Below are 48131 nucleotides of genomic sequence, written 5' to 3'. Positions count from 1 at the left end.
CACCGAAATGCGGCCGCTGCCAGACAGGGGCCAGCTTTACCCCTCCCGGATCTCCCCATCTTTATTCACCTGATTGCCACCGCCATGCAGCTGCAAGACATTCTGTATTCCCAGGGATTTGGAACCCGCCGCGTGTGCGCCGGATTGGTGCAGCAGGGCTGGGTGACAGTAAGCACCACCGGGGTGCGGGGGGAGTACGTGCCATGCACCGAGGCTGCGGCCGAGTTTGATCCCGAGGGCTTGCAATTGCGCGTGCAGGGCGTGGACTGGCCGTACCACCAGAAGGCCTATGTGCTGCTGCACAAGCCTGCGGGTACCGAGTGCTCGCAAAAGCCTTCCACCTACCCGAGCATTTACACGCTGCTGCCGGCCCCGCTGCGCCAGCGGCCGAGCAAGACGGCGGTGCAGGGCATCCAGGCTGTGGGCCGGCTCGACCAGGACACCACCGGCATGCTGCTGCTCAGCGACGATGGCCAGTTCATCCACCGCATGAGCTCCCCCAAGAAGCATGTTCCCAAGGTCTACCAGGTCACCACCAAGCATCCTGTGGACGAGGTCCAGGCCGGCAAGCTGCTGGCCGGCGTGGTGCTCGACGACGATCCCAAGCCGGTGCGCGCGGCCGCCTGCGTGGTGGTGGACACGCACCGCCTGGACCTGACCCTGACCGAAGGCAAGTACCACCAGGTCAAGCGCATGCTGGCCGCAGTGGGCAACCGCGTGGAAGGCCTGCACCGCTCGCAGATCGGCAGCATGCCGCTGCCGGCGGATCTGGCGCCCGGTCAATGGAGATGGCTCAGTGCGGACGACCTCAAGGTGCTGACCCTGGCGCCAGCCTGAGCGTGGCGCTTTCGTGTCCATGGCCGTGTGGTCAGCCCTCTGGCAGCGCATCAAGGCGCTGCCTTCTTGATCCAATCGGTCTGCATGTGCAGATGTTACGCATTGCACCGCAGGTGCCGGGACTCCCGGCGCTACACTTGCAGACTGTCCTGAAAGTGCTTGGTTGTCCGTGAAGATTTTCTCTCCCGCGCGTGCGCGCGCCGCCCTGGCCGGTTTGGCCTTGCTGTGGGGTGCCAGCGTGATGGCCGCGCCTGCAGCAGCACCTGCGCCACCGATTTTTGTACTGAACTCGCTGGAGGCCAACGTCAGTGTGATCGACCCACTGACGTGGACGGAGACCGCGCGCATCCCCACTGGCAAGGAGCCGCACCACCTGTACCTCACGCCCGACGAGCGCTCGCTCATCGTGGCGAATGCGCTGGGTGACACGCTGACCTTCCTGGACCCGCGCACGGCGCAGGTGCAGCGCACGGTGCGCGGCATCGTGGACCCCTACCACCTGCGCTTCACGCCCGACATGAAGTGGCTGATCACGGCCGCCAACCGGCTCAACCACGTGGACTTCTACCGCTGGGACGGCAAGGAGCCCACGCTGGTGGCGCGCGTGAACACCGCCCGCACCCCGAGCCACATGTGGATCGACAGCCGCAGCACCACGGTCTACGTGTCCATGCAGGACAGCGATGAGCTGGTGGCGATAGACATCGCCACACAGGTGGTCAAGTGGCGCCTCAAGACCGGCCCCATGCCGGCCGACGTGTACGGCAGCCCCGACGACAAGCATGTCTTCGTGGGCCTGACGGGCGGTGACAGCGTCGAGGTGTTCGACGTCTCGGGCCGTGAGCCGCGCAGCATCAGGAAGATCAAGACCGGCAACGGCGCGCACGCATTCCGGGCGGCGGGCGATGGCAAGCACCTGTATGTGAGCAACCGTGTCGCCAATTCGATCAGCAAGATCGACATGGCCAGCATGGCCGTGGTGGACAGCTACCCCGTGCCCGGCGGGCCGGACTGCATGGAGGTCTCGGCCGATGGCCGCTGGATCTATGTGAGCTCGCGCTGGGCGCGCAAGCTCTCGGTGGTGGACACCGAGGCGAAGAAGGTGGTGCGCCAGGTGCCGGTGGGCAAGTCCCCGCACGGTGTCTGGACGCTGCAGCACGCACCTCGGTAGCTGCTGCATGCTGCCCCGTCCTGCAGCGTCCTCGTCGCGCTGGAGCCTGAAGGCGCTCCTGCCGCTGGCCCTGTTCGCCGGCGTCCCAGCCGGGATGGCGCAAGGCGTCGCTACCGGCCAGGCTGGCAACTGCACAAAGCCCGTTTATCTGACCCTGGACACGGGCCACATGGCAGTGGCCCCGCTGATGGCCGAGGTGCTCAAGCGCCAGAACGTACAAGTGACCTTTTTCGCGGCACAGGAGCGCACCAAGGAAGGCGATGGCAGCCTGGGCGAGCACTGGGCTCCCTGGTGGCGTGCCCGTGCGGCCGAAGGCCATGCCTTTGCCTCCCACACCTGGGACCATACCTACTGGCGTGCCGACCTGGGCAGCGTCGCCCAGCCCTCGTTCAAGGTGCGGCCCTCGGCCGGCCCGCGCGCGGGGCAGGATTTCACGATGACGGGCGCCGAATACTGCGCCGAGATCACCAAGGCCGGCGACCGGCTGCAGGCCATCACCGGGCAAAAGCCCATGCCATTGTTCCGCGCACCGGGCGGAAAGACCTCACCGCAGCTGCTGGCCGCCGCCAAGGCCTGTGGCTACACGCACGTGGGCTGGTCGCCTGCGGGCTTTCTCGGGGACGAGCTCTCTACCGCGCAGGCCAGCAACGATGCCCTGCTGCGCAAGGCGCTGCGCGACATCCGCGCGGGCGATATCCTGCTGGCGCACCTCGGTATCTGGTCGCGCACGGACCCCTGGGCGCCCGCGGTGCTGGAGCCGCTGATCGTGGGCCTGAAAGAGCGGGGTTTCTGCTTTCGGACACTGCGCGAGCATCCAGACTACGCTACAAAGGCCGTGCGGTGATGCCGGGCGAGCACGGCACCCACGACGATGGCAACAGGAGCGGATAGCGCATGGAGTGGCTGAGTTCGATATTCGACGGTGCGCAGCAGTGGCTGTTCGAGACCGTGGTGCAGCCGCTGATGTTCGCGGGCGGCCTGGGCAATCTGCTGGAAGACGGTTATGACGCCACCGGCTGGCTGTTGGTGGGCCTGCTGCAGCTGGTGGTGATCATCGCCATCATCGGTCCCCTCCAGCGCTGGCGCCCGGTGGAGCCGGTGACCAACCGCGCCACCATCCGCACCGATATCCTCTACACCTTGCTGCACCGCCTGGGCCTGTTCCGCGTGGGCCTGTTCTTCGCCATCGACCCGGTGATGGACGCGGTGTTCGGCGAGCTGCGCATGTCGGGCATCAGCACCTTCCACCTCGATGGCCTCTGGCCCGGCGTGACCGACGTGGCCTGGGTCAGCCTGCTGCTGTACCTGGTGGTGTTCGACTTCGTGGACTACTGGATCCACCGCGGCCAGCACCATTTCGAGTGGTGGTGGCGGCTGCATTCGCTGCACCACTCGCAGCAGCAGATGACGATGTGGAGCGACAACCGCAACCACATCCTCGACGACATGCTGCGCGACACCCTCCTGGTGGTGGTGGCCCAGCTCATCGGCGTGGCGCCGGGGCAGTTCGTGGCCATCGTGGCCATCACCCAGCTGAGCGAAAGTTTCCAGCACGCCAATGTGCGCCTGTGGTTCGGCCGCCTGGGTGAGCGCCTGTGGGTGAGCCCCCGCTTTCACCGGTTGCACCACAGCATTGGCATCGGGCACGAAACCATCCAACCGGCGGCTGCGGGAGAAAAGGCCCCGCGCGTGGTGCTGGGCGGCCACAACTTCGGCGTGCTGCTGCCCTGGTGGGACATGCTGATGCGCACTGCCAACTTCGAGCAGCGCTACGACCCCACGGGCGTGCGCGACCAGGTGGAGCCCGGGCCCGACGGCCGCACGCGCGACTATGGGCGCGGCTTCTGGTCGCAGCAATGGCGCGGGGTGCTGCGCTTGTTCGGAAAGGCTTAGGCCCGCTTCGCTGCCACGTCGCGCACCAGCCCCCAGGCCACTTCGGCCACGGGCGCCAGCGCGCGGTTGGCCCGCCGCACGAGCACGATGGCGCGCTCCACGCGGGGTGTGAGCGGTCGCACCTCCAGACCTTGCAGCCCGGAGGGCGGCAGGGCCAGAGTGGGCACCACCGAGATGCCCAGGCCTGCATCCAGCATGCGAAAGATGGTGGTCACATGGCCGACTTCCTGGGCCACCAGTGCCTGCACGCCATGCTGGTGCAGCGCATCGTCGATCAGCCGGCGGCTGCCCGAGGCGTGGTCGAGCAGCACCAGCGATTCGCCGTCGAGGGCGGCCCAGCGCACGCTGCGCTGGCGCGCCAGCCGGTGCGTGGGCGGGCAGACCAGGCAGAAGGGCTCGGACAGGATGGGCTCGGCATGCAGCTCATCGCTGCGCCCTGGCTCGGGCTCGATCACCACGCCAAAATCCACCTCGCCCGAGAGCACGCTGGCCAGCGCGTCGTGCTGCATGCGGTCCAGCAGCAGCAGCTCCAGCCCCGGGTGCTCCTGCCGGCAGCGCGCAATGCATTCGGGCAGCAGGTTGGCCGACAGGGTGGGGCTGCTGGCCACCCGCACCCGGCCCTGGCGCTGGGTGGCCAGGCCGCGCACATCGAGCAGCATCGTGTCCAGGTCTTCCAGCACGCGCGCCAGGCGCACGGCCAGGCTGCGGCCGGCTTCGGTCAGCACCACCTCGCGCGTGGTGCGGTCCAGCAGCTTGATGCCCAGGTGCTGCTCCAGCTCGGTCACGCAGCGGCTCACGGCGGGCTGGGTCAGGCCGATCTGGTCGCCAGCGCGCGTGAAGCTGCTGTGCAGGGCCACGGCCTGGAAGACGCGCAATTGGCGCAAACTAGGGTGTGCCATGGCCTATTTCCCCTTCGCGCGGGCCATGGCGTGGGGATGGATGCGCGAAGCGCGGCGCAGCCCATGGCGGGCCATGGGCAAGCCGTGCGACAAAGCAGACGCCGCACGCCGTGGGCCGCGCGTGGGGAAATAGGCCATGGCACACCCTTGATTCATGAGGATTTATTATAAATTCATCAAATCAATCCATTTCTCTTGGGGTGGCAAACACGGTTCAATCGGTGCCTACTGTTTCTCACGGGGCTTTCATGCCCTTGCTCCCATGGCCCGCTCCCGCCTGCTTCCCGACAATTTCACGCTCTACCTCGTTGCCACGGTCATCGCCGCCAGCCTGCTGCCGGCCTCCGGCGGCTTCGCCAAGGCGCTCGAGGTGGTCACCACGGCGGCCGTGAGCCTGCTGTTCTTCCTGCACGGGGCCAAGCTCTCGCGCGAGGCCATCCTGGCCGGCATTGGCCACTGGCGCCTGCACCTGGTGGTGGTGGCCAGCACCTTCGTGCTGTTTCCGCTGCTGGGCTGGGCGCTGCGCCCGGTGCTGGAGCCGCTGGTCACGCGCGACCTGTACACCGGCATCCTCTATCTGTGTGCGCTGCCGGCCACGGTGCAGTCGGCCATTGCCTTCGTCTCCATGGCGCGCGGCAACATCCCTGCGGCCGTGTGCAGCGCCTCGGCATCCACACTGCTGGGTGTGGCCTTCACGCCGCTGCTCGTGGGCCTGCTCATGTCGCAGAACGCGGCCATGGGCGATCCGCTGGCCGCCATGGGCCGCATCGGTGTGCAACTGCTGCTGCCGTTTGCCATCGGTCACCTGCTGCGCCCGTGGATCAGCGGCTTTCTGCAGCAGCGCGCATCCGTCATGAAGGTGGTGGACCAGGGTTCCATCCTGCTCGTGGTGTATGCCGCCTTCAGCCACGCCGTCATCGACGGCCTGTGGTCCCAGGTGCCGCCCATGGCCCTGGCCGGCCTGCTGGCGGTGTGCGCGGTGCTGCTGGCGCTGGTGCTGACCCTCACCACCTGGAGCGCTCGGCGCATGGGCTTTTCGAAAGAGGATGAGATCACCATCGTCTTCTGCGGCTCCAAGAAGAGCCTGGTCAGCGGCGTGCCCATGGCCAACGTGCTGTTTGCCGCCAACGTGGCCGGTGCCATCGTGCTGCCGCTGATGCTGTTCCACCAGATGCAGCTCATGGTCTGTGGCGTGCTCGCGCAGCGCTATGCACGGCGCGAGGCTGCCGCCCAGGTGCCGGCGGGGCAGGGCACAGGGGCGGTGGAAACGCGCGCCTGACGGGCGGGGGAGGGCGGGCTTGGCAGCGCTATGCTGTCTGGTCCCGTTTCCCATCGGCCACCAAGGAGCTGACTTCCATGCCACTCGCCCCCGCCTCGGTCACCCTTCTGGAGCAGGCCCAGGTGGCCTACCGCGTGCATGAACACCCGGAGGCGCACGCAACGCAGCAATTCATGGAGCTTGGGTTCCCGGTGCAGCAGATGGTCAAGACCCTGGCCTTCCAGGCCGGTGGCGGTGGCATCGTGCTGGTGGCCTTGCGCGCCACCGACCCGGTGGACTACGGTGCCGTGGCACGGGCGGTGGGTACCTCCCGCGCCAAGCTCGCGGCACTGAGCGAGGAGCTGCTGCGCCAACGCCTGGGCATGCAGGCCGGCGGCGTGGGCCCCTTCGTGCAGCAGGACGGCGTGCAGGTGCTGGTGGACCGGCAGGTGCCGGCGCTGGCGGCCGTGTTCTGCGGCACGGGCGAGCGCACCAGCACTCTGGAAGTGCCAGGCCAGGCGTTTGCTGCCATTGTGGGTGCCGTGCATGGCGAATTTGCGAAACCAGCGGCGGCTGCTTAGCCTCGCGAAGCCTGCCGGTGCCTGGGGATTCCTGCCGTGCCAAAGGATGTCATCCAGCGATCGCGAGGCTCGCGGTATGCTCACGCGCATGGGACTACTGCTGGACTCTTTCTGGCGCGCTGCGGCCTACTGCATGCGCCCCCGCGTCATCCTCCTGTCGCTGCTGCCATTGCTGCTGATGGCGGGGCTTGCGTTCGGGTTGGGCTACTTCTACTGGGATGTGGCGGTGCAGAGCATGCACTCACTTCTGGATGCGTCACCCATGCTCAAGAATTTCTGGGGCTGGCTCGAGGGCTGGGGCCTGGGCAGCGTGGTGTCCGCGCTCGCCCCCATGATGGTCATCCTGGCGGCCACGCCGGTGCTGGTCGTGGTGTCGCTGCTGCTGGTGGCGGTGCTCATGACCCCGGCGCTCGTGACCCTGGTCGCCGAGCGGCGCTTTCCCGAGCTCGCGCGCAAGAAGGGCGGCTCCTTCTTCGCCAGCGTGGCCTGGTCCGTGGGCTCCACGGTGATGGCGCTGGTGGCGCTGGTGGTGTCCGTGCCGCTGTGGCTGGTGCCCCCGCTGGTGCTGGTGCTGCCGCCGCTGATCTGGGGCTGGCTCACCTACCGCGTGATGGCCTTCGATGCGTTGGCCGAGCATGCGAGCAAGGAAGAGCGCAAGCGCCTGTTCGAGCGCCACCGCGCCAGCCTGCTGGGCATCGGCATCATCACCGGCTACCTGGGCGCCGCGCCCAGCATCGTCTGGGCCTCGGGCGTGCTGTTCGTGGCGGCGTTTGCCATCCTGGTGCCGCTGGCGATCTGGATCTACATGCTGGTGTTCGCCTTCTCCTCACTGTGGTTCACGCATTTCTGCCTGGCGGCGCTGCAGGAGCTGCGCGAGGACGACGTGCGGGCCACCATGCCCGTGCCCTCGCGCCTGCCGCTCGACACGCTGTCGCCCCCACCGGCCATCGAAGACACCCCGCCTTCCCCCGCCAGCGCACCTGCGCCTGCGGTGGGCGGCCTGCCGGCACCCGACGCCCTTCCTACCGCTCCCCGCACCCCATGACCCCCACCTTCGGCCTCATCATCGTCGGCGACGAAATCCTCTCGGGCAAGCGGGCCGACAAGCACATGCCCCGGGCCATCGAGCTGCTGGCGGCGCGCGGCCTGGTCCTGTCGTATGCGGACTACGTAGGGGACGACCCGGCCCGCATCACCGCCACGCTGCAGCGCGCCTTTGCCTCGGGTGACGTGGTGTTTTCCTGCGGCGGTATCGGCGCCACGCCGGACGACCACACCCGCCAGTGCGCGGCGCGTGCGTTGGGGGCGGACCTGGCCCTGCACCCCGAGGCCGAGCGCCTGATCCGCGAGCGCATGCAGGATGTGGCGCGCGAGCAGGGCCTGCCCTACGAGCCCGAGCGCCATGACAACGTACACCGGCTCAACATGGGCATGTTCCCCGTCGGGGCCCGAACCATCCCCAACCCGTACAACAAGATTCCCGGCTTCACCTGCGACAGCCCGGGCGGGGAGGGTGGTGCCGTGCATTTCGTGCCGGGTTTCCCGGTGATGGCCTGGCCCATGATCGAGTGGGTGCTGGACACCCTGTACGCCGAGCACTTCAACCGCACGCCCCAGACCGAGCACTCGGTGGTCGTCTTCGGAGCCTTGGAGGCGGCACTCACTCCGCTGATGGAGCGCATAGAAAAATCGCACCCAGGTGTCCGGGTGTTCAGTTTGCCCAGCGTGGATCATCCACAATACGGGCGGCACATCGAACTGGGCGTCAAAGGCCCGGCGCAGGCGCTTCCCGCTGCATGGACGGACCTCCAAAATGGTCTGCACGAATTTGGTGCAGAACTTGGCCCTGAAATGGTGCGCAACCTGTGATGTGCAATGGGGACTATTGCGACGCACCAATTGTGTGCATTCAACAGTTCTTGCCAGACCCCAGGTCGGCCCGCTGCTCCGCGATAGTGCGGTGATTGCACCCCGCTGGCACGCAAACTGCTTTTATTTCGGCAAATTCTTTTTTCAACAAGCGCTTTTACCCAGGAGAACCTGATGGCCAAGACCGTTGCAGACGTGATGAAGATCGTGAAGGAAAACGAGGTCAAGTTCGTTGACTTCCGTTTTACCGATACCCGGGGCAAGGAGCAGCACGTGACCGTGCCGGTTTCGCACTTCGATGAAGACAAGTTCACGTCGGGCCACGCATTTGACGGTTCGTCGGTGGCTGGCTGGAAGGGCATCGAAGCCTCGGACATGCAGCTCATGCCCGACCCCAACACCGCCAACATCGACCCGTTCTTCGAAGAAACCACGCTGTTCCTGCAGTGCGACGTGATCGAACCCGGTGACGGCAAGGCCTATGACCGCGACCCACGCTCCATCGCCAAGCGCGCTGAAGCCTACCTGAAGGCTTCCGGCCTGGGCGACACGGCCTTCTTCGGCCCCGAGCCAGAATTCTTCATCTTCGACGGCGTGCGCTGGTCCAACGAACCCGGCAAGGTCATGTTCGAGATCGAAGAGTACGAAGCCCCCTGGAATTCGGGCGCCAAGCTCGAAGGCGGCAACCGCGGCCACCGTCCCACCGTCAAGGGCGGTTACTTCCCTGTGCCTCCCGTCGACAGCACGCAGGACATGCGCGCTGAAATGTCCCTGATCCTCGAATCCCTGGGCATCCCGGTCGAAGTGTTCCACCACGAAGTGGCAGGCGCTGGCCAGAACGAAATCGGCACGCGTTTCAGCACGCTGGTCGAGCGCGCCGACTGGACCCAGGTCCTGAAGTACGTGGTCTGGAACGTGGCCAACGCCTATGGCAAGACCGCCACCTTCATGCCCAAGCCCTACGCTGGCGACAACGGCTCCGGCATGCACGTGCACCAGTCCATCTGGAAGGACGGCAAGAACCTGTTCGCAGGCGACGGCTATGCCGGCCTGTCGGACTTCGCGCTGTACTACATCGGCGGCATCATCAAGCACGCCCGTGCCCTGAACGCCATCACCAACCCCGGTACGAACTCGTACAAGCGCCTGGTGCCCGGCTTCGAAGCCCCTGTGAAGCTGGCCTACTCGGCCCGCAACCGCTCGGCCTCGATCCGCATTCCTTACGTTGCCAACCCCAAGGGCCGCCGCATCGAAGCGCGCTTCCCCGATCCATCGGCCAACCCCTACCTGGCTTTCTCGGCCCTGATGATGGCCGGCCTGGACGGCGTGGAAAACAAGATCCATCCCGGTGAAGCCGCCACGAAGGACCTGTACCATCTGCCACCCGAGGAAGACAAGCTGGTGCCTACCGTCTGCCACAGCCTGGACCAGGCCCTGGAATACCTGGACAAGGACCGCAGCTTCCTGACCAAGGGTGGCGTGTTCACCGACTCCATGCTCGATGCCTACATCGACCTGAAGATGACCGAAGTCACGCGTTTCCGCATGGCTCCTCACCCTGTCGAGTACGACATGTACTACTCGCTGTAATCCGCCCCACCCGGCGATTACCCCAAAAGGCGGCGCAAGCCGCCTTTTTTCATGGCGTCGGCACAACACCGGCCACGGAACCAACGCAGGCGGCCGCGCCTCTGTAGGGGATGGGGCGGTGCCTGCAGCCATGCCCCAGGCCCGCCGCCCGCCGCAAGGCCCGGCCTTAAACCCCATTGCCGCTGTATTTGCGCAATTGGCGATGCGGGATGATTGGGGGATACTCACCGGCTGTCCCCTGCATAAGCTGCTGCGCGAGGAATTTCCATGAAGAAGACTGTCACCACCCTGTTGTTGCTTGCCGCCCTGGCCCCCGTTGCCGGCTGGGCGCAGGACCGCATCTACCGCTGTGGCAACGAGTACACCAACAACGCGACCCAGGCCAAGGAGCGCGGCTGCAAGCTGGTCGAAGGCGGCAACGTCACCGTGGTGCAGGGCCCGCGCCCTGCCGCGGCTGCGGGCGGCGCCGCCGCGCCTGCCGCTGGCAGCGCCCCGTCTGCGTCGCCGCCGAACGCCCCGCGCGTGAGCACCAACGACCAGAAGGCCCGCGACTCCGATGCGCGCGCCATCCTCGAGTCCGAGTTGCGCAAGGCCGAGGCACGCCATGCCGAGCTGGTCAAGGAATACAACGGTGGTGCGCCCGAGCGCAATGCCCTGGATCTGCGCAACCCGCAGCGCTACATGGAGCGCACTGCCGAGCTCAAGGCCAGCGTCTCGCGCAGCGAGAGCGACATCGCCGGCATCAAGCGCGAACTGGGCCGCGTGGCCCCTGCCAACTGAGCCGACCCCCTCGCGTGAGCACTCCCCCCGACAACACTTCCCCGTCCGATACCGATCGGTTCCATTCGCTGGATCTGATGTCCACGCTGGTGGCGGTGCTGCGCGCCGACGGCGCCGTGCAGTTCGCCAATGCGGCGCTGGAAAACACCCTGGGCCTGTCGCGCCGCACCCTGGAAGGGGGCGATTTCTCCACCTTCTTCACCGACCCGGCCCTGCTGCAGACCGCGCTGGCCGGTGCCCGCGTGCAGGATTTTGCAGCGCTGCGCTACGAGGCCAGCCTGAAGCGCCTGCACCAAGACCCCGTGCCCGTGCATGTCAATGTGGCGGCGGCGGAGCAGGCCGGCGAGATCCTGGTGGAGCTGTGGCCGCTGGAGCAGCAGGCCCGCCAGGACCGCGAGGAGCGCCTGCTCGACCAGGCCCAGGCCAACAAGGAGCTCATCCGCAACCTGGCCCACGAGATCAAGAACCCGCTGGGCGGCATCCGCGGCGCTGCGCAGCTGCTGGAGATGGAGCTTGAGAGCCGTGAGCTCACCGAGTACACCCAGGTCATCATCCACGAGGCCGACCGCCTGCAGAGCCTGGTGGACCGCCTCCTGGCCCCGCACCGCCACCCGCATCTGGTGGGCGACGTCAACATCCATGAAGTGTGCGAGCGCGTGCGCTCGCTGGTGCTGGTCGAGTACCCGCACGGCCTGCGCGTGCAGCGCGACTACGACACCTCCATCCCCGAGTTTCGCGGCGACCGGGCGCAGCTCATCCAGGCGCTGCTCAACGTGGTCCAGAACGCGGCCCAGGCCCTGGCAGAACGCGTGGCCGCAGGCGATGCGGTGATCACCCTGCGCACCCGCGTGGCCCGACAAGTAACGTTTGGTCGCCAGCGCTACCGGCTGGCACTGGAATTGCATGTCATCGACAACGGACCGGGCGTACCCGATGCCATCAAAGAGCGTATTTTCTACCCTCTGGTGTCGGGTCGGGACGGCGGATCGGGGCTGGGACTCACGTTGGCGCAAACCTTCGTACAACGGCACCACGGATTGATCGAATGCGACAGCGTGCCGGGTCGCACCGACTTCCGTATCCTGATCCCCTTGCCCTGAGGTCCCTGACACGCAACCACAGGGAAGGTAAGAAAAAGATATGAAGCCGATCTGGATAGTAGATGACGACCCCTCGATCCGCTTCGTCCTCGAGAAGGCGCTGGCCCGGGAGAACCTGCCTACGCGCAGCTTCACCCATCCGCGCGAAGTGCTCGACGCGCTGGCCGACATCACCGCCGGTGACCCCGCCCGCCAGGCCCCCCAGGTCCTGGTGAGCGACATCCGCATGCCCGGGGGATCGGGCCTGCAACTGCTCGAAAAAGTACGCGAGCTGCAGCCCGGTCTGCCTGTCATCATCATGACGGCGTATTCCGATCTGGACAGCGCCGTGTCGGCCTTCCAGCGCGGCGCGTTCGAATACCTGCCCAAGCCCTTCGACCTGCCCAAGGCGGTGGAGCTGATCCGCCGCGCGGTCGAGGAAAGCCAGCGCGAGGAAGTGACCGAAGAGCGCCAGGCCGAAACCCCCGAAATGCTGGGCCAGGCGCCCGCCATGCAGGACGTGTTCCGCGCCATCGGCCGGCTCAGCCAGAGCCAGGTCACGGTGCTGATCACCGGCGAATCGGGATCGGGCAAGGAGCTCGTGGCGCGCGCGCTGCACAAGCACTCGCCCTGCGCAGAAGGTCCTTTCGTGGCCATCAACACGGCGGCCATCCCCAAGGACCTGCTCGAATCCGAACTTTTCGGCCACGAGCGCGGTGCCTTCACGGGTGCGCAGACGCAGCGGCGTGGGCGCTTCGAGCAGGCCGAGGGCGGCACGCTGTTCCTCGACGAAATCGGCGACATGCCGTTTGACCTGCAGACGCGCCTCTTGCGCGTGCTGTCGGACGGGCAGTTCTACCGCGTGGGCGGCCACGCGGCCGTGAAGGCCCATGTGCGCGTGATCGCCGCCACCCACCAGGACCTGGAAAAGCGCGTCAAGGAAGGCGGTTTCCGCGAGGACTTGTTCCACCGCCTGAACGTGATCCGCCTGCGCCTGCCCGCGCTGCGCGAGCGCCACGAAGACGTGCCCATGCTCACGCGCCACTTCCTGCAGCAGAGCGCGCGCCAGCTCGGCGTGGAGCCCAAGCGCATTGCCGATTCGGCCCTGGCGCGGCTGGAGCAGTTCGCCTTCCCCGGCAACGTGCGCCAGCTCGAGAACATCTGCCACTGGCTGACGGTGATGGCGCCCGCGCAGGTGATCTCGCTGCAGGACCTGCCACCCGAGGTGCTGGAGGCCCCGGTGTTCCAGGCGCCTGCGCGTGCCGCCGTGGCCGACGGCCATGCCGCAGCACCGCAGCCGGTGATTGCCATGCCCGTGGCCGCCATTGCGCATCCGCCCGAAATGGTGGGGGGGCTGCATGCCGTCGCACCCTCGGCACCGCAGTTCGTGGCCGCCGCGCCGGCTGCTGCCTGGGCTGCCGACGCGGCTGCCCCCGCCGCGTCGGCCAGCCCGGTGTTGAGCTGGGAGCAGGCGCTGGAGGCCGAGGCGCAAAAGCTCCTGTCCGGCGGCCAGCCCGAGGTGTGGGATGCCCTCACCCGCCGCTTCGAGTCGCGCCTGATCCGCACGGCCCTGGTCGCCACCCACGGCCGCCGGATGGAAGCCGCGCAGCGCCTGGGCATCGGCCGCAACACCATCACCCGCAAGATCCAGGAGCTGGGCCTGGACGCGCCGGACGAAGGCTGAGCTTTCCGCCCGCAGGGCATTGTCAAAGGGGCTTCGGGACATCTTCCGAAGCCCTTTTGCTTTTGGCTGTCTGGAGATGCGCGGCACTCCTACAGGCCCCCCTTGCCAGGCTGTGTAGGCTGCGGGACCCAATCCAAAAGCTGAGGACCTGCCATGCACCTCGAAGGCTCCTGCCATTGCCGCGCCGTCCGCTTCTCGCTCGAAGCCGACAGCCCCGTGCCCTTCATGCACTGCCACTGCTCCATCTGCCGCAAGACGGCGGGCGGGGGCGGCTATGCCATCAACCTGGGCGGCGATGCGCGCACGCTCAAGGTCCAGGGGGCCAAACACTTGGGCACCTACCATGCGGTGATGCGCGAAGAGGGCCAGCGCGCCAAACGCTCCAAGGCCGAGCGCAAGTTCTGCCTGCAATGCGGCAGCGCATTGTGGCTGTGGGATCCGCGCTGGCCCGAGTTGGTCCATCCGCACGCCTCTGCCATCGACACCCCCTTGCCCCAGCCGCCGGAGGTGGTCGAAGGCATGCTCGAATTCGTGGCCAACTGGGTCGACGTGCCCAAGGGCAAAGGCCACAGGCACTACCAGGCGTTTCCGTCCGAATCACTGGCCGAGTGGCATGAGCGGCATGGGCTGAGGGCATAGCCCGTCAAGCCTGCGCGACCCAGCCGCGGAACGCCAGCCCCGCATAGAACAGGCGGATGCCGCTGAAGCCGGCCTGCGCCAGCAGCGCCTCCTCCTCGCCCGGGCCGAGCAGGGGCAGGGCGGTGTCGATGGCTGTGGCGGCACGCTGCGCGGCCTCAGGGTCCACCCCCGAGGCGATAGCGAAGGCCGCATAGCGGGCCAGCCACTGCGCGCGCTCTGCCGGCGGTGCCAGCGGAAAACTCAGGTGGGCCGTGACCAGGGTTGCACCGGGCTGCAGGCGCTGGTGGATGGCCTGCAGGGTGGCCAGCCTTTCATCCAGGGGCAAGAAATGCAGGGTGAGCAGGCAGGTCGCGGCATCGAAGGGGCCTGCGGGTGCTGTGTGTACATAGCCGTGGTGAAAGTCCACGCGCTCCGCCAACGGCCCGAGCGTGGTCCGCGCCAGCTGCAGCATGGGCTCGGATGGGTCCACGCCCACAAAGCGCCACTGTGGCTGCGCCCGGGCGAAGACGCCCAGTTCGGCGCCGCCGCCCGCGCCGACGACGAGCACCTTGGCCAGGGGCGGGGCACGCTCGGCCAGCAGCACGCCGGCCATTTTCTGCAGGTCGTCCGAGCCGGGCACCAGGCGGCGGGTGCGGTCTGCGTAGGACGCCACGGCCTGGGGATCGGCGAACGGAGCGGTTGAGTTGGCGCTGGTGGAGGAAATAGACATGGCTGCTTGGAATTCAAGTAACTTTAATTGTTGCATATTTGTTGAGCTCACTGCAAGCCAGCGCTGGCTGGTGCCAGCAAGGGTCGCCGACAATGGGACCGCTGATCCGAGGACCCATGACTCCACCCGCTACAACCAATACCTCTACTCCAGTACTGCCGGCCGTGGGCAGCCTGCAGGACCCAGCCCTGCTGCGGCGCCTGCTGCGCGCCAAGGACCGGATGGATGCCGCATCGCACGAGGCCTGGCCGGTGGGCCGGCTGGCCGAGGTGAGCGGGGTGTCCGAGGCGCATTTCGCGCGCTCGTTCAAGCAAGCCTTCGGCGTGCCACCGCACCGCTACCTGCTCACGCGGCGCATCGAGCAGGCCTCGACCCTGCTGCGGGACACCGATTGGCCCGTCACCGACATCGCGTTTGCCACCGGCTGGGAGAGCCTGGGCACCTTCGGCCGCATTTTTCGCGACATCACTGGCAAAAGCCCCAGCGTGCTGCGGCGCGAGGCGCGGGCCGAGGCGAGGCCACTCGCCAGCGTGCCGGCATGCATCCTCAAGGCCGCAGAGCGGCCGGACCTCACGATCGCAGTTTTGGAGAAGCGCCGCCGCGCGGTGGCCGGTACAAACAGGTCTTCGACAACCCAGGAGACCGAACGATGACGACAGCAATGATGAACCCGCCCACCCAGGGCATTGGTGTGGTGGGCGTGTACGTGGACGACCAGGACAAGGCGCTGGCCTTCTATGTGGACCAGCTCGGCTTTCGTGTGCACACGGACGTGCGCAATGGCAGCTACCGCTGGCTCACGGTGCAGCACCCGGAGCAGCCCTCGTTCCAGCTTGGCCTGTTCGCCCCGGGGGCACCCTTGCACGATGACGCCACGGCGCAGACCCTGCGCGCCATGGTCGCCAAGGGCGCGATGCCGCCGCTGGTCTGGCATGTGGCCGACTGCCGAGCCCTCTGCGCGACTTTGCGCGAGCGCGGCGTGGAGTTCACGCAGGAGCCGGTGGACCGCTATGGCAACGTGGATGCGGGCTTTCGCGATCCTGCGGGCAATGGCTGGAAGATCATCCAGCTGGCGCAGGGGGCCACGCGATGAACGGCCTGGGGCTCTGGTTGCGGCGCACCCACCGCTGGGTGTCCATGGTGTTCACCTTGACCGTCATGGCCAACTTCGCGGCCATGGGCCTGGGCCGGGGAGCGCCGCCTGCATGGGTCACGTATGCGCCGCTGGCGCCCTTGGCCGTGTTGCTGCTGACGGGGATCTATCTGTTCGTGCAGCCGTACCTGGCCCGCCGGGCCGGCGCGCATGGCGGTGCTGCAGCGGTGCCCGGTTCACATCCGTTCTAGCCGTGCGCGCAGGCCGTGGGCACCATCGCGGGCATGACCTCTTCATCTGCCGCTTCTCTCCCGGCCTGGTCCCACCAGGGCTTTACCGCACCCTTCACCACCACGGGCCGGTCGGCCCTGGTGCCGCCGCCACCGTGGCACTACGCGGGCTGGCTGCTCAATGTGTCCTTCCAGTTCGATGCTGAGTGCGCAGTGCCGCTCGTGCCCCCGGCGGCGGGCAGGCCGCTGGGCTCGGGCTGCGTGCACTTTGCCGACTGGCAGGCCTGCACGCGGCACGGCGAGGAACTGCTCGACCCGGTGCTGGCCCAATACCGCGAGACCATCGTGGTGCTGGAGGTGGAGCGGCCCGATGGCAGCCGCAGCATGTACTGCCCGGCGATCTGGGTGGACCAGGACATCTCCCTGGTGCGCGGGCTGCTGCAGGGCTGGCCCAAGAAGATGGGCAGCACCTGGCTCACGCGCAGCCTGCCCTTGGACCACCCTGCCGCAGCACCGCTGCGCGCCGGCAGCCGGCTGGGCGCCAGCCTGGCAGTGAAGGACCGCCGCGTGTTCGAGGCGCAGGCCACGCTGACGGGCCAGCCCGGCCGCGCGCTGGGTTTTCTGGGCATGCCGACCATCGGTGCTGTGGGTTGGCCGGACCTGCGGCAGCCTGCGCAACTGCCGGCCCTGGCGTTGGTGAAGCCGGCCATCGGGGCGCGCGTCGGTGCGGGCTGGCATGAGGCCACGGCCACGCTGCAGCTCAGCCCCCATCCGTGCGAGGACATCGGCCTGCTGGGTGGGTTGGTGGCGGGGGACGCCAGCGCTGGCTGGATCGGCATCACCGTCGCAGGCGCGGTCGATGCCTGAGCGCAGGGCTGCCGCCCCGCAGGGACTGCCACCATGGCGCTGAACCTGCGCTCCGAGGTGCGCCGGCTGCGCGTGTTCGACCTGGAGCAGGTGCGGCACCAGGAGCCGGGGCAGGAGTGGGTGCCGCACTGGCACGAGGAATGGTCGTTCGGCGCCATCGTGCGCGGCGAATGCCGCTGCAGCGTGGCAGGCCGTCCGTTCGTGGCTCGCACGGGCGACGTGATCGCGATTGCGCCGGGCGTGGTGCATACAGGGGCGCTGAGCGCGCCGCAGTACCAGGGGAGCGTGCTGGTGGCCATGCTGTATGTGCCCAGCGACTGGCTCATGCACGAAGGGCTGCGGCCTCCCCCGCGCAGCGGCGTGGCGCGCATGCCCCGGCTAGCCGAAAGCGCGCGCGGCCTGGTCACCACGGCCGAGGTGCAGGCCTGGCTGCGGCGCGCCGTGCCGGCCTTGCGCCGCAGCCTGCCTGCCGACCCGTCTGCCGTGGAGCCGGTGCCCCCGAGTGCCGCGGTGCGCGCCCTGATCGAGCGGGTGCAGCAGGCCGTGGCTGGCGGCGACCTGTCGGTGGCGGACCTGGCAAACCGCTGCGGGGTGAGCCGCGAGCGCATTCACCGCGTGCTCACGCAATGGGTGGGCATGGCCCCAGGCGACTACCTGCGTGCCGTGCGCCTGCACCGCGCCCGGCAGCTGCTGCTGGCGGGCGAGCCGGCCGCCGCGGTCGCTGCGGAGTGCGGGTTTGCCGACCAGGCGCACTTCACGCGCTGGTTTCGCCGCTCCTTCGGCTACACGCCCGGGGACCTGCTGCAGGCGGCCGAACGCGGCTGACCAGCGCGGCCACCGAAGGACAGGCACAATCGCCCGGCGACAGGGCCTTTGCCTTGCCGGTTTTCGGCCTTTTGCGCCACGCCCCCTTCGTTGACCGATGCCCGCACCCGGAGTGCTTGCGGGCGCCTCCTTTTTCTCCATGCAATCGCCGCTGCCCGTCTTCGCCCTGTTGTTCAATGCCTTCGTCTGGGGCCTGGCCTGGTGGCCGTTCCGTTTGATGCACGGGGCAGGCCTGCACCCGCTGTGGGCCACGGCAGCGATGTACGCCGTGGTGCTGCTCGGCCTGCTGACCCTGCGGCCGGACATCCTCGCGCAGGTGCGCCAGCACCCGGGGCTGTGGCTGTTGGCGCTGGCCTCGGGGTTCAACAACGTGGCCTTCAACTGGGCCGTGACGGTGGGCGACGTGGTGCGCGTGATCCTGCTGTTCTACCTCATGCCCGCCTGGGCGGTGTTGCTGGCCTGGCGCATCCTGGGTGAGCGGCCCACGCCCATGGCCATCGCGCGGCTGGTGCTCGCCTTCACCGGTGTGGTCCTGGTGCTGCTGCCCGGGGATTCCTCACCTGCCAGCCTGCTGCAGGGCCTGTCCATGGCCGATGGCCTGGCCTTGGTGGGCGGCTTCATGTTCGCCTTGGTGAACGTCACGGTGCGCCGCCTGCACGATGTGCCGGGGCAGGCGCGCATGTTCGCCATGTTCGGCGGCTGCATGCTCATGGCGTTGCTGGCGGCGGTCGTCGGCATGCAGTTCGGGGTGGTGGAGGCGTTCCCGGCTTTCAACGCCACCTGGGCTGTCACGGGCTTGCTGCTGTCGGGCGTGCTGATGCTGGGCAACTGGGCGCTGCAGTTCGGCGCCTCGCGGCTCACAGCCGGCACCACGGCCGTGGTGATGCTGTCCGAGGTGGTGTTCGCCAGCGTGTCCTCGGTGCTGCTGTCGGCCTCGCAGCTGGAGGCGCGCACGGTGCTTGGGGGCTCGCTGATTCTTTTCGCTGCCTTGCTGGCGTCCTTGCGGCGCTAGCCCGGTAGACGCGCTGCGGCGCGTTTGAGCGCCGCCGCAAATGCCAGCGCTGCAGGCTTGGGCTGCGTGCCGCGCCGCGATACCAGGTACAGGTCCAGGTGCGCCACGGGCTCGCGCAGCATGGCCACCCCGAGGCCTTGGCGCAGGCATTCCTCCATCGCGAACGAGGGGATGATGGCGTGGCCCCGGCCGGCGCGCACCATGCCGATGATGGTGCCCAGCAGGTTCATGCGCGGGCGTTCCTCGTGCGTGCGGCCCAGGCGGGACAGGTGCTTTTCGATCACCACCTGGATCGGATTGCCCGAGGGCAGGCTCACCAGGGGCAGACCTGCGAGGCTGCTCCAGGGCAGGCTTTCCGCGAGGCCGCTGCTGCCGGCGCCGGGCGGGCTGATGCGCATGAGCCGGAACTTGCACAGCGGCTGGCGCGAGAGGCCCACTGCGGGCTTGACGAAGAAGCCGAAGCCGATGTCCGCCTCGCCCTCCAGCACCTCCTGGCGCACGGTGCCCACCTCGACATCGGCCAGATGCACCTGCACCTGAGGATGCGTCTCTGCAAAGCCGCGCACCACGTCGGGCAGCAGGCTGGCCGAGATCATGGGCGTGGCCGCCACCAGCAGGCGCGAGCGCACGGCAGACTCGCTGCCGTCGAGCACCGCACCCAGCGTGCGCAGCTCGCCGACGATGCGCTCGGCCACCGGCTGCAGCCGCCGGCCGGCATCGGTGAGGGTGAGCGAGCGCGTCGTGCGGTGGAACAGGCGCGCGCCCATCTGTTCCTCCAGCTCCTTGACCAGCATGCTCATGCCCGAGGGGGACAGATGCACCTGCTCGGCCGCCTTGGCAAAGCTCTGCAGGCGTGTCACCTCCAAAAAAGCGTGGAGCTGGCGGCTGCTGACATTCATCAGCTTTGTTGACGAATTCATCAGAAATTTCCGTTTGATTCAAATCAAGACTGTCGTTGTAATTGTGGTCCAACTTCCAAAGAGACAAAACCATGACCCTTGCCACCCCGTTGCTGCCGCCCTCCCTTCAACGCAGGCGCCTGGTGCTCGGCGCCCTGGCCACGGTGGCGGCGCCCCTGGTCCGGGCGCAGGCCGGTGGTGCGGATACGCCGGTGCGCCTGGTCGTGCCGTTCACGCCCGGCACGGGCATCGACCTGATCGCGCGCCAGATCGCGGCCCCGCTGTCCGAGCGGCTCAAGCGGCCCTTCTTCGTCGACAACAAGGCGGGTGCATCGGGGATCATCGGCACGCAGGAGGTGGTGCGCGCACCGGCCGATGGGGCCACCCTGCTGGTCAGCGTGAACACGCTGGTGATGAACATGGCGCTGTACCCCAAGCAGGGCTTCAACCCCCTGACCGACCTGCAGCCCGTGGGCCAGACGAGCTGGGGGCAACTGCTGCTGGTGGCCAGCGAAGGCGCGAAGATCCAGTCGCTCAAGGAGCTGGTCGAACGCGCGAAGGCCAAGCCCGGTGCGCTCAATTACGGCTCGCCTGGCGCGGGCACGCCGCACCACCTGGCCATGGAGCTGCTCAAGAACCGGGCGAAGATTTCGCTCACGCACATCAGCTACCGCGGCACGGCGCCTGCCGTGACCGACCTGCTGGGCGGGCAGATCGACGCGATGTTCCTGCCCATCCACGTGGCCCTGCAGCATGTGAAGGCGGGCAAGCTCAAGGCGCTGGCCATCAGTTCCGAAACACCCCATCCGCTGCTTCCCGAAGTGCCTTCGCTGAACAGCCTCAAGCTCGGCGACCTCAATGTGGACATGTGGTACGGCGTGTTTGCGCCCGCCGGCACGCCCCGCGCCTATGTGGAGCGGCTGAACACCGAACTGCGCGAGGTGCTGGCGGCGCCCGCCGTGGCCAAGGCCTTCGAGACGCAGGGCATGACACCCACCCACAGCACGCCCGATGCCTTCAAGAAGCTCGTCGCGGCGGACGCCAAGCGCTGGGCGGACCTGATCAAGGCCCAGGGCATCACCGCAGAATGAAGCAGAAAGCAATGAACGCAATGAGCAACCAGGAACAGGCCATGGCAGAGCAGCAGGACGCCGAGGTGGTCATCGTCGGTGGTGGGCCCGTCGGCATGGGGCTGGCCATCGAGCTGGGCCAGCGCGGAATCCGCACCATCGTCGTGGAGCGCTATGCGCAGCCGCAGCCCATCCCCAAGGGCCAGAACCTGACCCAGCGAACCATGGAGCATTTCCACTTCTGGGGGGCGGAGAAGCAGCTGCGTGCCGCCCGCACCATCCCCGTGGAGTACGGCATCGGCGGGCTGACAGCCCACGGCACATTGCTGGGCCCCCACAGCTACGACTGGCTGCAGCGCGACCTGGTCAAGCCCTACTACTTCACCGGCAATGAACGGTTGCCGCAGTATGCGACCGAGGCGGTGCTGCGCGCGCGCGTGGCCGAGCTGCCTTCGGTGCAGACCGTCTACGGCTGGGAGGCCAAGGCCGTGGTGCAGGATGGCACTGGCGTGTCGGTCACCATCGCCGAGCGTGGCGGCAACGGCGAGCGCGTGCTGCGCTGCGCCTACGCGGTCGGCTCGGACGGCGCGCGTTCGGTGGTGCGCGAGCAGGCGGGCATCACCCAGACCCGCACCGACCATGACCGCATGATGGTGCTGCTGGTGTTCCGCTCGCACGGGCTGCACCAGTTGCTCGAGCGCTACCCCGGCAAGTCCTATTACAACGTGCTGCAGCCTGATCTCCAGGGCTACTGGAAGTTCTTCGGCCGGGTGGACCTGGGCAGCACCTGGTTCTTCCACGCCCCGGTGCCGCCGGGCACGACCAAGGACAACTTCGATTTTGCGGCCTACCTGCACGAAGCGGTGGGTGCGCAGTTCGACGTGGAGTTCGAGCATATCGGCTTCTGGGACCTGCGCTTCATGCTGGCCGACAGCTACCGCAACGGCCGCGTCTTCGTCGCCGGCGATGCGGCGCACAGCCACCCGCCCTATGGGGGCTATGGCGTCAACTCGGGGCTCGAAGATGCGCGCAACCTGGGCTGGAAGCTGGCGGCCGTTCTGCAGGGCTGGGGCGGCGAGCGCCTGCTCGATTCGTACGACGGCGAGCGCCGTCCGGTGTTTGCCTCCACCATGCGCGACTTCATCGCCAAATCCATCGAAACGGACCGCGAGTTCCTCGACACCCACGACCCGGCGCGCGACCTGGCCGCCTTCGAGGCCGCCTGGCAGGCGCGTGCCCAGGGCGCCGTGGGCGAGGTGCATGCCTTCGAGCCCCACTATGAGGGCTCAGCGGTGGTCTCGGGCAGCGAAGGCCGCACCAGCAGCGCCAAGGGGTCGCACCGCTTCGACGCCCGGCCCGGGCACCACCTGGCGCCCGCGGTGCTGCCCTCAGGCCGGAACGTGTACGAGGAATTCGGGACGGGCTTTACGCTGCTGGCCTTCGGCGCCAGTGCGCAGGAGGTCCAGGCCTTTCGCGATGCAGCCGCCGGGCAATCGCTGCCCCTGGCGGTGGTGCAAGGGCCGGGCGCTGGCGAGCACGAGCGCTACAACGCCCGGCTGGTACTGGTGCGCCCGGACCAGTTTGTCGCCTGGGCCGGCAATGGTGCCGAGCTGGGGGCAGACCAGGCCCGCGAGGTGCTGCAGGTGGCAGCCGGAGTGCAGGCCGAGGTAGCGGCGGCCTGAGCTAAGAACCTGTTTGCGATCTCCCAGGGGTCGCGCAGCGGCCTTGGCGGGTGGTATGCAAGGCGCGGGGTGCAGCCAATAGCTCGGCTATTGGCAAGCGCCGCAACGCCGCAGACCGCCCGCCAAGGCCACTGCCCGAAGGGTTGGAGCGAAATCGGGCGATTGGACGCCCCGGCTGCTTGCATGGGCATGGGCCCATGCGGCGCATCCGAAGCATCCACTCATCCCGATTGCGCCCCACCGCGATCCCCTGCGAGATCGTAAACAGGTTCTAAGGCTTTTTCTTCTGCAAGGCCTTGAGACGCACCCGCTGCTCTGGCGTCGTGCTGGGGGCGTACAGGCGCCCGAGGAGGGCCTGCTCCCATTCCTCGCTGTGGTCGGGCCAGGTCTCGATCAATCGGGTGAGGCCTTCCACATCCTCTGCATCCGCCAGCCCGCGCACGCGCTCGGCGAAGGGCGAGGGTGGTGGAGGCGGTGGTGGGGGCTCGGGCTCCGGCTCCCGCATCACCGGCCGTGCGCCGGGGCGAAAGGGGTCGCGCCCTTCGCGCATGAGGCGGCGTATCGCTTGCGCTGACACCATGGTGCCTGGCTCGTCTGCCTCCTCATCATCGAACTCGAATAGTTCGGGATCCAGGCAGTCGGACCAGTTTTCCTGCATGTTCCACTCACAGATCGGCAGGTGATAGCCGCCTTCGGCGTACATGTCGTGGTCCAGGGTGATGAAGGCGCGGCCATGCACAGCGCCGTCGATGACCAAGCTTCCATCGTTGTACTCGCCGTAGACGATGTTGTCCACCTTCACGTCGCCCATCACCCGCATGTGGCTGTCGCCGTGGCCAAAGCTGGCGGCGTGGATGCTCCCGCTGATCAGGGTCTGCCCCGGGTAGGTGCAGGTCAGCTGGCTGAACACGCCAGCGACCTCCACATCCCCCTCCACGATGACGCCGGCATGCAGCCCGAAGTCTGCGATGCGCTCCAGGTCGAAGTCCGTGTGCCAGCGCAGGCCCTGGCGAAACAGCGCCAGCCGCCGGGGTTGGCCGCGCAGTTCGTCGGCGCCGTTGACGGCCAGGAAGGCATCGAGCAGTGGGTGCGGCGTGCGCGCATCGCAGAACAGCTCGTCGGCCACGCTGCCGTCGACCACGGGCGCCGAGGGGCTGCAAGGCACGAAACCCTGCTCCTGCCATTGCTTGTGCAGGCGCTGGTGGCTGGCCAAAGCCCTCTCGGGTGTCTTGAACGAGGTTTGCAGCACCAGGCAAGGCTTGCCGATGGAGCCACTTCGCACCCGCAGGTGGGTGCCGGATGCATGCAGCAGCAGTTCGATGAACTCGCCGCGCTCGGCCGATTCCAGATGGCCGGGTGCGGGGGCGGTGGGGGTGGTTTCGGGCAGTGGCATGCGGTATTTTCACCGTGCCGGGCGGTGTTTTTGGGGGAGGCCGCAGGGCCCCATGTTTCAGGTGGTGACAAGAGCCTTTGACGAGGCCTCGGAGCGGGGCCGGATGTCCTACACCCGCACCCTCTGCATGCCGACTCTGTAGGCGCGAGGGGTCTCCCACAATGAACCCACTGTCCAACCAACCGGAGACCTCTAATGGCCGATTTCAACGATGCGAACCGTGACCCCCTGACCAATGAACCTGGCGCACATCCCGTAGGCACGGGCGTGGGTGCCGCCCTCGGTGGTGCCGCAGCGGGTGCCGCCGCCGGTGCATTCGGTGGCCCCGTAGGCGCCGCCATCGGTGGTGTGGCGGGTGCTGTGGCTGGCGGACTGGCTGGCAAGGCCGCTGGCGAAGCCGTCAACCCCACGAACGAAGACACCTACTGGCGCGAGAACTACCACCGCGAGCCCTACTACGTGGGCGGTCGCAGCTACGACCAGTACCGTCCCGCCTATGAGCTGGGCTGGAGCTCGGTAGGCCGCTACGAAGGCGATTTCGACGCCATCGAGCCGCGCCTGGCCGATGACTGGCGTGCGCGCCATTCGGATGCCGGTCTGGCCTGGACGGACGTTCGCCCTGCCACCCGTGCTGCCTATGAACGCGCCTACAACAGCCAGCCCCTGGAAGTCGCGGGCGAGATCGACAACGACGAGGTGATCGATACTTTGAACGACCTGCTGGAATCGGCACGCGATGGCGAGTATGGCTTCCACGCCAGTGCTGAGCACGCCGATTCGGGCCAGCTCAAGGGCATCTTCCAGCGCCACTCACGTGAATGCGCGGCCGCTGCCGCCGAGCTCGAGCGCGAGATCCGCGCCCGTGGCGGTGAACCCGTCAGCGGCGGTACCGTGGCGGGTGCCTTGCACCGCGGCTGGGTGTCTGTGAAGACCGCCCTGTCCACGCAGGACGACAAGGCCGTGCTGGAAGAATGCGAACGTGGCGAGGATGCCGCGGTGGCCCGCTACCGCAAGGCCCTGAAGGCCAACCTGCCCCAGGACCTGCGTGCCCTGGTGCAGCGTCAGGCCGATGGTGCCCAGCGCAACCACGACGAAGTGAAGGCCTTGCGCGACAGCTTCAATCCTGCACGTTGACCGGTTCGCCGGCCCACCCGGCATCCTGTCCGCCCGTACTCAGGCGGGCAGGGAACGGGCGGGCCGCCACCGTGAGGGCCGTGGCCGTGCTTTGAGCAAGAAGTACCGCTGCGGCTCCCCGCCACCGCCGCCATGGGTTCAACCCATGGCGGCGGTGTGCGTTGGGCCGGGGCTTTTATCGCGGTGCGAAATGCCCCACCGCAAAATCGATGAAGCTGCGCAACTTGGGTGTCACCCGGCGATCCGGTGCATAGACGAGGTGCAGGGGACGCGAGGGCACGGTGTAGCCCGGCAGCACCTGCACCAGCCGGCCATCGCGCAAGGCGTGCTGCACGGCATCCAGCGGTTGCAGGATGATCCCCAGGCCGGCGACGGCGGCATGCACCAGGGGCTCGCCATGGTCGGCCACGAGGCGGCTGTGCACGGGCACGACGACGCGGCCCTCGGGGCCATCGAAGCCCCAGTGCGTGCGCAGTTCGGTATGGGCAAAGCCCAGGCATTCGTGCTGCTGCAGGTTCCACGGATTGGCCAGCGGGGCGGGGTGGGCGCGCAGGTAGCCGGGTGAGGCGCATGCCACCAGTCGATAGGGGGCAAGTACCCGCGCTATGAGCCCGCTGTCCTGCAGCACGCCCACGCGAAAGACGGCGTCGTAGCCTTCTTCGACAAGGTCCACCGCGCGGTTGGACGTGGTGAGTTCCACCTCTACCTGCGGGTGGGCCTTCATGTAGCCAGGCAGCAATGGCGCGAGCGTGTTGATGCCGAAGCTCACCGGCGCATTGATGCGCAGGCGCCCGGTGGGCACGGAGCGCACCTCGGCCGCCAGTTGTTCGGCCTGTTCCAGTTCGGCCAGGATGAGCTGGGCGCGCTCGGCGTAGGCACGGCCGAAGTCGGTGAGGCTTTGCCGCCGCGTCGTGCGGTGCAGCAGCCGCACGCCCAAATGCTGCTCCAGCGCCTGCACGTGCTTGCCCACGAACTGCGACGACATCTGCAGTGCATCGGCCGCCGCGCGGAACGAGCCCAGCTCCACCGCCTTGACAAATACGGCCATGCTCGTGAAGCGGTCCATTGCAATCCAATTGTTTCGAATATCGAGTCATTCTAGATATTTATCTGAATTGGATTTGAATTGACACTGAATCCCTTGCTTCAACCAACCAATGGACAAAGGAAAAGTCATGACGACAACCAAGATGGCAGTGATCGGCGCGGGCAACATGGGCAGCGGCCTGGCCAGGGCGCTGGCAGCGGCCGGCGTGGAGGTGGTGCTGGGAGTGCGCGACGCGGGCAAGGCGGCTGCGCTCGCCGAGGGCTCGGGCAGCGTGCCGGTACTGGACGTGGCAGGTGCGGTGGCCGTAGCCGATATGGTGGTGCTGGCGCTGCCCTACAGCGCCAGCGTGCAGGTGCTTGAGGGCCTGCACGCCGCCGCGCTGCAAGGCAAGGTGCTGGTGGACATCAGCAACCCGGTAACGGCGGACTTCCAGGGCCTGCAGTTGGGTACTACCACTTCGGCCGCCGAGGCGATTCAGGCGGCCGCGCCGGGAGCGCTGGTGGTCAAGGCGTTCAACACCATCTTTGCCCAGCTGCTGGCGGCCGATGCGCGCCAGGGCAAGGCGCCCGTGCAGGTGTTCGTGGCGGGCGATGACGCCGATGCCAAGGCTCGGGTGCAGGCGTTGGCCCGTGCACTGGGCTTCGAGCCCGTGGATGCCGGGGCGTTGCGCAACAGCCGCTTTCTGGAGCCCGTGGGCGCCATGAACATCCAGTTCGGCTTCTTCCTGGGCTGGGGCCCGGCGGCCGCACCGGCCTGGGTGCGTCTCTGATCGCCGGCCTCCCCCGATTCCCGTTTTTTTACGCTGACCTGAGAACCTTTCCCATGACACACCACCACCCATCCCGCCGGGGCGTCGCAGCCCTTGTCGCAACCGCATCCACGGCCGCTTTGCTGGGTATGTCGTCCCTTGCCGCGCATGCCGGCTCCGCAGCGGACGCCACTGCCATCCGACAGACCCTGCAGCGCTACGAAGAGGCGCTCAACCGTGCCGACACTCCCGCCATTGTTCAGCTGTACACCGAAGACGGCGTGCAGATGGCACCCGACGCGCCTGCTGCCGTGGGACGCGAGGCGCTCAGAAGCGCCTACGCAGGTACCTTTCAGGCGATTGCGCTGAAGCTGGCCTTCACCGTGGAAGAGGTCCAACTGCTGGGCAAGGATGCGGCACTGCTGCGCAGCCGCTCGGCGGGCACGCTCAAGATGCAGGGCAGCGACCAGCCCGCTGGGCCGGCAGCGTTCAAGGAGCTGTTCGTGCTGCGCAAGCAGCGCGATGGGCAGTGGAAGTTTTCGCACTACGCCTTCTCGGCGGCGCCCCCCAGGCCTTGAGCCCTGGCGTGCCTGCACAATGCAGGGACAGGCATTTGCCTGCCTTCTTCGTTGCTGGCCCCACCTCTTGCCCCATGACCACCATCCATCTTCGCCCCGAACTGCCTGGCGATGCATCTGCCATCGAAGCGGTGACCATCGCCGCCTTTGCGCATGCCGCGCATACCTCCCATACCGAGCAGTTCATCGTGCGCGAACTGCGAGCCCTGGGGCAGTTGACGGTGTCCCTGGTGGCCATGGAGCAGGGCGCTGAGGTCGATGGGGATCTGGATGGTGAAGTGGCGGGTGTCGAGCGCATTGTCGGGCATGTCGCGGTCTCGCCCGTCACCATCGCTCCGGCGCCTGCGGGCGGCACCTGGTATGGCCTGGGGCCCCTTTCCGTGCTGCCGCCCTACCAGGGCCAGGGCATCGGGTCGCAGCTCATGCGGCTGGCGCTGGAGCGGCTGCGTGCCCTGCCGCAGGCGGCCGGCTGTGTCGTACTGGGAGAACCTGCGTATTACACGCGCTTCGGCTTTTGCGGGGAGCCCGCGCTGGTGCTGCCGGGCGTGCCGCCCGGGTACTTCATGGCCGTCGGGTTCGCGGGGCAGGTGCCCGCCGGCGTGGTGCAGTACAGCGCAGCCTTCGACGCCACGGCGTGACGATTATTCCAGCGTGACGACCACTGGTGCGTGGTCACTCGGCTGCGGGTTCTTGCGCGGGGCGCGGTCCACCACGCAGGCCGTCACGCTGGCGCGCAGGGCCTCGCTGACCAGGATGTGGTCGATGCGCAGGCCCCGGTTCTTCTGGAAGCCCAGCATGCGGTAGTCCCACCAGGAGTAGATCTTCTCGGGCTGCTCGAACATGCGGAAGCTGTCCGTGAGGCCCAGCTCCAGCAGCGCCTTGAAGTGGTCGCGCTCTTCGGTGGTGTGGTGGATGGTCTCGCGCAGGCCCACCGGGTCGTAGGAGTCGCGGTCTTCGGGCGCCACGTTGAAGTCGCCCACCAGGGCCAGCCGGGGGTGGGCCGCCATCTCGGCGCGCACCAGGTCCTGCAGGGCCTGCAGCCAGCGCATCTTGTAGGCGAACTTTTCCGAGCCGGGCTCCTGGCCGTTGACGAAGTAGCCATTGATCAGGCGCAGCGGGCCGGTGGGCGTGTTCAGCGTGGCGATGATCACGCGCGCCTGCTCGTCTGCATGCGCCGGGATGTTGCGCACCACGTCCGCCAACGGGTGGCGGCTCAGGATGGCCACGCCGTTGTACGTCTTCTGGCCAAAGGCCACGGCCTCGTAGCCGGCTTCCTTGAAGGCGTCGTGCGGGAATTTGTCGTCGGTGAGTTTCAACTCCTGCAGGCCGATGGCATCCACCGGGTTGGCGGCCAGCCAGGCCAGCACCTGGGGCAGGCGCACGGAGAGGGAGTTCACGTTCCAGGTTGCTATCTTCATCACCATCATCGGTCCTTGCTAGTTCAATCTCCATCGCTCGCGGCGACGGCATTGGGGTGCATCCTATCCGCGATTGGCACAGAGGGCTTCTCCAGCATCGCAAGCCGGTTCGGGTTGCCACTTCACGCGACCAAAGTGCATATGCTGGACATATGCAGATGCCCTGAAAATACTATTGGATTTGATGACGCTGCAGGCTTATCGTTGCGCCAAATTACAACGCTGGAGACAAGCCTTGCCACTCGATCCCCCACTGCTGCAAGCGGCCGCAGCACGGCCCGCCGCCTCTGCGGGCCAGATACCTTTCCCACGCATCTGCTCGCGTGCAGGCCTGAGAGGCTGAGAGTCTTTCGTCCATGCCCGCCTTGCACGCCAAAACACCCTGGCTCGTCGTTGCAAATGCTCGCCATAGCCCGAGCTATGGCTGCGCTTTGCGCCTAGATCCAGAGCGTTGTGACGTGCCTTTCGGGCACGGTCAAAAAACTCTCAGCCTCTGAGCCCTGACCACGGGTAGCGCGGAGCTCTGCGCAGCTGCCCGCCAGGCCTCGCGCCTGTTTCTTCCCCATTCACCGCCTCTCATTTCGCATTCCGTACCGGAAGGGCATCGCCATGTCTACGCCAAACGCACCCCACATCCTGCAGCAGATCTTCATCCTCGCCACCGGCCATGCTGCGTCGGCCAGTTTGCTCTCCGAATTCGAGGCGGTGGTCGCCGCTGACGGCCACTACGGCCGGGTGGCCGCCGCCTTCGAGGCGGCCGTGGGCCAGATGGCCGCCAGCCGGGGCGTCGGGGCGACGGTGCAGCAATTGGCGCTCAACGGCCTGGGGGTGGTGCTCTCGGCGGACGACGGCCTGGCCATCGCGCGGCTGGCGCAGGAGCAGGGCCTCACCACCTGGGCCAAGCTGATGGATTTCCTGGTCCAGGCCGACTTGGGCATCTACACCGCGCTGGACCACCGCGCCGAAGCGGCCAACGCCTTCAACAGCGCGCTGGCCAGCCAGAACAAGGGCGCGCTGTTCACCGGGGAGGGCGTGGCGGCGGCCGTGCATACCCTGCTGCAGGGCATTGGCGCCACCGATGCCAGCGCGGCCATGGGCATCAGCGGCGTGCAGGCGCTGGCCGGCAGGCTCACCGCCGCCGGCATCCAGGGCCATGTGGCCGATGGCTACGTGAAGGGCGCCACCGTGTTTGCCGACGCCAATGGCAACCACCGGCTCGATGCGGGCGAGTGGTCCACCACCACCGATGGCGCAGGCGGCTTCACGCTGCCGGCCAGCGTGCAGGGAACGCTGGTGGCCTCCGGCGGCACCGACCTGCTCACCAACAAGGCTTTCAAGGGAATGCTCACCGCACCGGCCGGCAGCACGGTGGTGAACCCCATCACGACCCTGGTGCAGGCGCTGATGGACAAGGGCGGTGCCACCACGACGGTGGAGCAGGCCATGGCCCTGCTCGCCAAGGTGCTGAACCTGCCGGCCGGCATCCACCTGCTGACCTACGACCCGCTGGCCGTGCTGGCCAGCAGCAGCGCCAGCGCCGCCGAGAAGGCCGTGGCCCTGGGCTACCAGAAGGTGGCGGTGGCACTGGTGAACGTGGTTGGCATCGGCGCGGCCGCGCTGGATGCGGCCGAGGCCAAGGCCGGGCAGCCGGGCGTGGCCACGCCGCATGCGGGCCAGGCCGGCGCGGCAGCGGGCACGCTGATCGCGTCCCTGGCGGATGCCCTCGCCGGCGCGGCGGGGGGAACCGGCGGCGTGGCGAACCTGTCGGACGCCACCTTCCTGCGCGCCATCGTGGCGGATGCCGCGGGCGACTATGGCCTGCGGCTGGATGCCACCAGCCTGGACCTCATCGGCAAGGTGGTGGATGCCGCCAACGATGCGGTCGGCGCGGCCAGCACGGTGGCCGTGCTGGGCCAGGTGGCCGCTGCGGCCACCGATGCGGCGGGCTCGGTGGCCACGGGCAACTTCCAGGCGGCGGCGAATGGCTTCACGGGGCCGGCCTTCACGGCCGTGGTGCAGCAGCAGGCCGTGGGTGAACTGGCGCCCGGGGTGTCTGCCGGCCAGGGCAGCAACCCGCCACCGGCATCCGGTGGCGGCGGTGACGCGGGCGGCGGCACGCCAGCCCCTGTGGACACGCAGGCCCCGGTGCTGACCATCACGAGTTCAGCGGCCGCGCTCAAGACCGGCGGCACCGCGAACATCACGTTCACCTTCAGCGAAAACCCGGGTGCGAGCTTCACCGCGGCGGACATCACGACCGCTGGCGGTACGCTGGGTGCGCTGAGCGGCACGGGTCTGGTGCGCACGGCGACTTTCACGGCCACGGCGTCCGCCCACCTCGACGCGGGCGGGCACATTGTGGTGGCCAAGGACAGCTTCAGCGACGCGGTCGGCAACAAGGGCGCGGCCGCGGCCGTGGACATCGCCACGGTGTTCAACCCGGTGCTGTTCGTGGGCAACAGCGCAACCTTCGCGCGCATCGACCCGGCCATGTCGTACAACACCTACGATGCGGCCACCAACCCCTTCGGCGTGCATGACCTGACCTCGCCAGCCAATGGCGGGAGCTTCACCAACCTGACCGGTGCCAACCTCTACGAACCGCACCCCTGGGGTGGCGTGGCGGGCCTGTTCGACAAGTTCGCCGACCAGGTGGGCCTGGGCTACGACGTGTCGCTCTCCACCCGCAATGCGGCCACGCTCAAGGGCCACTACCTGAACTCCTCGGCGGCCGGTTGGGACATGCGCGGCAACATCGCCAGCCAGAAATGGGAGCTGGTGGTGCTGCAGGACCAGACGGACGAACCACTGCCCTCGGGCTTGGGCTCCATCACCTTCGCGGCGGGCAGCGCCACGGCCAACCTGGTCATCACCCCCACGGCCGACGGTGCCAAGGAGTACGACGAAACCCTGGCGCTCAAGCTGGCCGCCTCGGCCGGCAACTACCGCGTGGGCACCAGTTCCGCCGTGGGCACCACCCTCCTCAACGACGACCCCACTGCGCCCGCCACCAACCCGGCCCTGGCCACAGTATCGCTGGCAGCCAGCCCCGGCCAGGTGACCGAGGATGGCACGGCCAACCTGGTCTTCACCTTCACGCGCACCGGTCCCACGACCAGCGACCTGGTCGTGAATTTCACGGCCGTTCGCGATGGCAGCACCTCGCCATCGGTCTCGACCACGGTGTCTGCCAGCCAGGACCTGGAGATGTACACCACCGCCTCGGGCGTATTTTCGGCATCGGGGGGCGGCGGCACATCGCCCTACCGCTTCAGCAGTGGCAATGGCTTTGCCACCAGCGCCGACACGGGTGCCCCCACGACCACGGGAAATGTCTCGTTCACCTCCAACACGGGCTCCATCACCATCAAGGCGGGGCAGACTTCGGCCAGCATCACCCTGGACCCGCATGCCGACAGCACGGTGGAGGCCGACGAGGCCATTCGCCTCACGCTCACCAGCACTGGCTCCGACTACAACCTGGGCACGCTCGGCGCCGTCAGCGGCACCATCGTCAACGACGACTTCGCCGCCGGCACGGACACCAGCCTGCCCAACGTGACCCTGGGCCTGAGCTCGGCCGCGGGCGTGTACGAGAACGCCGGCCAGAACCTGGTCTATACCTTCACGCGCAGCGGCGACACGAGTGCCGCGCTCACGGTGAACTTCACGGCCGACGGTACGGCCACCTACTTCGCGGCGGATCCGTCCCAATCGGACTTCGGCATCTCCGCGAATGCCACGCTCACCACCACCTCGGGCGCCAATGCCGACATCGGCGAGTTCCAGAAGTACGCCACAGCGATCGAGAACTTCGTGCATACCGGCGCAGCCGACAGTGCCACCCAGCCGGGCACCACGATCGCGGGCAACCCGAACGCCGATGCCTCGACCGACATGTACCTGTATGCCACCTGGGCCCGGCCCGACATGGTGGCCGGGGCCTACGACATGCTCACTTCGCGCACCCTCAATGGCGCCGGCGCCTATGAGGGCACGGGGGACATCAGCCGGTCGGACACGCAGGCCACGGCCTACTACCTCACGCTCGAGGGCATGACAGCCGACCTGCAGAGCGCCTACGCCAACCTGGCCGCCGTCAACCCCGACTTCGTGGGGGTTGCGCCGGTGGGCACGGCCTTCATGACCGCCGTGCAGAATGGCCTGGCGATCCGCGACCCCTACACGGAGACGGGCGGAACAAGCGTGTCCGGCGGCGGCAAGATCAACCTGTGGCACGACGACAACCTGCATGCGAGCAAGTACGGCTCCTACCTCTCGGGCCTGGTGCTGTTCGAGACGCTCACCGGCCTCGATGCACGCTCGCTGGGGGCGGGCGACAAGGTGGCGAGCGACCTGGGCATCGACCCGGCCACGGCCGTGGCGCTGCAGAAGGTGGCTTCGGCCACGATGGGCTTCAACCAGGGCTACCAATGGAGCGCCCCCGGCAAGGTGGCCGACCTGGGCGGCACCAACGCCACGGCCACGCTGGCCACGGCCGGGGGCTTCAGCTTTGCAGACCCGGCCTTCGCGGCGCACACGGTGAGCGTCACGCCCACGGCCGGCGCCCTCGGCACGCTGACCGCCCAGGTGCGTTCCGACGGCCACACCGGCCAGGTCAACTGGCTCTATACCGTCGGCAACCAGACCATCGACCCGCTGCTGGCCAGCGGCCAGCAGCGCCACGACCAGTTCACCGTGACCCTGGACGACGGCTATGGGCACCTGAGCACGCGCCTGGTCGATATCACGCTGGTGGGCTCGGCGCTCTGAGCCATCCCGGGATGGGGTGCGATGCGCAGCAAGCTGTGCTCCGCGTCACAGCCTTGGCGGCCGCACCGGCCTATTATTTCCTTGCCGGCCTCCAAGCGGCATCCCCTCTTGCGACAAGCAAGTTGCTGCCCGCCTCCGTGCGGGCTTTTTTTTGCCGACCTGGCGGGTGCTGAACTTCTGGGCGCCTGGCGGTTCAGACAGCGGGGCGCGACGGTGCGAAGCGGGCGATAGCGGCCCGGCCCCTTGCCGCAACCTCCCGAAAAGAAAAAGGAACAAGCAAACATGAGCAGCAGATTCATCAGAACCCTGGCCGCGGCCGCAGCGCTGGCCGGCGCATCGGGCGCCGCCATGGCCGCAGGCGGCCCGCTCGACGGTGTCTACCAGTGCGCGGTGGCCGGTACCGGCGTGTTCGTCACCGTGAGCGGCCAGCCCAGCGGCCCCTCGATGTTCACCATCGCGGCCCTGGGCCCGGCGAATTCGCTGTACGGATACGGCATGGGCACGGCCACGGCCTCGTCGTTCACCGGCACCACCAGCTTCAACCTGCCGTTCACGCTGTCGGTGAGCCAGGGCAACCTGATCGGCAGCATGGGCGTGCTGCAGGGGAGCACGGCTGCCCAACTGCCGGTGAACTGCGCCAAGCTGTTCTGACCTTCCGCTTGCGGCGCGGCCCTCGGTCATTGAAGGCTCGGCGATTTTCCACTTCGCAGCTACATTGATCTCGGGAGGCATCGCATGGCATCCGTTGGTATGGGCTGGCTCAACGCCGCAGGTATGTTGCTCGGGCTGTTGCCGGCATTGAGTGCCAGTGCCGGCCCCACTGCTGCAGATACTGCAGACCAGTGGATTGAAGTGCAGCGGCTGCACAACGACGCGGCTTACGACAGGGCATGGCCACGGGCCGACTACTTGGTGCGTAGTGAAGCGCAGTGGCTGGAGGTCTGGGCACAGGGCCAGGGCGAACCGGATCCTCGGGTTACGCGCTCTGGGGGCGGCAGGCCCATCGTGGACTTTGAGCGCTTCATGCTGGTGGGTATTTCTCGGGGCCTGCAAGGCCATGGCTGCTCCGGCCTGTACATCGAGGATGCTGTCGAACGAAGCAGCGAGATCGAGGTCCGCTTTGTGTATCCGGGGGCTGGAGACCATCTGCCTGGGCAGCCCTTCAAGGTATGCACGGCGGTTGTGACCAGGCTGGTGGATTGGGCTTTGCTTCCCCGGAGCGCCAAGCCAGTGCGTTTCGTGATGGTGACGAAGTGATCAGCGCCTGCGCTCCAGCGTCACGAAGCTGTAGGGCAGCCCGTTCGTAGAGGTATGCGCGCTGCGCGCCGTCTCGTGCCAACTGGCATCGAGCACGGGTGCATGGGCATCGCCCTCGAAGTCCTGCGCAATCTCGGTGAGTTCAATGCGGTCGGCCAGGGGCTGGGCTTCGGCGTAGACCTGGGCGCCGCCGATCACCCACACTGTCTGGCCGGCGCTCGCGTGCTGCAGGGCCTCCTGCAGGCTGGCGGCGCGCACCGCTCCCTCGGCATGCCAATCGGCCTGGCGGGTGATGACGATGTTGGTGCGGCCCGGCAGCGGCCGAAAGCGCGGCGGCAGCGAGTCCCAGGTCTTGCGGCCCATGACCACGGGGCAGCCCTGGGTCAGGGATTTGAAGTGCGCCATGTCCTCGGGCAGGTGCCAGGGCAAGACATTGTCCTTGCCGATCACGCCGTTGGCGGCGCGCGCGTAGATCATATGTAGAGGCATAGCTAGTTGCTCCGGCTGTAGAAGGCGGGTTCGGTCACGCCTTCTTAGATGTGCAGGGTTGCCAGCACGCCGACGGCGAGGCCAATGCCTGCCACGCCGTACATGCCGTACTCCAGCCACTTCTTGCGGGTGAGCAGGGCAATCGCGGCCAGGGCGATCGCCACCTGCAGCGCCGTGGTGGCCTGGGCCCAGCGGTGGTGCTGGTGCATCTGCTCTTCGCTCTGGCGGTCGAACTTGTGGCTGTCGGCCTCGAGCTTTTCCGCGGCGACCTTGATCTCGTTCTTTTCGGTCTCGTAGCGGTCCATCTTGGCCTGGTAGGTGGCCTTGCGGTCATCGGGCGCCAGGTCGCGGGCCAGTTCGGCAAGGGACTGCTTGGTGCTCTTGGATTGGAAGTAGTTCCACTGGTTGGAGGCCTCGGTCTTCTTGATGGCCGCGTCGTTCTTGAGCAGGCCGGCATTGGCCTGCGTGGCGCCACCCATGTACGCGAAGATCGCGCCCACCGTGGCGACGAGGGCCGTGAACATGGCGATCTTGCTCATGGACGAGCCGCCGCTTTCCTTGCCGTGGCTGCTTGCGTGGTCGTCGCCATGGCCCTGGGTGGCATGCTCGACTGCGTGGTCGTGGGGGCCGTGTACGTGAAATCCGCCGGAAGACATAGTGGGTGCTCTTTGTAGTTCGTGAAGGGAGACAGGGAATGTCAGGCAGGGCGCAGCGGCACCTGCGCTGCAGGAATCATGGGAAGGCGAGGGGGGTCAGACCGCGACTGGGGCCTTGATGGCCGGGTGGCACTGGTAGTCCAGCACTTCGAAGTCCTCGAACTGGTAGTCGAAGATGCTGTCCGGCCGGCGCTTGATGTGCATCGTGGGATAGGGGTAGGGCGTGCGTGCCAGCTGGGTCTGCACCTGCTCGTGGTGGTTGCTGTAGATGTGGCAGTCGCCGCCGGTCCAGATGAAGTCGCCCACGTTCAGGTCGCACTGCTGGGCCACCATGTGGGTCAGCAGTGCATAGCTGGCGATGTTGAAGGGCACCCCGAGGAAGATGTCGGCGCTGCGCTGGTAGAGCTGGCAGCTCAGGGTGCCGCGGCCGCCGGGCTCCTGCGCGGGTGCCACGTAGAACTGGAAGAAGGCGTGGCAGGGCATGAGCGCCATCTTGTTGAGCTCGGCCACGTTCCAGGCGCTCACGATGATGCGGCGCGAATCGGGGTTGGACTTGAGTGTCTTGATCACATCGCTGATCTGGTCGATGTGGCCGCCGTCCGGCGTGGGCCAGCTGCGCCATTGCACGCCGTACACCGGGCCCAGGTCTCCATCCTCGCGCGCCCACTCGTCCCAGATGGTGACGCCACGCTCCTTGAGCCAGTTGTTGTTGCTCGACCCCGTGAGGAACCACAGCAGCTCCTGGATGATGGAGCGCAGATGCACCTTCTTGGTGGTGACCAGCGGAAAGCCTTCTTTCAGGTCGAAGCGCATCTGGTGCCCGAACACGCTGCTCGTGCCCGTGCCCGTGCGGTCGGACTTGTGCACGCCGTGCGTGAACACGTGGCGCATGAAGTCCTCGTACTGGGAGCGCACGGGGCGGGTGGGCAAGGAAGTGGCTGCCACGGCGGCAGAAGGCTGGGTCATGGGATCGATCACTCACGGTGGGGCGCAGCCACCAGAGGATGGCCGTTGCCGACTGCGGATTTTATGCGGAGCGGGAGAATAGGGCGTCTGCCTTCCATCCTGCACCTTCGCCATGACAACTTCTGCCGCGCCCGTCACCATCCGCCCTCTCGAAGCCGCCGACTGGCCCACCGTGTGGTCCATCCTGCGCGCGACCTTCCAGGCAGGGGACACGTATTCCTTTGCACCGGACAGCACCGAGGCCGAGATCCACAAGGCCTGGGTGGAACTGCCTGCTGCCACCTTCGTCGCCTGCGGCGTGGGTGGGGAGATTGTGGGCACCTATTTCATCAAGCCCAACCAGACCGGGCTGGGCGCCCATGTGTGCAACTGCGGCTATGTGGTGGCGCCGGCGGCGCAAGGGCTGGGCGTGGCTTCGCTGATGTGCGAGCACTCCCAGCGGCAAGCCGTGGCCATGGGCTTTCGGTCCATGCAGTTCAACCTGGTGGTGGCCAGCAACGTGCGCGCCGTGCGGCTGTGGCAGCACCTGGGCTTTGCCGTGGTGGGCACGCTGCCGGGCGCCTTCAGGCACCGCAGCTTGGGCTATGTGGATGCCCACGTGATGTTCAAGACGCTGGTGGACTGAGCTTCTTGTGCAAACAACAAAGGCCCCGAAGGGCCTTGCTGAGGGTTGGCGACAGGGGCCATGGCCCGAGTACCAGGGGGAAACACTTCCACATGGTGGCGGCACCCACGACCGTGAGATACCACCACCATGGGAAGGCCCGCATTCTTTACATCGAGCTGATTTCGCCCGAAGGGATCTGGCCCAGGCGCACGGCTTCGGCAGCCGCTGCACGCACGGCAGCGCGGTCAGCCGTCGACTTGTAGGTCACGACGCGCGAACCTGCTGGCTCGATGCTGCGCGTCTGTGCCACGGTGGCAGCTTCGGCAGCCACTTCGGCGCGGGTGCGGTTCGTATCGAACTTCAGTGCGAACTGCGAGGAGTCGGCTTCGTCAGCCTGGGCACCGAAGGAAACGAAAGCGGCAACAGCGGCCAGGGAGAGGAAACGTGCGGTCTTGTTCATGGTGATCTCGATTCTTGATTTGATTGGAGGTAGGGGGTCTGTTCAATCCGGGGCGGCTTACAGAGCTCCGATTTCGCCGGAAGAAATCTGGCCGGTGCGCACAGCATCAGCAGCCTGGGCACGCACGGCAGCGCGGTCGGCGGTGGACTTGTAGGTCACGACACGCGAACCAGCAGGCTCGATGCTGCGGGTCTGGGCCACGGTAGCGGCTTCAGCGGCCACTTCGGCGCGGGTGCGGTTGGTTTCGAACTTCGTGGCGAATTGCGAAGCATCGGCTTCGTCGGCTTGGGCGCCGAAAGAGGCGAAAGCGGCAACAGCGGCGATGGAGAGGAAGCGTGCGGTCGTGTTCATGATGAAAGTCCTTAAAGGTAAAAGCGTCTCAAGAAAACCGGAGCAAAAACAACTTCGAACCGGGTTCGGTGAGTCGCCTTGCGGGTTCGGCTCATCGATGGGTTGAACTGTACGCCGCAGGTGATCAAAGAAAAACCACCTGGTCGCGAACTGACTGTTCCAGTTTTGGAAATAGTCGATAGCGCACAGCAGGGGCATCCGGTCCAGGTGTGTGTCGCTCCCCGCAAGGCTTGGCGGGCGCTTCGGGCCGACAATACGCATACCCAGTTGACGCATCTAGGTATAAATCCTGAGATTCTGGCGAAAATTAGTATGTGTATGGGTTTTCAAAGTATCAACTGAGCATCTGAGCATCGGTATCGTTCAGTCCACCAATGCCAGCCATTCGACCGGCGTTGAGTGGCAGATCCATACCAACTACGCAGGAGACGTTTCGATGCCCCGTTCCACCCGTCCACACACCCGCCTGGCCCTGGCCGTTGCCGCCCTGGCGGCATCGCTGTGCGGCGCCGCTGCGCATGCGCAGACCGAACTCGTGATTGCCACCGTGAACAACGGCCACATGATCGAGATGCAGAAATTGAGCAAGAACTTCGAGCAGGCCAACCCCGACATCAAGCTCAAGTGGGTCACTCTGGAAGAAGGCGTGCTGCGCCAGCGCGTCACGACCGACATCGCCACCAAGGGCGGCCAGTTCGACGTGATGACCATCGGCATGTACGAAGCCCCCATCTGGGGCAAGAAGGGCTGGCTGCAGGAGCTCAAGACCGACGCCGCCTACGACGTGGACGACCTGCTGCCCGCAGTGCGCAATGGCCTGTCGATCGATGGCAAGCTGTTTGCCGCCCCGTTCTACGGCGAAAGCTCGATGCTGATGTACCGCAAGGACCTGGCCGACAAGGCCGGCGTGCAGGTGCCCGAGCGCCCCACCTGGCCCCAGATCAAGGACCTGGCCGCCAAGATCCACGACCCCAAGAACGGCGTGTACGGCATCTGTCTGCGCGGCAAGCCGGGCTGGGGTGACAACATGGCCTTCCTGACCACGCTGGTCAACACCTTCGGCGGCCAGTGGTTCGACATGCAGTGGAAGCCGCAGCTCGAATCCAAGCCCTGGAAGGACGCCATCACCTTCTACGTGGACCTGCTCAAGAACTACGGCCCGCCCGGCTCGTCGGCCAACAGCTTCAACGAAATCCTGGCGCTGACCAACTCGGGCAAATGCGGCATGTGGATCGACGCGACCATCGCTGCATCCTTCGTGAGCGATCCCAAGCAGTCCAAGGTCGCCGACCAGATGGCGTTTGCCCAGGCCCCCACCATGAATACCCCCAAGGGCGCCAACTGGCTCTGGTCGTGGAATCTGGCCATTCCCGCCGGTTCGAAGAAGGTGGACGCTGCGCAGAAGTTCATCACCTGGTCCACCAGCAAGGAGTACGTGCAGCTCGTGGCCAAGACCAACGGCTGGGCCAACGTGCCCACCGGCACCCGCAAGAGCACCTACGCCAGCCCCGAGTTCCAGAAGGCAGCGCGCTTTGCCGCGGCCGAGAAGGTGGCCATCGACTCGGCCAACCCGACCGATTCGACCTTGCCCAAGAGCCCGTATGTGGGCGTGCAGTTCGCGGCGATTCCTGAGTTCCAGGCCATCGGCATCGCTGTGGGCCAGCAGATGAGCGCGGCCCTGGCCGGCAAGACCAGCGTGGACGCGGCCCTCAAGGCCAGCCAGGTCTCGGCCGATCGCGAAATGAAAAAGGGCGGCTATTACAAGTAAGCCGCCAGCGGCCACTGGGGGCTGATCGAAGCCTGTGACTCCTCGCCGCACAGATGTGCGGCGGGGAGTTCCACCTCGAAACGCCCACTGCATCCGCCAACGCCCATTGCATTGCCGGCCCGCCGCCGGCAACGCCAGATTTCTCCCGGGATCCCCATGAACCGCCTGCTTCCCCGCCTGCTGCTCACGCCAGCCATGGCCACGCTCTTCCTGTGGATGATCGTGCCGCTGGTGATGACGATCTACTTCTCGCTGATCCGCTACAACCTGATGCAGCCGGACCAGACCGGCTTTGCCGGGTTGGAGAACTTCGAGTACTTCGTCACCGACCCTTCGTTCGGCACGGCGGTGGTCAACACGCTGCTGCTGCTCGGTAGCGTGATCCTCATCACGGTGGTGTTCGGTATCGCCATCGCGCTGCTCATCAACGAGCCGTTCGCGGGCCGGGGCATCGTGCGGGTGCTGCTGATCTCGCCGTTCTTCGTCATGCCCACGGTGAACGCACTGATGTGGAAGAACATGATGATGAACCCCATCTACGGCGTGCTCGCGCAGGTGTGGATGTTCTTCGGCGCGCAGCCGGTGGACTGGCTCACGGACTTGCCGCTGTTCTCGGTGATCGTCATGGTGTCCTGGCAGTGGCTGCCGTTCGCCACGCTGATCTTCATGACCGCGCTGCAGAGCATGAACCACGAGCAACTCGAAGCCTCGCGCATGGATGGCGCCAACTACCTGCAGCAACTGCGCTACCTGTACGTGCCGCACCTGGCGCGCTCGGTGGCCGTGGTGGTGATGATCGAGCTGATCTTTTTGCTCAGCATCTTTGCGGAGATCTACACCACCACCGGCGGTGGCCCGGGCGATGCGAGCACCAACGTCACCTTCCTGATCTTCAAGCAGGCGCTGCTCAACTTCGACGCGGGCGTGGCCTCTGCCGGCGCGCTGTTCGCGGTGGTGCTGGCCAACATCGCGGCGGTGTTCCTGATCCGCATGGTCGGCAAGAACCTCGATAAGTAAATACAAGAAGAAGGACCACCGACATGACCACCCGACGCCGATCCTCCTACCCCCTGGGCCTGCTGGCCCTGCGCACCGTGGCTGCCTGGGGCGTGGCCCTGTTGCTGTTCTTCCCGCTGGCCTGGCTGCTGCTCACCGCGTTCAAGACCGAGCTGCAGGCCATTGCCGTGCCGCCGCAGCTGTTCTTCGTCCCCACGCTCGAAAACTTCCACGAGGTGCAGGAGCGCAGCGACTACCTGCTGTACGCCAAGAACTCGGTCATCACCAGCGTGCTCTCGACCGTGGTGGGGCTCATGCTGGCCGCACCCGCAGCCTACGCCATGGCCTTCTTCAAGGGCAAGTACACCAAGGACATCCTGATGTGGATGCTCTCCACCAAGATGATGCCCGCCGTGGGCGCGCTGGTGCCGATCTACGTGCTGGCGCAAAAGAGCCACCTGCTCGACACGCAACTGGTGCTGATCATCGTGTTCGCGCTGTCCAACCTGCCCATCATGGTGTGGATGCTGTACTCGCACTTCAAGGACATCCCGCGCGAGATTCTGGAGGCCGCACGCATGGATGGCGCCACCCTGTGGCAGGAAGTGCGCCTGGTGCTGCTGCCCCTGGGCATGGGCGGCCTGGCCTCCACCGGCCTCTTGTGCCTGGTGCTGTCGTGGAACGAGGCCTTCTGGAGCCTGAACCTGAGCGCCGCCAAGGCCGGCACGCTGGCCACGCTGATCGCCTCGTACTCCAGCCCCGAGGGCCTGTTCTGGGCCAAGCTGTCGGCGGCCTCGCTGATGGCGATTGCGCCCATCGTGGTCTTTGGCTGGTTCAGCCAGAAGCAACTGGTGCAAGGCCTGACCTTTGGCGCCGTGAAGTAGCGCGCAGCTCTCCCATCTAACGCAATCAAGTTTTCAGGAACCCGATTCCATGGCCTATCTCCAACTGCGCGGCATCGAGAAATTCTTCGGTGAGCACCGCGCCATCAAGGGCATCGACCTCACCATCCAGCAAGGCGAGTTCATCGTCTTCGTCGGGCCCTCGGGCTGCGGCAAGTCCACGTTGCTGCGCCTGATCGCGGGGCTGGAGAACATCGACGGCGGCTCGCTCATGCTCGACGGCCGCGACATCACCGACCAGCCCTCCAGCAAGCGCGACCTGGCCATGGTGTTCCAGAGCTATGCGCTGTACCCGCACATGAGCGTGTACGAGAACATGAGCTTCGCGCTCAAGCTCGCCAAGGTGGATCCGGCCATCGTGCGCGAGAAGGTCGAGCGCGCCGCCGCCATCCTGAACCTCACGACCTACCTGGAGCGCACGCCCAAGGAACTGTCGGGCGGGCAGCGCCAGCGTGTGGCCATCGGCCGTGCCATCGTGCGCGCGCCCAAGGTTTTCCTCTTCGACGAGCCGCTGTCCAACCTCGACGCGGCGCTGCGCGGCCAGACCCGCGTGGAGATCGCCAAGCTGCACCGCGACCTGGGCGCCACCACCATCTACGTCACGCACGACCAGGTGGAGGCCATGACCCTGGCCGACCGCGTGGTGGTGCTGCGCGACGGGCTCATCGAGCAGGTCGGCACGCCGCTGGAGCTGTACGACAAGCCTGCCAACCAGTTCGTCGCCCAGTTCATCGGCACGCCGCAGATGAACGTGGTGCCCTTGCAGCAACTGCCCGCGCCGGTGCAGCAGCAGGCACCGGCGGGTGCAGTGGGCGGTGCCATCGGCCTGCGCCCGGAAAACATCGCGGTGCGCAGCACCGGCACGACGCCGGTGAGCGGGCAGGTGGACCTGATCGAAGCACTGGGCGCCGAAACGCTGATCTACGTGAGCACGCCCGGCGGTGCGCAGTTCGTCTCGCGCCAGAACGACCGCACCGGCCTGCGTGCGGGCGATGCGGTGAGTCTGGACATCGACGCTTCGCAGGCGCACTGGTTCGACCCGGCAGGCCACGTCGTGGCGGGGCAGGGCGCGTGACCGCCGCGCATCCTCTGCAAGGGCAGGTGGCTGCCATCACCGGCGCGGCCTCGGGCATCGGCTTTGCCAGCGCGAAGGCCATGGCGGACGCCGGTGCGCGCGTGGTGCTGATCGACCGCGATGAAACCGCACTGGCCAGGGCCTGCGCGGCCATTGGCGAGCGCGCTTCGCCGCTGGTGCTGGATCTGCTCGATGCGAAACAGTGCGCAAGCCTGCTGGCGCGCACGCTGGCCATCGCCGGCCAGCTCGACATCTTCCATGCGAATGCGGGCCTCTACGTGGGCGGAGATCTGGTCGACGCCGACCCCGACGCCATCGACCGCATGCTGCAGCTCAACGTCAACGTGGTGATGAAGAACGTACACAACGTGCTGCCCCACATGATCGAGCGCGGCCGCGGGGACATCATCGTCACGAGCTCGCTCGCCGCCCATTTCCCGACGCCGTGGGAGCCCGTCTACGCCTCGTCCAAGTGGGCCGTGAACTGCTTCGTGCAGACCGTGCGCCGCCAGGTGTTCAAGCACGGCATCCGCGTGGGGGCCATCTCTCCGGGCCCGGTCATCACCTCGCTGCTGGCCGACTGGCCTGCGGAAAAGCTCGAAGAGGCCAAGGCCAATGGCAGCCTCATCGAGGCCGCCGAAGTGGCCGAGGTGGTGCTGTTCATGCTCACCCGGCCACGCGGCATGACCATCCGCGACGTGGTGATGATGCCCACGAATTTCGACCTCTGAGACCTCTCTTCTTCGCATTCACGCACCATGAATTTCATCCTGCACCTGGGCCTGGGCTCGTTCCACCGCGCCCACCAGGCCGTCTACGTTCACGAACTGCGCCAGTTGGGCCAGCCCCAGGATGGGGGCTGGGCCATCGTCGGCGGCAACCTGCGTCCCGACATGGCCGAGACCATCGCGGCGCTGCAGGCCCAGGGCGGGTGCTACACGCTGGAAACCGTCACGCCCCAGGGCGAGCGCAGCTACACCCGCATCGAATCCATCGAGCGCGTGATTCCCTACCAGGACGACCTGGCGCCCCTGATCACGGCCGGTGCCGATGCCGCCACGCGCATCATCTCGTTCACCGTGACCGAAGCGGGCTATTACCTGGATGCCGACAACCAGCTCGACTGGTCCACGTTCCCGGACCTGCGCGCCGACCTCGCAGCCGTGCAGGCCGGCCAGGCGGGCCACAGCATCTACGGCGCCCTGGTGAGCATCCTGCGCGCGCGCATGCGCGCCGGTGCTGGCCCTGTGACGCTGATGAACTGCGACAACCTGCGCCACAACGGCGAGCGCTCGCGCGGCGGCCTGCTGCAGTTCATCGACGCGCTGGGCGATGCTGCGCTCAAGGCCTGGGTGCTTGCGAACACCAGCAGCCCCAACGCCATGGTTGACCGCATCACGCCGCGCCCCACACCCGACGTGGCCGAGCGCGTGAAGGCCGCCACCGGCTGGGACGACAAGGCGGCGCTCATGGGCGAGAGCTTCATCCAGTGGGTGATCGAGGACCAGTTCATTGCCGGGCGCCCCGCATGGGAGAAGGTGGGCGTCGAGATGGTGGACTCGGTGCAGGCCTACGAGGAGGCCAAGATCCGCCTGCTCAACGCCACCCACAGCTGCATCGCCTGGGCGGGCACGCTGGCGGGCTACCGGTACATCCACGAAGGCACGCACGATGCCGCCATCCGCCAGATGGCCTACGACTACGTGACCGACGATGCGATCCCCGTACTGCTGCCGTGCCCCATCAACCTGGAGCAGTACCGCGACGTGGTGCTGGACCGCTTTGGCAACCCCGCCATTGCCGATACCAACCAGCGCGTGGCCATGGACGCTTTCTCCAAGATCCCGGGCATGATCGCACCCACCATCCGCGACCAGTTGGCGCGCAAGGGTTCGTTCGATAGCGTCGCCATGCTGCCTGCGCTGTTCCTCGCCTACCTGCAGCGCTGGCATGCCGGACAGATCCCCTACGACTACCAGGACCAGGCCATGGACCCGGCCGTGGCGCACGCGATCTGCGATGCGGCCGACCCGGTCGCCGCATACGCCGCCGATGCGACGCTGTGGGGCGAGATGGCCTCCGACCCGCGCCTGGTCGCCACGTTGCGCCAGGCCTTCGCCCGCGTCCAGGTCTTCGTGGCCGAGCGTGCAGAGCGCGGGTGATTGATGTAAGTTGAGCGGCTTGTCCACAGGAATGACGCCATGACCGTGAAGACGACACCTGTCTCCCCACGCCAGACCAAGCCCGAGCTGGAGCACGACTATGTGCGCTCGCCCGAGCTGGGCTATGAGCCGCCGGAAACCGTGGGGTTCATCCGCTGCCTGTCGCACGGTTTTCCCACGCCGCTGGCGCGCTGGCATTACCACGATGAGTACGAGCTGCACCTGATCACTGCCACCTCGGGCAAGGTGTTCGTGGGCGACTGGATCGGCCAGTTCCAGCCAGGCCATCTGGTGCTGACCGGGCCGCGCCTGCCGCACAACTGGATCAGCATGGACCTGCCCGAGGGCGGCGTGCCGCTGCGCGACCTGGTGATCCAGTTCTCGCATGCCCCGCTCATGGCCAGCAGCGAAAGCATCCCCGAGCTGCGCGAGGTGCTGCCCCTGCTCGAGCGGGCCCGCCACGGCATCGAATTCTTTGGCATGGAGGCACAGGCGCAGGAGCATTGGCAGCGCATCAAGGCCCGCCAGGGGCTGGCCCGGTTTGGCGCGTTCTGCGAGTTCCTGAGCGACCTGGCCCGCTGTACCGACTTTCGGCTGCTGTCGAGCACCCAGCTGCAAAGCGAGGACAACGACACCCAGCTCGACCAGATCAATGCCGTCGTGAGCCGCATCACCGACCACCTGGCCGAGCCCCTGTCGGCCGCCGACCTGGCGCAGGAGCTGGGCATGACCGAGAGCCGCTTCTCGCGCTTCTTTCGCCGGGCCACGGGCAACACCTTCACCGACTTCGTGAACCTGGTGCGCGTGAACCGCGCCTGCCAACTGCTCATGGAGTCCGAGCGCTACATCACCCACATTGCCTACGACGTGGGCTTCAACAACATGGCCAACTTCAACCGCCGCTTCCTGGACATCAAGGGCATGACGCCCAGCGAATACCGCAAGCAGGGTGCGGGTCGTTTCGGGATCAAGGCATGACAGTGTTTTTCCCCCGTGTTTCAGGATTAGCGCATGTACCTCGGCATTGATCTGGGCACCTCGGGTGTCAAATTGCTGCTGCTGGGCGAAGACCAGCAGGTGCACGCCGTGGCCGATGCGCCTGTGCCCCAGCACCGCCCCCAGCCGACCTGGAGCGAGCAGCACCCGGCCCACTGGCTGGCCGCCACCGAAACCGCCGTGGCCCAGCTGCGTGCGCAGGCGCCCGCCGCGTGGGCACAGGTGCGCGGCGTGGGCCTGTCGGGCCACATGCACGGCGCCGTGGTGCTGGGCGCGCAGGGCGAGGTGCTGCGCCCTGCCATCCTCTGGAACGATGGCCGCGCGGCGGCCGAATGCATTGCGCTGGAGCAGGCCGCGCCCACCTCGCGCGAAATCACCGGCAACCTGGCCATGCCCGGCTTTACCGCACCCAAGCTGCTGTGGCTGCGCAAGCACGAGCCTGAAGTGTTTGCGCGCATCCGCAGCGTGCTGCTGCCCAAGGACTGGCTGCGCCTGCAGCTCTCGGGCGATGCGGTGAGCGACATGTCCGATGCGTCGGGCACCCTGTGGCTGGACGTGGCCCGCCGCGATTGGAGCGACACCCTGCTCGCCGCCTGCGGCCTGACCCGTGCCCACATGCCGCGCCTGGCCGAGGGCAGCGATGCCACCGGCGTGCTGCGAGCCGACGTGGCCGCCCGCTGGGGCCTGCCTGCCGGTGTGGTCATGGCCGGTGGCGGGGGCGACAACGCCGCCAGTGCAGTGGGCGTGGGCGCACGGCAGGCAGGGCAGGGCTTTGTGTCGCTGGGTACCTCGGGCGTGGTGTTCCGGGTGTCCGACCGGTTCGCGCCTGCCACCGAGCGTGCAGTGCATGCCTTCGCCCACGCGCTGCCTGGCCGCTGGCACCAGATGTCCGTCATGCTCAGCGCCGCCAGCGCCTTCGGCTGGCTGGCACGCATCACCGGGCAGCCCGAGGCCCAGCTGTCCGCCGCCGTGCAGGGCATGGGCCTGGCGCGCCATGCACAGGCCCCGCTCTTTCTGCCCTACCTGAGCGGCGAGCGCACGCCCCACAACAATGCCGCAGCCACCGGCGTCTTCATGGGCCTGCGCGCCGAGCACGATGCCGCCGACATGGCCTGCGCCGTGATGGAGGGCGTGGGCTTCGGCCTCATGGACGGGCTGCAGGCCATGCAGGCGGCTGCGGGCGACGAGGCGGGTACATCCAACACCTCCCTCGCCCTGGTCGGCGGCGGTGCCCGCAGCGATGCCTGGGCCCAGTTGCTGGCCAGCGGCCTGGACTGCACGCTGGAGCGCCCGGACGGCGCCCATGCAGCCGCCGCGCTGGGCGCCGCGCGCCTGGCCGCCATGGCCTGCGGAGGCGACGAAGCCCTGTGGTGCCAGGGCCTGCCAGCCGAGGCCCGCTTTGCCCCCCAGCCCGCGCAGCAGGCCCTGCTGCAGGAGCGCCATGCGCGCTTCAAGGCGCTGTACCCTGCGCTGCTGCCCCATTTCTGAACCGTTCTTTGTCCATGTCCATACATTCTCCCGTGCAGGTCGCCATTGCCGGCGAAGCGCTGATCGACCTCATCCGCCGTGCCGATGGCAACTACGAGCCCTGCCTGGGCGGTGCGCTCTACAACCTGGGCCGGGCGCTGGCGCGCCAGGGTGTGGGCACGCAGTACCTCAACCCCCTGTCACGCGACCGCTGGGGCCG

At 67.2% G+C, this 48131-nt stretch carries 49 protein-coding genes (1 of these 49 only partly in view); 38 read left to right on the top strand and 11 right to left on the bottom strand.

Annotated features, from left to right (window positions below; genetic code table 11):
• The first annotated feature begins 84 nt into the window (after positions 1-84).
• From AC0IZS_RS32605 to AC0IZS_RS32590, 4 genes are all read left to right on the top strand, one after another.
• Positions 85-837, top strand: a complete 753-nt coding sequence (locus tag AC0IZS_RS32605) for a pseudouridine synthase (protein WP_471639443.1) — start codon at positions 85-87, stop codon at positions 835-837.
• Between the two features lie 169 nt (positions 838-1006).
• Entirely contained in the window at positions 1007-2008 is a 1002-nt protein-coding gene (locus AC0IZS_RS32600) for a YncE family protein (RefSeq protein WP_471639442.1), read from the top strand.
• Positions 2009-2015: 7 nt separating this feature from the next.
• Positions 2016-2852: a polysaccharide deacetylase family protein gene (locus AC0IZS_RS32595; RefSeq protein WP_471639441.1), complete on the top strand. Its 837-nt coding sequence runs from the start codon at positions 2016-2018 to the stop codon at positions 2850-2852.
• A 50-nt stretch (positions 2853-2902) separates the two neighbouring features.
• Positions 2903-3901 (top strand): sterol desaturase family protein, encoded by a 999-nt coding sequence (locus tag AC0IZS_RS32590; protein ID WP_471639440.1) that lies wholly within the window; start codon positions 2903-2905, stop codon positions 3899-3901.
• On the opposite strand, the gene AC0IZS_RS32585 is transcribed toward AC0IZS_RS32590, so the two are convergent.
• Positions 3898-4800 (bottom strand): LysR substrate-binding domain-containing protein, encoded by a 903-nt coding sequence (locus AC0IZS_RS32585; protein ID WP_471639439.1) that lies wholly within the window; start codon positions 4798-4800, stop codon positions 3898-3900. The genes AC0IZS_RS32590 and AC0IZS_RS32585 overlap by 4 nt on opposite strands.
• A 262-nt stretch (positions 4801-5062) precedes the next feature.
• Between AC0IZS_RS32585 and AC0IZS_RS32580 the strand changes: the two genes are divergently transcribed.
• The 9 genes from AC0IZS_RS32580 (at position 5063) to AC0IZS_RS32540 (ending at position 14280) form a co-directional block, all read left to right on the top strand.
• Positions 5063-6079, top strand: a complete 1017-nt coding sequence (locus AC0IZS_RS32580) for a bile acid:sodium symporter family protein (protein WP_471639438.1) — start codon at positions 5063-5065, stop codon at positions 6077-6079.
• Positions 6080-6156: 77 nt separating this feature from the next.
• Positions 6157-6639 carry an aminoacyl-tRNA deacylase gene (locus AC0IZS_RS32575; RefSeq protein ID WP_471639437.1) on the top strand — a complete coding sequence of 161 codons (483 nt, stop codon included), beginning with the start codon at positions 6157-6159 and terminating at the stop codon, positions 6637-6639.
• Between the two features lie 88 nt (positions 6640-6727).
• Positions 6728-7684 carry an EI24 domain-containing protein gene (locus AC0IZS_RS32570; RefSeq protein WP_471639436.1) on the top strand — a complete coding sequence of 319 codons (957 nt, stop codon included), beginning with the start codon at positions 6728-6730 and terminating at the stop codon, positions 7682-7684.
• A complete protein-coding gene (locus AC0IZS_RS32565; RefSeq protein ID WP_471639435.1) occupies positions 7681-8508 on the top strand; it encodes a competence/damage-inducible protein A in 828 nt (275 codons plus the stop codon). The genes AC0IZS_RS32570 and AC0IZS_RS32565 overlap by 4 nt, the downstream gene beginning before the upstream one ends.
• A 174-nt stretch (positions 8509-8682) precedes the next feature.
• On the top strand, positions 8683-10098 hold the full coding sequence (gene glnA / locus AC0IZS_RS32560; RefSeq protein ID WP_007854205.1) for a type I glutamate--ammonia ligase: 1416 nt from the start codon (positions 8683-8685) through the stop codon (positions 10096-10098).
• A 267-nt stretch (positions 10099-10365) separates the two neighbouring features.
• A complete protein-coding gene (locus tag AC0IZS_RS32555; RefSeq protein ID WP_471639434.1) occupies positions 10366-10878 on the top strand; it encodes a hypothetical protein in 513 nt (170 codons plus the stop codon).
• Positions 10879-10955: 77 nt separating this feature from the next.
• Positions 10956-11978, top strand: a complete 1023-nt coding sequence (glnL, locus tag AC0IZS_RS32550; RefSeq protein WP_471639613.1) for a nitrogen regulation protein NR(II) — start codon at positions 10956-10958, stop codon at positions 11976-11978.
• Positions 11979-12018: 40 nt separating this feature from the next.
• Positions 12019-13641, top strand: a complete 1623-nt coding sequence (ntrC, locus tag AC0IZS_RS32545) for a nitrogen regulation protein NR(I) (protein ID WP_471639433.1) — start codon at positions 12019-12021, stop codon at positions 13639-13641.
• 153 nt (positions 13642-13794) lie between these two features.
• Complete coding sequence (locus tag AC0IZS_RS32540; RefSeq protein WP_471639432.1) at positions 13795-14280, top strand: GFA family protein; 486 nt, start codon at positions 13795-13797, stop codon at positions 14278-14280.
• 4 nt (positions 14281-14284) lie between these two features.
• Here the strand turns inward: AC0IZS_RS32540 and AC0IZS_RS32535 are convergent, their stop codons facing one another.
• Positions 14285-14989, bottom strand: a complete 705-nt coding sequence (locus AC0IZS_RS32535; RefSeq protein ID WP_471639431.1) for a class I SAM-dependent methyltransferase — start codon at positions 14987-14989, stop codon at positions 14285-14287.
• A 116-nt stretch (positions 14990-15105) separates the two neighbouring features.
• Between AC0IZS_RS32535 and AC0IZS_RS32530 the strand changes: the two genes are divergently transcribed.
• The 6 genes from AC0IZS_RS32530 to AC0IZS_RS32505 all read left to right on the top strand — a co-directional run bounded on the left by AC0IZS_RS32530 (position 15106) and on the right by AC0IZS_RS32505 (position 19016).
• On the top strand, positions 15106-15642 hold the full coding sequence (locus AC0IZS_RS32530; protein WP_471639430.1) for a helix-turn-helix domain-containing protein: 537 nt from the start codon (positions 15106-15108) through the stop codon (positions 15640-15642).
• Positions 15639-16082: a VOC family protein gene (locus tag AC0IZS_RS32525; RefSeq protein ID WP_471639429.1), complete on the top strand. Its 444-nt coding sequence runs from the start codon at positions 15639-15641 to the stop codon at positions 16080-16082. Before AC0IZS_RS32530 ends, AC0IZS_RS32525 begins: the two co-directional genes overlap by 4 nt.
• The gene (locus tag AC0IZS_RS32520; protein ID WP_471639428.1) at positions 16079-16333 is read left to right on the top strand and encodes a hypothetical protein; all 255 of its coding nucleotides are present in this window, start codon (positions 16079-16081) and stop codon (positions 16331-16333) included. The genes AC0IZS_RS32525 and AC0IZS_RS32520 overlap by 4 nt, the downstream gene beginning before the upstream one ends.
• Positions 16334-16366: 33 nt before the next feature.
• Complete coding sequence (locus AC0IZS_RS32515) at positions 16367-17179, top strand: acetoacetate decarboxylase family protein (protein ID WP_471639427.1); 813 nt, start codon at positions 16367-16369, stop codon at positions 17177-17179.
• Between the two features lie 33 nt (positions 17180-17212).
• Positions 17213-18004: a helix-turn-helix transcriptional regulator gene (locus tag AC0IZS_RS32510; RefSeq protein WP_471639426.1), complete on the top strand. Its 792-nt coding sequence runs from the start codon at positions 17213-17215 to the stop codon at positions 18002-18004.
• 139 nt (positions 18005-18143) lie between these two features.
• The gene (locus AC0IZS_RS32505; RefSeq protein WP_471639425.1) at positions 18144-19016 is read left to right on the top strand and encodes a DMT family transporter; all 873 of its coding nucleotides are present in this window, start codon (positions 18144-18146) and stop codon (positions 19014-19016) included.
• On the opposite strand, the gene AC0IZS_RS32500 is transcribed toward AC0IZS_RS32505, so the two are convergent.
• Positions 19013-19936 (bottom strand): LysR family transcriptional regulator, encoded by a 924-nt coding sequence (locus AC0IZS_RS32500; protein WP_471639424.1) that lies wholly within the window; start codon positions 19934-19936, stop codon positions 19013-19015. The two genes, AC0IZS_RS32505 and AC0IZS_RS32500, sit on opposite strands and share 4 nt — an antisense overlap.
• A gap of 71 nt (positions 19937-20007) precedes the next feature.
• Between AC0IZS_RS32500 and AC0IZS_RS32495 the strand changes: the two genes are divergently transcribed.
• Both AC0IZS_RS32495 and AC0IZS_RS32490 read left to right on the top strand, forming a co-directional pair.
• A complete protein-coding gene (locus tag AC0IZS_RS32495) occupies positions 20008-21006 on the top strand; it encodes a Bug family tripartite tricarboxylate transporter substrate binding protein (RefSeq protein ID WP_471639423.1) in 999 nt (332 codons plus the stop codon).
• 11 nt (positions 21007-21017) lie between these two features.
• A complete protein-coding gene (locus AC0IZS_RS32490; RefSeq protein WP_471639422.1) occupies positions 21018-22667 on the top strand; it encodes an FAD-dependent monooxygenase in 1650 nt (549 codons plus the stop codon).
• 271 nt (positions 22668-22938) lie between these two features.
• On the opposite strand, the gene AC0IZS_RS32485 is transcribed toward AC0IZS_RS32490, so the two are convergent.
• Positions 22939-24060 carry a hypothetical protein gene (locus tag AC0IZS_RS32485; protein ID WP_471639421.1) on the bottom strand — a complete coding sequence of 374 codons (1122 nt, stop codon included), beginning with the start codon at positions 24058-24060 and terminating at the stop codon, positions 22939-22941.
• 195 nt (positions 24061-24255) lie between these two features.
• On the opposite strand from AC0IZS_RS32485, the gene AC0IZS_RS32480 reads away from it, so the two are divergent.
• Complete coding sequence (locus AC0IZS_RS32480; protein ID WP_471639420.1) at positions 24256-25194, top strand: ferritin-like domain-containing protein; 939 nt, start codon at positions 24256-24258, stop codon at positions 25192-25194.
• Positions 25195-25369: 175 nt separating this feature from the next.
• Here the strand turns inward: AC0IZS_RS32480 and AC0IZS_RS32475 are convergent, their stop codons facing one another.
• Complete coding sequence (locus tag AC0IZS_RS32475) at positions 25370-26260, bottom strand: LysR family transcriptional regulator (protein WP_471639419.1); 891 nt, start codon at positions 26258-26260, stop codon at positions 25370-25372.
• 109 nt (positions 26261-26369) lie between these two features.
• Here AC0IZS_RS32475 and AC0IZS_RS32470 point away from each other — a divergent pair, with 109 nt between their 5' ends.
• From AC0IZS_RS32470 to AC0IZS_RS32460, 3 genes are all read left to right on the top strand, one after another.
• Positions 26370-27011, top strand: a complete 642-nt coding sequence (locus tag AC0IZS_RS32470; protein ID WP_471639418.1) for an NADPH-dependent F420 reductase — start codon at positions 26370-26372, stop codon at positions 27009-27011.
• A 53-nt stretch (positions 27012-27064) separates the two neighbouring features.
• The gene (locus AC0IZS_RS32465) at positions 27065-27568 is read left to right on the top strand and encodes a YybH family protein (protein ID WP_471639417.1); all 504 of its coding nucleotides are present in this window, start codon (positions 27065-27067) and stop codon (positions 27566-27568) included.
• Positions 27569-27642: 74 nt separating this feature from the next.
• On the top strand, positions 27643-28206 hold the full coding sequence (locus AC0IZS_RS32460) for a GNAT family N-acetyltransferase (protein WP_471639416.1): 564 nt from the start codon (positions 27643-27645) through the stop codon (positions 28204-28206).
• Between the two features lie 3 nt (positions 28207-28209).
• Here the strand turns inward: AC0IZS_RS32460 and xth are convergent, their stop codons facing one another.
• Positions 28210-28986, bottom strand: coding sequence for an exodeoxyribonuclease III (gene xth / locus AC0IZS_RS32455; protein WP_471639415.1), 777 nt, complete (start codon positions 28984-28986; stop codon positions 28210-28212).
• A 609-nt stretch (positions 28987-29595) separates the two neighbouring features.
• On the opposite strand from xth, the gene AC0IZS_RS32450 reads away from it, so the two are divergent.
• The 3 genes from AC0IZS_RS32450 to AC0IZS_RS32440 all read left to right on the top strand — a co-directional run bounded on the left by AC0IZS_RS32450 (position 29596) and on the right by AC0IZS_RS32440 (position 35016).
• Entirely contained in the window at positions 29596-33759 is a 4164-nt protein-coding gene (locus AC0IZS_RS32450) for an Ig-like domain-containing protein (RefSeq protein ID WP_471639414.1), read from the top strand.
• 282 nt (positions 33760-34041) lie between these two features.
• Positions 34042-34410 (top strand): hypothetical protein, encoded by a 369-nt coding sequence (locus tag AC0IZS_RS32445; protein WP_471639413.1) that lies wholly within the window; start codon positions 34042-34044, stop codon positions 34408-34410.
• Between the two features lie 84 nt (positions 34411-34494).
• A complete protein-coding gene (locus AC0IZS_RS32440; RefSeq protein WP_471639412.1) occupies positions 34495-35016 on the top strand; it encodes a hypothetical protein in 522 nt (173 codons plus the stop codon).
• Here AC0IZS_RS32440 and AC0IZS_RS32435 read toward each other — a convergent pair whose 3' ends face one another.
• The 3 genes from AC0IZS_RS32435 to AC0IZS_RS32425 form a co-directional block, all read right to left on the bottom strand.
• On the bottom strand, positions 35017-35505 hold the full coding sequence (locus AC0IZS_RS32435; protein WP_471639411.1) for a dihydrofolate reductase: 489 nt from the start codon (positions 35503-35505) through the stop codon (positions 35017-35019).
• Between the two features lie 44 nt (positions 35506-35549).
• Entirely contained in the window at positions 35550-36161 is a 612-nt protein-coding gene (locus tag AC0IZS_RS32430) for a DUF4337 domain-containing protein (RefSeq protein ID WP_471639410.1), read from the bottom strand.
• 96 nt (positions 36162-36257) lie between these two features.
• Entirely contained in the window at positions 36258-37127 is an 870-nt protein-coding gene (locus tag AC0IZS_RS32425; protein ID WP_471639409.1) for a thymidylate synthase, read from the bottom strand.
• A 112-nt stretch (positions 37128-37239) separates the two neighbouring features.
• On the opposite strand from AC0IZS_RS32425, the gene AC0IZS_RS32420 reads away from it, so the two are divergent.
• The gene (locus tag AC0IZS_RS32420) at positions 37240-37752 is read left to right on the top strand and encodes a GNAT family N-acetyltransferase (protein ID WP_471639408.1); all 513 of its coding nucleotides are present in this window, start codon (positions 37240-37242) and stop codon (positions 37750-37752) included.
• A gap of 148 nt (positions 37753-37900) precedes the next feature.
• On the opposite strand, the gene AC0IZS_RS32415 is transcribed toward AC0IZS_RS32420, so the two are convergent.
• Together AC0IZS_RS32415 and AC0IZS_RS32410 are read right to left on the bottom strand one after the other, a co-directional pair.
• Positions 37901-38194: a DUF4148 domain-containing protein gene (locus AC0IZS_RS32415; protein WP_471639407.1), complete on the bottom strand. Its 294-nt coding sequence runs from the start codon at positions 38192-38194 to the stop codon at positions 37901-37903.
• Between the two features lie 57 nt (positions 38195-38251).
• Positions 38252-38545 carry a DUF4148 domain-containing protein gene (locus AC0IZS_RS32410; protein ID WP_145699468.1) on the bottom strand — a complete coding sequence of 98 codons (294 nt, stop codon included), beginning with the start codon at positions 38543-38545 and terminating at the stop codon, positions 38252-38254.
• A 436-nt stretch (positions 38546-38981) separates the two neighbouring features.
• On the opposite strand from AC0IZS_RS32410, the gene AC0IZS_RS32405 reads away from it, so the two are divergent.
• From AC0IZS_RS32405 to AC0IZS_RS32365, 9 genes are all read left to right on the top strand, one after another.
• Positions 38982-40313, top strand: coding sequence for an ABC transporter substrate-binding protein (locus tag AC0IZS_RS32405; protein WP_145698074.1), 1332 nt, complete (start codon positions 38982-38984; stop codon positions 40311-40313).
• A 156-nt stretch (positions 40314-40469) separates the two neighbouring features.
• Positions 40470-41330 (top strand): carbohydrate ABC transporter permease, encoded by an 861-nt coding sequence (locus AC0IZS_RS32400; protein WP_471639406.1) that lies wholly within the window; start codon positions 40470-40472, stop codon positions 41328-41330.
• A 23-nt stretch (positions 41331-41353) separates the two neighbouring features.
• On the top strand, positions 41354-42193 hold the full coding sequence (locus AC0IZS_RS32395; RefSeq protein ID WP_057269637.1) for a carbohydrate ABC transporter permease: 840 nt from the start codon (positions 41354-41356) through the stop codon (positions 42191-42193).
• A 49-nt stretch (positions 42194-42242) separates the two neighbouring features.
• Positions 42243-43286, top strand: coding sequence for an ABC transporter ATP-binding protein (locus AC0IZS_RS32390; protein WP_471639405.1), 1044 nt, complete (start codon positions 42243-42245; stop codon positions 43284-43286).
• Entirely contained in the window at positions 43283-44017 is a 735-nt protein-coding gene (locus AC0IZS_RS32385; protein ID WP_471639404.1) for an SDR family oxidoreductase, read from the top strand. The genes AC0IZS_RS32390 and AC0IZS_RS32385 overlap by 4 nt, the downstream gene beginning before the upstream one ends.
• A 27-nt stretch (positions 44018-44044) precedes the next feature.
• A complete protein-coding gene (gene dalD / locus AC0IZS_RS32380) occupies positions 44045-45448 on the top strand; it encodes a D-arabinitol 4-dehydrogenase (protein ID WP_471639403.1) in 1404 nt (467 codons plus the stop codon).
• A gap of 39 nt (positions 45449-45487) precedes the next feature.
• Complete coding sequence (locus AC0IZS_RS32375) at positions 45488-46426, top strand: helix-turn-helix domain-containing protein (RefSeq protein WP_057269633.1); 939 nt, start codon at positions 45488-45490, stop codon at positions 46424-46426.
• A gap of 33 nt (positions 46427-46459) precedes the next feature.
• On the top strand, positions 46460-47932 hold the full coding sequence (gene xylB / locus AC0IZS_RS32370) for a xylulokinase (RefSeq protein WP_471639402.1): 1473 nt from the start codon (positions 46460-46462) through the stop codon (positions 47930-47932).
• A 14-nt stretch (positions 47933-47946) separates the two neighbouring features.
• Positions 47947-48131 carry the 5' portion of a carbohydrate kinase family protein gene (locus AC0IZS_RS32365; RefSeq protein ID WP_471639401.1) on the top strand. The gene runs 850 nt beyond the window's last position, so the window shows 185 of its 1035 coding nt (coding positions 1-185); its start codon is at positions 47947-47949; its stop codon lies off the right edge, out of view.

Source organism: Acidovorax sp. AC410, from assembly GCF_979253235.1.
Note: the sequence above shows the minus strand (reverse complement) of the source record. Positions and strands in the feature narration are given on the sequence as shown.

What these genes read in the sequence shown, in the direction of transcription:
- ntrC (WP_471639433.1), top strand. Translation starts at nt 12,019, where the DNA reads ATGAAGCCGATCTGGATAGTAGATGACGACCCCTCGATCCGCTTCGTC.
- AC0IZS_RS32410 (WP_145699468.1), bottom strand. Translation starts at nt 38,545, where the DNA reads ATGAACACGACCGCACGCTTCCTCTCCATCGCCGCTGTTGCCGCTTTC.
- glnA (WP_007854205.1), top strand. Translation starts at nt 8,683, where the DNA reads ATGGCCAAGACCGTTGCAGACGTGATGAAGATCGTGAAGGAAAACGAG.
- AC0IZS_RS32480 (WP_471639420.1), top strand. Translation starts at nt 24,256, where the DNA reads ATGGCCGATTTCAACGATGCGAACCGTGACCCCCTGACCAATGAACCT.
- AC0IZS_RS32570 (WP_471639436.1), top strand. Translation starts at nt 6,728, where the DNA reads ATGGGACTACTGCTGGACTCTTTCTGGCGCGCTGCGGCCTACTGCATG.
- AC0IZS_RS32465 (WP_471639417.1), top strand. Translation starts at nt 27,065, where the DNA reads ATGACACACCACCACCCATCCCGCCGGGGCGTCGCAGCCCTTGTCGCA.
- AC0IZS_RS32575 (WP_471639437.1), top strand. Translation starts at nt 6,157, where the DNA reads ATGCCACTCGCCCCCGCCTCGGTCACCCTTCTGGAGCAGGCCCAGGTG.
- AC0IZS_RS32420 (WP_471639408.1), top strand. Translation starts at nt 37,240, where the DNA reads ATGACAACTTCTGCCGCGCCCGTCACCATCCGCCCTCTCGAAGCCGCC.
- xth (WP_471639415.1), bottom strand. Translation starts at nt 28,986, where the DNA reads ATGAAGATAGCAACCTGGAACGTGAACTCCCTCTCCGTGCGCCTGCCC.
- AC0IZS_RS32515 (WP_471639427.1), top strand. Translation starts at nt 16,367, where the DNA reads ATGACCTCTTCATCTGCCGCTTCTCTCCCGGCCTGGTCCCACCAGGGC.
- AC0IZS_RS32505 (WP_471639425.1), top strand. Translation starts at nt 18,144, where the DNA reads ATGCAATCGCCGCTGCCCGTCTTCGCCCTGTTGTTCAATGCCTTCGTC.
- AC0IZS_RS32500 (WP_471639424.1), bottom strand. Translation starts at nt 19,936, where the DNA reads ATGAATTCGTCAACAAAGCTGATGAATGTCAGCAGCCGCCAGCTCCAC.
- AC0IZS_RS32470 (WP_471639418.1), top strand. Translation starts at nt 26,370, where the DNA reads ATGACGACAACCAAGATGGCAGTGATCGGCGCGGGCAACATGGGCAGC.
- glnL (WP_471639613.1), top strand. Translation starts at nt 10,956, where the DNA reads ATGTCCACGCTGGTGGCGGTGCTGCGCGCCGACGGCGCCGTGCAGTTC.
- AC0IZS_RS32595 (WP_471639441.1), top strand. Translation starts at nt 2,016, where the DNA reads ATGCTGCCCCGTCCTGCAGCGTCCTCGTCGCGCTGGAGCCTGAAGGCG.
- AC0IZS_RS32565 (WP_471639435.1), top strand. Translation starts at nt 7,681, where the DNA reads ATGACCCCCACCTTCGGCCTCATCATCGTCGGCGACGAAATCCTCTCG.
- AC0IZS_RS32490 (WP_471639422.1), top strand. Translation starts at nt 21,018, where the DNA reads ATGAACGCAATGAGCAACCAGGAACAGGCCATGGCAGAGCAGCAGGAC.
- AC0IZS_RS32390 (WP_471639405.1), top strand. Translation starts at nt 42,243, where the DNA reads ATGGCCTATCTCCAACTGCGCGGCATCGAGAAATTCTTCGGTGAGCAC.
- xylB (WP_471639402.1), top strand. Translation starts at nt 46,460, where the DNA reads ATGTACCTCGGCATTGATCTGGGCACCTCGGGTGTCAAATTGCTGCTG.
- AC0IZS_RS32520 (WP_471639428.1), top strand. Translation starts at nt 16,079, where the DNA reads ATGAACGGCCTGGGGCTCTGGTTGCGGCGCACCCACCGCTGGGTGTCC.
- AC0IZS_RS32375 (WP_057269633.1), top strand. Translation starts at nt 45,488, where the DNA reads ATGACCGTGAAGACGACACCTGTCTCCCCACGCCAGACCAAGCCCGAG.
- AC0IZS_RS32605 (WP_471639443.1), top strand. Translation starts at nt 85, where the DNA reads ATGCAGCTGCAAGACATTCTGTATTCCCAGGGATTTGGAACCCGCCGC.
- AC0IZS_RS32425 (WP_471639409.1), bottom strand. Translation starts at nt 37,127, where the DNA reads ATGACCCAGCCTTCTGCCGCCGTGGCAGCCACTTCCTTGCCCACCCGC.
- AC0IZS_RS32495 (WP_471639423.1), top strand. Translation starts at nt 20,008, where the DNA reads ATGACCCTTGCCACCCCGTTGCTGCCGCCCTCCCTTCAACGCAGGCGC.
- AC0IZS_RS32555 (WP_471639434.1), top strand. Translation starts at nt 10,366, where the DNA reads ATGAAGAAGACTGTCACCACCCTGTTGTTGCTTGCCGCCCTGGCCCCC.
- AC0IZS_RS32525 (WP_471639429.1), top strand. Translation starts at nt 15,639, where the DNA reads ATGACGACAGCAATGATGAACCCGCCCACCCAGGGCATTGGTGTGGTG.
- AC0IZS_RS32405 (WP_145698074.1), top strand. Translation starts at nt 38,982, where the DNA reads ATGCCCCGTTCCACCCGTCCACACACCCGCCTGGCCCTGGCCGTTGCC.
- AC0IZS_RS32585 (WP_471639439.1), bottom strand. Translation starts at nt 4,800, where the DNA reads ATGGCACACCCTAGTTTGCGCCAATTGCGCGTCTTCCAGGCCGTGGCC.
- AC0IZS_RS32415 (WP_471639407.1), bottom strand. Translation starts at nt 38,194, where the DNA reads ATGAACAAGACCGCACGTTTCCTCTCCCTGGCCGCTGTTGCCGCTTTC.
- AC0IZS_RS32590 (WP_471639440.1), top strand. Translation starts at nt 2,903, where the DNA reads ATGGAGTGGCTGAGTTCGATATTCGACGGTGCGCAGCAGTGGCTGTTC.
- AC0IZS_RS32400 (WP_471639406.1), top strand. Translation starts at nt 40,470, where the DNA reads ATGAACCGCCTGCTTCCCCGCCTGCTGCTCACGCCAGCCATGGCCACG.
- AC0IZS_RS32580 (WP_471639438.1), top strand. Translation starts at nt 5,063, where the DNA reads ATGGCCCGCTCCCGCCTGCTTCCCGACAATTTCACGCTCTACCTCGTT.
- AC0IZS_RS32540 (WP_471639432.1), top strand. Translation starts at nt 13,795, where the DNA reads ATGCACCTCGAAGGCTCCTGCCATTGCCGCGCCGTCCGCTTCTCGCTC.
- AC0IZS_RS32510 (WP_471639426.1), top strand. Translation starts at nt 17,213, where the DNA reads ATGGCGCTGAACCTGCGCTCCGAGGTGCGCCGGCTGCGCGTGTTCGAC.
- AC0IZS_RS32535 (WP_471639431.1), bottom strand. Translation starts at nt 14,989, where the DNA reads ATGTCTATTTCCTCCACCAGCGCCAACTCAACCGCTCCGTTCGCCGAT.
- AC0IZS_RS32530 (WP_471639430.1), top strand. Translation starts at nt 15,106, where the DNA reads ATGACTCCACCCGCTACAACCAATACCTCTACTCCAGTACTGCCGGCC.
- AC0IZS_RS32450 (WP_471639414.1), top strand. Translation starts at nt 29,596, where the DNA reads ATGTCTACGCCAAACGCACCCCACATCCTGCAGCAGATCTTCATCCTC.
- AC0IZS_RS32475 (WP_471639419.1), bottom strand. Translation starts at nt 26,260, where the DNA reads ATGGACCGCTTCACGAGCATGGCCGTATTTGTCAAGGCGGTGGAGCTG.
- AC0IZS_RS32440 (WP_471639412.1), top strand. Translation starts at nt 34,495, where the DNA reads ATGGCATCCGTTGGTATGGGCTGGCTCAACGCCGCAGGTATGTTGCTC.
- AC0IZS_RS32395 (WP_057269637.1), top strand. Translation starts at nt 41,354, where the DNA reads ATGACCACCCGACGCCGATCCTCCTACCCCCTGGGCCTGCTGGCCCTG.
- AC0IZS_RS32460 (WP_471639416.1), top strand. Translation starts at nt 27,643, where the DNA reads ATGACCACCATCCATCTTCGCCCCGAACTGCCTGGCGATGCATCTGCC.
- AC0IZS_RS32485 (WP_471639421.1), bottom strand. Translation starts at nt 24,060, where the DNA reads ATGCCACTGCCCGAAACCACCCCCACCGCCCCCGCACCCGGCCATCTG.
- AC0IZS_RS32435 (WP_471639411.1), bottom strand. Translation starts at nt 35,505, where the DNA reads ATGCCTCTACATATGATCTACGCGCGCGCCGCCAACGGCGTGATCGGC.
- dalD (WP_471639403.1), top strand. Translation starts at nt 44,045, where the DNA reads ATGAATTTCATCCTGCACCTGGGCCTGGGCTCGTTCCACCGCGCCCAC.
- AC0IZS_RS32445 (WP_471639413.1), top strand. Translation starts at nt 34,042, where the DNA reads ATGAGCAGCAGATTCATCAGAACCCTGGCCGCGGCCGCAGCGCTGGCC.
- AC0IZS_RS32430 (WP_471639410.1), bottom strand. Translation starts at nt 36,161, where the DNA reads ATGTCTTCCGGCGGATTTCACGTACACGGCCCCCACGACCACGCAGTC.